This window comes from Pseudomonas sp. Z1-12, from assembly GCF_051132015.1.
GTDB classification, from domain to species: domain Bacteria; phylum Pseudomonadota; class Gammaproteobacteria; order Pseudomonadales; family Pseudomonadaceae; genus Aquipseudomonas; species Aquipseudomonas zanjanensis.
The window spans coordinates 2,410,496-2,468,166 of the sequence record NZ_CP071647.1 but is presented as its reverse complement, the minus strand read 5'-3'; the positions used below and the strand labels follow the sequence as shown (position 1 = coordinate 2,468,166).

Below are 57,671 nucleotides of genomic sequence, written 5' to 3'. Positions count from 1 at the left end.
TACCGCGCCGGGCATGCGCATCTGTACCGGCCCTGACTCGCTCAGCAAGAGCCAACCCAGATTCCCCTATGGAAGCGAGCTTGCTCGCGATAGCGGCGGGTCAGCCAGCAGTGGTGTCGAATGTGCCGACGCCTTCGCGAGCAAGCTCGCTCCCACAGGGATTGCAGCGACAAGAAAAGTGACGGTTACCGCAGCTCCCACAGGGTTCGGCAGGTGCCCACAGGTTTACGCGCCGATCACCGAAGCTTTTGTGGCGAGGGAGCTTGCTCCCGCTGGACCGCGAAGCGGTCCCTTGGCAACCCCTGCATCATCACGAGAATGCATCGATTGCCTGGCGATTGCTTCGCAATCGAGCGGGAGCAAGCTCCCTCGCCACAGCGTTTTGCGCGCAGGGAACACCTATCAGTAGTAGGCGTTTTCTTTCTGCGTATGGTCGGTCACGTCGCGTACGCCCTTGAGCTCCGGGATGCGCTCGAGCAAGGTGCGCTCGATGCCTTCCTTCAAGGTCACGTCGGCCTGGCCGCAGCCCTGGCAGCCGCCGCCGAACTGGAGCACGGCGATGCCGTCTTCCACCACGTCGATCAGCGACACCTGGCCGCCGTGGCTGGCCAGCCCCGGGTTGATTTCGGTTTGCAGGTAATAATTGATGCGCTCGTTGACCGGGCTGTCGGCATTGACCATCGGCACCTTGGCGTTCGGCGCCTTGATGGTCAGCTGGCCGCCCATGCGGTCGGTGGCGTAGTCGACGACCGCGTCGTCCAGGAAAGCTTCGCTGAACGAGTCGATGTACGCGGTGAAGCTCTTGAGCCCCAACGCGGTGTCTTCGGGTTTTTCTTCCCCCGGCTTGCAGTAGGCGATGCACGTCTCTGCGTACTGGGTGCCGGGCTGGGTGATGAAGATGCGGATCCCGATACCCGGGGTGTTCTGCTTGGACAGCAGGTCGGCCAGGTAATCGTGGGCGGCATCGGTAATGGTTATGGCGGTCATGGAAACTCCTCGCAGGCTTGCCGGCAGTTTACGCCAATCATCGCGCCGGACAAAGTCCTAGTATTTTTGTCAGGAAAGCATCCGGCGGCACGGGGTTTGCCGCCGGACCTGTCGATCAGAGGTTCTGGTAGCGATTCATGTCCAGCACACCGCTTTCCACGGGCTCCGTCTCCTGGATGTACTGGCCCAGATCATGGAAGTAGTACCAGAACTGCGGGTGGCTGCGGCGAATCCCCCAGCGCTCGACAATCCGCTCGAACGCCGGCGCGTCCTGGGCGCCTTGCATGGCTTTTACGAACGCCGGCACTTGCCCGGCCGGAATGTTGAACAGGAAGTTCGGATAGCTGCTGAGCACGCCCGGGTAGACCGTCAGCGTGTCCAGCCCCGGTTGGTAGCGCCGTTCCTCCCCCAGCAGGAACGCCACGTTGCTGTGGGCGCGGTTGCGCAGCAGGCTGTAGACCTCACGCCGACCGCCAACGGTTTCGACGCGCAGCATCGTCGCTTCCGGCAGTTGGTCGATCACCTTGAGCCCCGCCGCCGGGCGCGACACCAGCCGACTGAGGGCCTGCTCGGCGTTTTGCAGCGTCGGGTCGATGTTCGGGCGCGAGCAGTAGGCTCCGTCGCAGCGGTTGAGCGGATCGGGGCGCGCGTTCAGCTCGCCATAGCGGGCTAGCAATTGCTGGGCGAAATCGCGCTTGGGGTCGTGCTCGTCAAGCTTGAGGGCCGTCGGCTTGTCATTGTCGATGGCCTCGTAATCGAGCCACATCTTGACTTTGCCACCGTCCTGGTACCAGTCGTCCAGGTACTCTTCGCGGGAGTCAGCGGGCATCAAGCGCAGGAAATTCTGTTCCGCGCCATTGCGGATCAAGTCGAAATACAACCGGGTCTGGGCCTGGTGGGACACGTTGCCGAACACGTCGAAATTCACCGCCAGTTGATAGTAGGTACGCTCCAGCAACGGGAAGTCGAACAGCCACATTGTCTGCGGTACCTCGCCGATCAGCCCCTTGGTGACCGAAGCACTGTCGAAATGCCGGAAAATGCTCAGCAGCGCGTTGTCGTTGCCGGCCCACAGCGTCGACCAGCTCGGTGCCGGCAGCTCGGCATAGTTGTCGCGGCGCAAGGCTTCGTATTCGTTACGTTTGTCCCGATAGTCGAGCCACAGGCTGACGACACTGCCCACGTCATCGTTCTGCCCCGGCATCGCCAATAGCGGCGTGGCCTGGCCGCGGTAGTTCGGGTCGGTGATGTACAGGTCGTGCTCGGGGGCCTGGAACAGCGCCCAGAAATTGTCGCGGATCACATCCGTGGCGATCTGGCCACGGCACACCGGCCCGCGAATGAATGTGCGCACGAAGTACTCGGCGTTATCGAGCATGAACTGGTAGCGGGCCTGGGCCGGGATCGCTTCGAAGGTGGAAAACGGATTGGCCCGGCGCTCCGGCCCATAACCCGGCAGCGCGCTGACCTGCCAGTTGCCGCTGTAGAACAGGCTCTTGATGCGCGCCATTTTCGCCGCGCTCAAGCCGTAGGTGATGTGGGTCTTGTGCACGATCACCCCCTGTACCGGCCAGAGCCGGTAATAAATGCGGGTACCCGGGTCGTCGTTGGGACGGCGGGTGTTGATCAGGTCGATCGGCTGGCCCGTGGGCGTGCGCGAACGCACCCACTGGAAGAAATGCCCCGGCTCGCCGCCCTTGAAATAGATGTGCGCCAGGAACCAATGTTCGAACAACCAGCGGCCCACCAGGCTTTCCCGGGCGCCCGGAGCATTGAGCAGGTTTTCCCATTGCACCACCTGCAAGGCTTCGGCGGCGCTTGGCGCCAGGGCCTGCTGATCGATGGGCGCACCGGCGGCCAGCCAGCGCTGCAAGGTCTGGTATTGCTGGTCAGTCAGGCCGGTGACGGCCAGGGGCATGCCTTCCTTGGGATGGGCACCGGCGTATTCGTCGAATTGACCCGGCATCGCGCAACTGTTGTCGCGGTTGAGGCCCAGGATGATCTCTTCCGGCAGCTTGGCGTTAGGCTGTAACGGCGTGCGATGGCCCAACTCCAGCATGCGCGCCATCAATGCAGCCTGGCTGCCCTGGGCGTCGAGCACTGAATAGAAGCCCTTGCGTTGCCAGGCGCGCGGGCCGGAGGCGTCATAGAACAAGCGGGTCGGGTCGGCCGCCTGGCGTCGCTCGCCGTCATACACCGACAGCTTGCTCGCCCCCCGCGCCACGCCCTCGCCACTGCCCAGGTTCAACTGGCAGGCGGAGTCGTAGCAGGCATGGCAGGCCACGCATTTTTCCGTGAAGATCGGCTGGATATCGCGGGTGTAGGAGATCGCGGAAGCGGGATTCCCGGCGGCTGCGGTAAAAGACAAGAGCAGCAACAGACTGCCGAATAAGACGCGGTACGGCATGTCTCGGGTCCCTAAGAGATAATCCGGCGATTCTACCGGGCCAGCATCGCCTTGCAAACATGAGCGATATTCATGCAAAAGCCATCATGATCAAATCCTGCACAGGTTTGCTATCATCCCGGCCTTCGTAATGGTCTTTTTTCCAGGTAGTCCTATGTCTGATCGCAGCGCTCGCCTTTATCTTCTCCAGCAAGCCCTCAAGGAACGCATCCTGATCCTCGACGGCGGCATGGGCACGATGATCCAGAGCTACAAGCTGGAAGAACAGGACTACCGCGGCAAGCGTTTTGCCGACTGGCCGAGCGACGTCAAGGGCAACAACGATTTGCTCGTGCTCAGCCGCCCCGACGTGATCGGCGCCATTGAAAAAGCCTACCTGGATGCCGGTGCCGACATCCTGGAAACCAACACCTTCAACGCCACCCAGGTGTCCCAGGCCGACTACGGCATGCAGGGCCTGGCCTACGAGCTGAACCTGGAAGGCGCGCGCCTGGCGCGTAAAGTGGCCGACGCCAAGACCCTGGAAACCCCGGACAAGCCGCGCTTCGTCGCCGGCGTGCTCGGCCCGACCAGCCGCACCTGCTCGCTGTCGCCGGACGTGAACAACCCCGGCTACCGCAACGTGACCTTCGATGAACTGGTGGAGAACTACACCGAGGCCACCAAGGGCCTGATCGAAGGCGGCGCCGACCTGATCCTCATCGAGACGATCTTCGACACGCTGAACGCGAAGGCGGCGATCTTTGCCGTGCAAGGCGTCTACGAAGAACTGGACGTCGAACTGCCGATCATGATCTCCGGCACCATCACCGACGCCTCCGGCCGCACCCTCTCCGGCCAGACCACCGAAGCCTTTTGGAATTCGGTGGCCCACGCCAAACCGATCTCCGTGGGCCTGAACTGCGCCCTCGGCGCCAGCGAATTGCGCCCGTACCTGGAAGAGCTGTCGAACAAGGCCAGCACCCACGTATCGGCCCACCCCAACGCAGGCCTGCCCAACGAATTCGGGGAATACGACGAACTGCCAGCCGAGACGGCCAAGGTCATCGAAGAGTTTGCCCAGAGCGGTTTCCTGAACATTGTCGGCGGCTGCTGCGGCACCACCCCGGCGCACATCGAAGCCATCGCCAAGGCCGTGGCCGGCTATGCGCCGCGACAGATTCCGGAGATTCCCCGGGCCTGTCGCCTGTCGGGCCTGGAACCGTTCACCATCGACCGCAGCTCGCTGTTCGTCAACGTCGGCGAGCGGACCAATATCACCGGTTCCGCCAAGTTCGCCCGGCTGATCCGCGAGGACAACTACACCGAAGCCCTGGAAGTGGCCCTGCAGCAGGTCGAGGCCGGCGCCCAGGTAATCGACATCAACATGGACGAGGGCATGCTCGATTCGAAGAAGGCCATGGTGACCTTCCTCAATCTGATCGCCGGCGAACCGGACATTTCCCGGGTGCCGATCATGATCGACTCCTCCAAGTGGGAAGTGATCGAAGCGGGCCTCAAGTGCATCCAGGGCAAGGGCATCGTCAATTCCATCAGCATGAAGGAAGGCGTCGAGCAGTTCATTCATCACGCCAAGCTGTGCAAGCGCTATGGCGCTGCGGTGGTGGTGATGGCCTTCGACGAAGCCGGCCAGGCCGACACCGAGGCGCGCAAGAAGGAAATCTGCAAGCGCTCCTACGACATCCTGGTCAACGAAGTCGGCTTCCCGCCGGAAGACATCATCTTCGACCCGAACATCTTCGCCGTTGCCACCGGTATCGAGGAGCACAACAACTATGCCGTGGACTTCATCAACGCCTGCGCCTACATCCGCGACGAACTGCCCTACGCACTGACCTCCGGCGGCGTGTCCAACGTGTCGTTCTCGTTCCGCGGCAACAACCCGGTGCGCGAGGCGATTCACTCGGTATTCCTGCTGTATGCGATCCGTGCGGGCCTGACCATGGGCATCGTCAACGCCGGCCAACTGGAGATCTACGACCAGATCCCGGTGGAGCTGCGCGACGCCGTGGAAGACGTGATCCTCAACCGTACACCCGAGGGCACCGACGCCCTGCTCGCCATCGCCGACAAGTACAAGGGTGACGGCAGCGTCAAGGAAGCGGAAACCGAAGAATGGCGCGGCTGGGAAGTGAACAAGCGCCTGGAGCACGCGCTGGTCAAAGGCATCACCACCCACATCGTCGAAGACACCGAGGAGTCGCGGCTGTCGTTCGCCCGACCGATCGAGGTGATCGAAGGCCCGCTGATGGCCGGCATGAACATCGTCGGCGACCTGTTTGGCGCCGGCAAAATGTTCCTGCCCCAAGTGGTCAAGTCCGCCCGCGTGATGAAGCAGGCGGTGGCGCACCTGATCCCGTTCATCGAGGCGGAAAAAGGCGACAAGCCGGAGGCGAAGGGCAAGATCCTCATGGCGACGGTCAAGGGCGACGTCCACGACATCGGCAAGAATATCGTCGGCGTCGTGTTGGGGTGCAACGGCTATGACATCGTCGACCTGGGCGTGATGGTGCCGGCGGAAAAGATCCTGCAGGTGGCCAAGGAGCAGAAGTGCGACATCATCGGCCTGTCCGGCCTGATCACCCCGTCCCTGGATGAGATGGTGCACGTGGCGCGGGAGATGCAGCGCCAGGATTTCCATCTGCCGTTGATGATTGGCGGTGCTACGACCTCCAAGGCCCACACGGCGGTGAAGATCGAGCCCAAGTACAGCAACGATGCGGTGATCTATGTCACCGACGCCTCCCGCGCCGTGGGCGTGGCGACCCAGTTGCTGTCCAAGGAGCTCAAGCCGGCGTTCGTCGAGAAAACCCGCCAGGACTACATCGACGTGCGCGAGCGCACCTCCAACCGCAGCGCCCGCACCGAGCGCCTGAGCTACCCGGCGGCCGTGGCGAAGAAGCCGCAGTTCGACTGGAGCAGCTACCAGCCGGTCAAGCCGACCTTCACCGGTGCCAAGGTGCTGGACCACATCGACCTGAACGTCCTGGCCGAATACATCGACTGGACACCGTTCTTCATTTCCTGGGACCTGGCTGGCAAGTACCCACGCATCCTCACCGACGAAGTGGTCGGCGAAGCGGCCACGGCGTTGTACGCCGACGCCCGGGCGATGCTGCGCAAGCTGATCGACGAGAAACTCATCAGCGCCCGTGCCGTGTTCGGCTTCTGGCCGGCCAACCAAGTGCATGACGACGACCTGGAAGTCTATGGCGACGACGGCAAGCCACTGGCGCGCCTGCATCACCTGCGCCAGCAGATCATCAAGACCGACGGCAAGCCGAACTTCTCCCTGGCCGACTTCGTCGCGCCGAAGGACAGCGGCATCACCGATTACGTCGGCGGCTTCATCACCACCGCCGGCATCGGCGCCGAAGAAGTCGCCAAGGCTTATCAGGAAGCCGGCGACGACTATAACTCGATCATGGTCAAGGCCCTGGCCGACCGCTTGGCCGAAGCCTGCGCCGAATGGCTGCACCAGCAGGTGCGCAAGGAACACTGGGGTTACGCCAAGGACGAGAGCCTGGACAACGAGGCGCTGATCAAGGAGCAATACACCGGCATCCGCCCTGCCCCCGGCTACCCGGCCTGCCCGGACCACACCGAGAAGGCCACGCTGTTCCGCCTGCTCGATCCCGAGGCCAGTGAAATGAAAGCCGGACGCAGCGGCGTGTTCCTCACCGAACACTACGCCATGTTCCCGGCGGCGGCGGTCAGCGGCTGGTATTTCGCCCATCCCCAGGCGCAGTACTTTGCGGTGGGCAAGATCGACAAGGATCAGGTGCAGAGCTATACGGCGCGCAAGGGCCAGGATTTGAGCGTGACGGAGCGTTGGTTGGCGCCAAATTTGGGTTATGACAACTGATATCCGGCCTGTTTAGCCCAAACAGATAGCACCTTCGGCAGCTTGCATGAATACACCCATTCAATAGCTGCCGAAGGCCGCGATTTTCTCAAGGCTATTTACAGCAATTTCCTAACACTAAATAGAGCTTCTCCAAAATAGCCGTCTCGACAGGTGGCAATAACCATAATCTATCCTTTCTCCCAAAACGCTCCGAGGCTCGCGTAATGGCACGCGGGTCTATTTCCAAACCGAAATCCCTATATTGATCGGTAGTTTCCAATCGGAATTCGGCCGGCGCGCCTCCAGCTGAAGGAATCCATTGTAGTATCCGGAAGGCAAAGATGCATTATCCCCGCCCGGCAAATAACTGAGTTCCAGTTCAACATTAGCATCCCCCGTACATTCAGTACCTGAGTTCATCTCTGAACGGCAACTGCCTCTTATGCGTCGAGCAAGGAATGTGACATCGAACTCTCTCCACCCTCCGCCATCCAACAATTTGACATTCAGACGAGATTCGGAATTTTGTACATAGGGCACCAATTGGGTAGGTCCTGTAGCCGAATCCAATGCAACGACGCCTGCGTCAATCCCAGCGCCAATGGGGATGGACAGCCGGGCGGTCACACTCGGATCGGTACCCGTCGGACTAACGAGTATCATACGCATGCCTGGCAACTCCGCCCTATACCCTGTCAGACGTGCCGCGTTTTCTCGCCACACCCGGGCCATATCGGCTGTCTGCGCATTTCCCAATGGCAAGCCGTGGTCATCGCTGACGGCAGGTGTCGAATAATAAGGGCTGCTATTGCCACAGAGGATGGTGCTGGTTTTACCGTTGTTATAACCGAAGTTATAGTTGGCTGGATTATCATTACAGTGCGCTCCGCCAGCATTGTGCCCAATTTCATGTCGAAACGCGGTTGGCAAGCGCCAGCTATTTAAAGAGGCATCACCACCCAGTGTGGCTATCCCCCCAATACCGCTTTTCCCCACCGCATAGGCAGCAATCACATCAGCACCGTACTTATCCCTATATGTCTTTAACTTACTCTTCCACATTATCAACTGCATTTCGGTAATATCTTCAACACTCTCATTCAGGTTAAATACATTGACACCCACAAGGCGTAAAGAAAGATTCTCTACACGCGAATTCCTGAGCCCAAGATTCGCTGTTTCAAGTTGTGCAAGCGCATAAGCGACAGGGTCAGCATTCAAACGAGCCAAGGCATTGGCAGAATACCCCACCAACATATCGATATAGCGCGGTTCGCTAGACGGTGGCTTGCTCGCTGCAAGCGATGGGACTTCGGCCGACTCAACCGTATCAGGCGTCATATAGTCATAAGGCAGGTCCTCCTTAAACGTGCTTTTCCCCTGCGCATCAACCATCAACAAACCACGCTTGCCAGGGTTATCGACAATGGCGGTGACCGCACCGTCAGGCGACCGGACGACCACCAATGAGCCTGTCTTACCGTCACGGGTATATAAATTACCGCTTTCTACCGTATAGCCCTGCTCAACCCTGATCCCGGAGCGCTCGAAGCGTGAACTGCCAATCGCATCGGCGTACACACTCGCAGACGTTGCTTGTGGCGCACCTTCAGGGGTATCGGTCGCGGCGTTGACCAGCGCAGGCAGGGCAATTGCCAACGTCAGTGCAGCCAGACGGAAGCGCCTGACTATAGATGATGAAGTTGCAGTGTTCATGGCGCATTTCCTTATGGGGAAGGAACCACGAGACTGATCCCATTACAACGGCACGGCTACTGTCAGATATGACAGTAGCTAAAAGCGCTCGCAAGGCGAAGAATGCGCGATTAACGTCCGCAGACGGCCCCATCGACAGTGCAGGAATAAATACCGGCCCGTCGACGGGTCGGTATTTATATATGCTGCAATGGATCAGTTGCGGCGTGACGGTCCGGGCTGAGGCGAGCCGCTGCGCGGTGGCTCCGACTCATCGGTGACGCCCTCCAAAACGCTCATTTTACCGACAAAGTGGTCGGCGAAGCCGCCACGGCGCTGTACGCCGATGCCCGGGCGATGCTACGCAAGCTGATCGACGAGAAACTCATCAGCGCCCGCGCCGTGTTCGGCTTCTGGCCGGCCAACCAGGTGCATGACGACGATCTGGAAATCTATGGCGACGACGGCAAGCCACTGGCGCGTCTGCATCACCTGCGCCAGCAAATCATCAAGACCGACGGTAAGCCGAACTTCTCCCTGGCCGACCGTTTGGCCGAAGCTTGCGCCGAATGGCTGCACCAGCAGGTGCGCAAGGAACACTGGGGTTACGCCAAGGACGAAAGCCTGGACAACGAGGCGCTGATCAAGGAGCAATACACCGGCATCCGCCCTGCCCCCGGCTACCCGGCCTGCCCGGACCACACCGAGAAGGCCACGCTGTTCCGCCTGCTCGATCCCGAGGCCAGTGAAATGAAAGCCGGACGCAGCGGCGTGTTCCTCACCGAACACTACGCCATGTTCCCGGCGGCGGCGGTCAGCGGCTGGTATTTCGCCCATCCCCAGGCGCAGTACTTTGCGGTGGGCAAGATCGATAAGGATCAAGTGCAGAGCTATACGGTGCGCAAGGGCCAGGATTTGAGCGTGACGGAGCGTTGGTTGGCGCCGAATTTGGGTTATGACAACTGATATTCAGTCTAAGTAGATTGGCCTTTGGCGACTACTCGATAGGTTCATCGATTAATTGCCAAAGGCCTTGATTTTTTCTGCGTTGCTTATTTGGCAACCGATAAAGCCACAATGAACTTCTGCCTCCAACTACCGCCCCTGTCTCGGGCTTCCAGCTCTAGAGCCCCGTTGTAGATGCCAGGTGGTAACGAAACATTTTCTTGACTCCCCGGAAGATACGAAAACTGAAGGCCCACCCGATTATCCTCCGTACAGCCACTGTATGCGTTCATCTGCGAACTGCAAGCTGCTGACCGTAGGCGTTTAGCGGTAAATGCTATGGTAAACTCATTTCCAACGGTGTTACGCATGATTACATTCACCCGCGTTAAAGTATAGGGATCGTAAGGCACCAGCTGGGTGGGACCATTATATGGATTCAGTGCGACGAAACCTACTTCAGCCCCTTGAGGTACAGAGAAGTACTTTGTTTCCGCTTTATATCCTCTGCCCGGGGGAGAAACGAAAACCATATTCGGACTTGGCAGTGCGGTATTGTAGTTCACCATGTCTGACGCATTTTCTCGCCACACCCGCGCCATGTCGGCTGTCTGCGCATTTCCTAGTGGGTTGCCGGAGGCATCGTTAACGGCAGGCGTAGAGTAATAAGGGCTCATATTGCCACAAAGGTAAGTTGTGGACGTATCGCTTTCATAGCCAAACTTATAACTGGCTGAGCCGTCATTACAGTGATTTCCGCCAGCATTGTGTCCTATTTCATGTCGGAAAGCGCCGCCTGAATATCTAATATCGTTAACGCTGGTATAACCAGGCATATAGGCCCGCCCACCCGCATCACCTCCCACCGTAAAGGCAGCATTCACATCAGCACGATACAAACTACGCCACGAGTGCAACATACTTTGCCAATTGGCCAACCCTTGGGAGGAAGTATCATGATTCACATCAAATATATTAACAGCGGCAAGTCGCAACTCAAGGTCCTCGACACGTGAATTCCTGAGACCAAGATTCGCTGTTTCAAGTTGTGCGAGGGCATTCATGACGGGATCAAAAATATGACCCAGGGTAGCGGTTGAATATGCCACCAACATATCGATATACCTCATCGCCCCAGGCTGTGCATCACTCACTGCAGGCGTTGAAACTTCAGCCGAATCAGCCGACTCAACTGTATCAGGCGTCATATAGTCATAAGGCAGGTCCTCTTTAAACGTGCTTTTCCCCTGCGCATCAACCAACAACAAACCCCGCTTACCCCCAGGGTTATCGACAAGAGCGGTGACCGCACCGTCAGGCGACCTGACGACCACCAATGAGCCTGTTTTACCGTCCTTACCGTCACGGGTATATAAATTACCGCTTTCTACCGTATAGCCCTGCTCAACCCTGAGCCCGGAGCGCTCGAAGCGTGAACTGCCGATCGCATCGGCGTACACACTTGCAGACGTTGCTTGTGGCGAACCTTCAGGGGTATCGGTCGCGGCGTTGACGAGCGCAGGCAGCGCAATTGCCAACGTCAGTGCAGCCAAACGGAAGCGCCCGGCTAGAGATGATGAAATTCCAGTGTTCATGGCGTATTTCCTTATGAGGAAGGAACCATGAGACTGATCCCATTACAACGGCACGGCTACTGTCAGATCTGACAGTAGCTAGAAGCGCTCGCAAGGCCTAGATTGCGCTATTAAAATCCGCAGACGAACCCGTCGACAGCGCAGGCTGTCGACGGGTTGGCGTTTGTATACGCGGCAATGGATCAGTTGCGGCGTGACGGTCCGGGCTGAGGCGAGCGGCTGCGCGGTGGCTCCGACTCATCGGCGACGCCCTCCAATACGCCCATCTCTTTTCGCGTCAGCTCGACCAACGCCTGCCTTTCAAGGTCGTCGATTTCCTTGCTCTTGGCATTCAATTGCCGGCTGTACTCGTCCGCATCGATATCACCTTCGTCGCGACGGTCCTCAAGTTCATTTAGAAGAGACTCGCGCCGCTGGTAGGCAGCATCACCTATTTCGCGCATTTGTCCTGGATATCGCTCGCGCAGGTAGGTCGTCCAGTATTCACGCGACAGCATGTCCTTCAGCAGTTCATCGCCCTGCTCCGCCTCAAGTACCGAGGCGCGCACCTGTTCCAGTTGCGCTTCGGTGACCGGCACACCATAGGCCATGTGTTCAGGCTGTCCTGGCAAATCGATTCCGTCGCCCCATCCACTCGTCAGGCCAATGCGATAGCGCAAGCGGACCTCTGCCCGGTCCATGCCCTGCCCATTCGCTTCGGCCAACGTATCGACCCGATCCAGCCGAAACAGCTGACGGGACAAGCGCAGCAGCGCCCGCCCCCTGCGCTCCAGGCTGCCGGGGGGAATGTCGCGCAACGCTTGATAGACAAACACGCGAACCTCCAGCTCGCTGAACGTCAAGATGCGTCCGTCGATGCAGGTGCCGTGGGTTTCGGCGTTCTGAAACAGCAACTGGCGCAGTTCGCCGTTTTCGCTGGCCGCTTCCAGGACGTTCCATACCCGTTGCGTCAATGCCGCGCGGCTACGCTTGAATTCGATGGTGTTACGCAGATGGGTGAGCAACTGGAAGAACCGCTCGTGATCGCTTTCCTCGGCCAGTTGCGTCCAGATTTTCTTCCGAGCCGTCATCTGATCATCGCTGGAGCCGACCAACCATTGCTCCAGCGCCTGCGCCGACGTATCGCCTGTAGGATCGAGAACAGGTTCGGCCTCAGGGAAGACGGCATGAGGATCCTGATGGAAGTTGCCGCCTCCACCACCCTCCGAGTCGTCATCAAAATCAGAACCATTGCCTTGCGGCGCTTCCAACCCGGCGATCCATTCATCGAGTTCTTCTCGAGAAAGGCCCATGACTTCTTCGTGGTTACCCTCTTCCAGGTAATCCCTCAGTGCTTGAAGGGTGGGAAGCGACAGGTCTTCGTTATCACTCAGGTCCATTCCGGCCACGAGTGCCTCATGACTGCCATCGAGCAAGTCCGGCGGAAGGTCCATGAACTCGTTACCGCTGACGTTCAGCACCCTCAGGTCATGCGCATCCAGCAGATGGCGGGGCCAGTCTGATAACTCGTTATAACTGAGATCCAGCGATTCGATCCGACCAAAGTCCGGTGGATCGAATGCTCTCAATCCGTTGGTGCTGAGGTTCAGCGAACGCAGGCGTCCATGGGTCAATAATGGGTAAGCCGCCCCCGACGGCAAATTGTTGTACCCAAACCCCAAGTGCTCCAATTGCGGCATTTGCAGGACGGCATCCGGTACGGCCCTCAGTTCATTGCTGCCCAGGTCCAGGTGTCTCAGTTGAGGAAAAGCCCCGAGGAAACCGTTTGAACCTTGTTCGGTTATCAGGACGCCCGAAAGATCCAGCATCGTCACCCCAGGAATCGAATCGACCAGCTCAGGCAAGTCGCCTAGCTGCAGGCCGTGCAGGCTGAGTGTCTGCCCTGGGCCACCGTAACGCATCAATTCTCTTTGCCACGCCTCGCGAATGCTCCTCGCCGCAAGGGCGCGGCTGTGCGCGGACACGGAGCCCCTGGCTACGCGTATTTCCCGGATAAAAAGCCAGCCATTCAATCGACGCGTCAGCGAAATATGCGCCTGGTGCCACTGGTTGATCTGACTGTCGATTTGCCCGTCGGTCATGCCCTGTTCACGCCATCGCTCCAGCACCAGGGCCGTCTGTTGCCGTGTCAGGAGCGGATCCAGCCGCCTCAGGCGAAGCTGCCGCCCGGCATCGCCCTCGACCACTGCCGACGCCTCAGGGAGCGCTAATAGATGTCGAGCCGTGGACCAACTCGTTTCTGTCGGCGGGAACTCGGACGGTACAGTCTCCCCGGAGAATCGAGCCAAAGCACCATGGGAAAGCCCTCTCGCATCCTCGACCCGTCGTTGTGCCGCGCCCAGCGCCGCCTCGCCTTCGGGATTGAAGGGGTTACCGGTCACATCGACCTTCAGCAGGATGTCGTCACTGGCCAGCGCCGCGGGTGAGAGCGATTGGATCTGGTTGTCCCGCAAGTCGAGCCAGGACAGGTTCGGCAAGCTCTCGGCACCGGTTGGCCAAGCTTGCAGCCGGGTTGACCTGAGGTTCAAGGCCCTGAGTTGGGTCAAGGCACTGACATCAAAGGCATTGAGGGGATTGTTCTCCAGGTTCAGTTGTTCAAGTGTCTGCAAGCCATTGAACTGCGCCTGGACCGCAGGCGTGGCGAGCAGGTTGTTATCGCGCAGGTCGAGTTGTTTCAAGACCGGCAAGTCTTCGGCGGCAAAAGGCAATTCGCTGAAGCCGTTGCCGCTGATATCCAATGTCCGCGTACCGGTGAACGCTCTAAAGAAGCTGCGTGCCTGCGCGGCAGGAACATCCAACGATCCCAGGCGCAACGTTTCCACATGGGAAAAGCTACCGGCCGGCAGCACCGGGAGCGTTGTCAGCTTTTTAGCGGGAAGACTCGATTCGGAGGGCGGCAATTCGAACGTTGCGACTTCAGTCGTCGGTAAATCGAGACGTTGGCGAACCGCACGACGCCAGCTGTCTCGCAAGGCTCGGAACAGGGGTCCACCGCCCCGCCACCACAGTGTCGAAGGCATCGAAGACGTCGATGTTTCCGGCCCCGTCACCTCATACTGCGCAAAAATTTCATCGTGTTCCGCCCTGATGGCCTCTACCGCGTCAAAGCGTGCCTGGTGAGTGTGCAGAGTGCTGTCGAACCGCTCCGGCAGGCGCCCATAGAATTCCGCCTCACCAACGAGCAATCGCAATTGCCCGCGACAGTACCCGTCGACCATCTGGTCCACATCGGCCAGATGGCCGAGCTCACCGGCATAATCGCGGACGTACCGGTAGGCACGCGCGAACGACTCCGGGGCCAGCGCCGACCAATTGAGCGACATGCCAGACCAGAGCGCTTCACGGCCTTCATATAGCCAATCTGGCAACGTATGGATCGATGTGCGCACCAGGTCCAGGCGTTCGAGCAGAGGAAGACGCTGCACATATTCGGGCCATTGCGTCAGGGCCTGGGGCGCCTCGATGGTCAGGCTCCGCAAACGATTCAACGGTGTCAGGTCCAGATCACCGATGACTGCTGCATCGAAACCTGAATAATCGAGATGTAACGTCTCCAGTGAGGTCAGCCTGGTGAGCGTCGCCGGGAAATCCTCTGCCAGTGAGGAAGCAGCCGTAGAGAATCGCAGGCTGGTGAGCCCTGGCATCTGGTTCACCGCCTGCGGCAAGGTGGTCAAGTGCTGCGCTTGGGCGAAAAGAGAACCGATGTATTGGCGCTCTCGACCGCCAATCGACAATCTCGTGACGCCAGGGAAGCGCGCCAGGAACGCATCCGCGTTAGCGTCTGTCAGGCCGTTGCCGACCAACGACAATTCACGCACGTGGGGAAAATCGAGGGGCATTTCAGGCGGCGATACCTCGGTGGAAAGCGATAGTCGCGCCGCTTCGGCCGAATCTTGCGCCAACGGTCCATTGCGCCAACTCTCCCTGAGCGCCTGCGCAAATTGACGCCTGTGGAAATCGGCAGGACTGCCTGTAGAAGGCCCCCGCCAAAGGTCGAGCGTGTCATTGAGCGACAGCCACTCACGCTGGCGAATTTGCAATAGCGAATAGATCTGTCGATCTGTCTTGCCCTGCTGTTGCCTGAAAAAGGCGTCTGCTTGCTCCGCGACTGGATAAAGCTCTTCCACCCGTGCCCTGAGGGACGGATCCAGCCCCTGGCCCCGTCCACTCGCGTAGTAACCCTTGAGCGTCGCGCTCACGCGGACCGGCGGCTTGAAACGTTTGGCATGAGGTTCAAGGAACGATGTCATTTCCTTGTGGTGCACGTCTGCGTATTCGATGATTTTGCGTTGCAGTACGGCGCCTTGCTCGACATCCGACAGCCCCAGGGCGGAGGACGATTCCTCAGGCAGCGCCCGGAGAATCGAACGGTAGAAGTTGCCGCCCGTGTCAGGGAACTGCCCCAATTGGTTGAGCGCCTGATAACGAGGTCCGTTTTTGATCAGGTATTTTTTCTGCGGTGCATCTTCAGCGCCGATGCTGTCAAGCAAAGCTCCTTCGACGCCTCCCTCACGCACTTCCAGGCGCAGCGTATCCGGCCATCCCGGCAGTTTTTCCAGGGCTCGCAATGCCAGTCGCCGACTGTCGGCCGAAGGGATATTTTCGCTGCGCAACCCTGCGTACGCCCGCACCTGGCGCCCTTGTCGCGCATACCAACGCGCCTCTTCCAACAGGTTCAGCGGCGCGCGGCGCGTCGCATCCAGACGGGCGAGATCCGCAGCGCTGCCATGGGCGATCACCTCTTGGGCGGCGGCCTCGCTAAGGCCCGGGCACTCACGTCGCAACGTGCGAATTCGAGCGTCCGCAGGTTCCGTGCCCTTGTACAGCCTGTTGAAAACCTGCGAACGGGTGACCGATCCCGTTGCGTCTTGCGACTGGCCGATCACGCGGCCTGCCTCGGCATCCGTCTTGAACAGGCGCATCGCATCCTTCAGTTCGGGAGGCGGCGGCCCAAGGTCCATATGCATTTTGCGTAGTGTGTTGTCGCTGACACCGCTGATGTCCGCGAGCCTGAGCAGCACGTCATCGGAAAATACCGCAGTCTCATGACCGATGCGCCTGAGCAGCGTCAGGCGATCCCAGGTCATCGGGCGCTCCAGGGAATGGCGCCAGGCGCCAGCGCCGTTATGCAAGAGGATGGGTTGATAGGCCGCATCGTCGGTCGGATGCCTGATACGCCATTTGTGCACCGATGCATCGAAAAACTGCTCGTAGACCTTGTCACCCTGACGGATATAGGCCTTCCCATCGACTTTGTATTGGCCCAACGCGTTCGGAATATTCGTGCTGTCGAGCGTGACCGCACGCTCATAGCGACTCAGGTCGGGTTTCCACAGGCGTGTTTCGCCATTGGGCAATGTCACGGGCTCAAGACGCTCGATCACCGGCTCCGCCTTGATCGCGGCCAGCTTGCCGATTCCTGCGCCCGCGCCGGCCATCACGGCCATCATTGCCAGGTTCTCGGCGATATCGACCAAGTGGGCCTTGGCTGCCCGTTTGTCACCCTCGCCCCACTCCACCGCACCTTCAAGGGTTTCGTACAGCAGCTGTTCGGCCATGAACACCATCATCACCTCGCCCAGCACCGGAACGAAGATGGACGCGATGTTCACGGCAAACAGCCCTAGCTGCAGGAGGTTGGCCAGTTTCGCTGCCCTCGCCTTGGCGTCGACATCATTCGTGGGGACCGCATGGCTGCGCGCATCGGCGAGTAGCTGTTCACGGTGCCGGTCATAGAGGTACTGCCATGGATCGAGGTTGTCGGCCCACAATACGCGGCCTTTCTGGCCCACCGACGAGGGCGCGATGTAGGGGTTGGGTTCGCGCTCCATTTTGGGATGCTTAGGGGGAAATTCATTAATGCCCACCAAATGCCTGACAGGCCCCAGGATAACCGCCCAGTTGTTCATGGGCTCAGCGATCCAGCGCAATGGATCTCGTGGGGAGTCGGCAGCCTCCCGGACAAACTGGCTGAAGAAATAAGGTCGCTTGTCATAGGGAACGAACTGGCTGAAAAAACGCTGGTAAGGCGTGGGTCCGGTGTCTGGCGATTGCGCCGTATCCGGGGTGGTGAGCAATTGCTTGAAACGGGCTTTCAGTTGATCGCCGTTGTATCGCTTTAGCGGATGCTTGGGGTCATGGGGAACGTAGAGAATTACTTCGTCGCTGTAGCGATCTATTTCGCAAGGGGTAAACGCGACGCAGCCCACCATCCTCTGCTTCATCAACGTCATGTCGTCGAACCAGACCGGTGTATTGCCTATCCGAGGACTATTCTCGCCATTGATGACCGAGAGAATCATCGCGTGATCCTTGGGCTCGATATCCTTCGCCAACAACGCTTGCTCGGCGGCGGCCCTCATCGCGGCTTTCTGGTTGGCAAGGAAATGCTCGCGAAGCGTCGTTTCGGTCGGGGCGTCGGCCGGATAGAAAAAAGACTTGAGATAGGCCTGGTACTTCGCACCGATATCCAGCGAACGGCACAGCGTGAGGAACTGACCGACCGACACGTTCAGTACCACGGGAGAGCCTGTGCCGTGTGTGCCTGCTTTCATGACAAATCCCGAACTGTGATGGTAGGCATGAGGATCACACTCCCAGCTTTCGAAGTTGTGCAGCGCGGCCTGTAGCATGGGCAACGTCAACACTTCGAACGTGCACAGTTCCGTCTTGAATATTCCCATTTCCATTGCTCGCCTGAGGCATAACCAGGTCTTGTCGACATCCACCTGGATCCCGAACTGATCTCTTAACGCCTGGACCAACAACGGCTTGGCAAACGTGTCGATGTCCTGGAACGACGACATCGTTTTATCCAGTTGAATCTGTGCGGCAGTACTTTCCTTGAAGCAGGCGTCCACGACCTTACGCTGGCCTGGCGAAGCGTGCATATACCAGGCGGGCTTCTGCGTTCCGGCTTGTTTCAGCGCCTGCCGGCGTTGTGTCGATGCTTCGATAAGCCATGCAGGCATGGCAGTCTCCAGAAAGTCTGCGTGCACACTCTCCGTGGCTCGTGACCCTGGCTGTGGTTTTTTCTTCGGGTAGTGTGGGGAATTGGGTGGCATACATCGCTCCTTTGAATGAAGCGACAGCAGACCCGTTCGGCGAGCCGCATCGGCGGTAGATAGTTATAGGCCGTCGGAAAACATCGTAACGAATCCCCAAGCATGGCCGAACCCTCCACGAAGGCGCAGATTGACTATGCTGGGAGGGGAACGACTTTTAATGAGGGATTTATGGACGATCCAGTCGACAACAAGCCGCCAACGCTGTTGCAGATGATGCACAGCGTGCTGGCCGCCGCTTTCGGCGTGCAGAGCGGCAAGAACCGCGCCCGGGATTTCACCCACGGCAAACCGAGTCACTTCGTGATATTGGGGATCGCTTTCACGGCGATCTTCGCCTTGACGTTGTTTGGCATCGTCAAGCTGGTGGTGCATCTGGCGGGGTTGTAGCGCTTCAACGCCACACATAATCCTGTGGGAGCGAGCTTGCTCGCGATAGCGATTGTTCAGTCAGGCATGATGCGACTGATACACCGCTATCGCGAGCAAGCTCGCTCCCACATTGGCTATTGCGTTGACGACAAATTATTGATGACTGACCCAGAACACTGCGGTACCCACCACCAGGATAATCAGGAACAAAATGGCCCAGGCATCAACAGTACTGTCGCTTTTCCTTGCTTTGGTCGGATTGCTCATTGCATCGCCTCTTGTCGGTTTTGTAGGTGATTGCATAGGGACTCGACCACAGTTAAGACGATGATTGCCCGTACGACAAATGTGGGTTAGGCAATAATCAGTCTCATTAGTCGATTTGGTTCTTTACATATACTCAAACATCACTTTTGCGCATAACTCAAAACAGGTATCTTGCACCGGCTCCTCTAGGAGTGCGCGGCCGTGCGCGCAGAATTGCCGAGGCAGAACCCGATTCCAGCGAGCCAACATGCAGCTGTTTCTGATCGGCCCAAGCCTGAGACCGAGACTTATATGTACGTATATGACGAGTACGATCAGCGAATCATCGAGGACCGCGTCAAGCAGTTCCGTGATCAGACCCGACGCTATCTGGCAGGCGAGCTGAGCGAAGAAGAATTCCGCCCTCTGCGCCTGCAGAATGGCCTGTATATCCAGCGCTTCGCCCCGATGCTGCGCGTGGCCGTGCCTTATGGCCAGTTGACCTCGCGCCAGGTGCGCAAGCTGGCGCAGATTGCCCGCGACTATGACAAGGGCTATGCCCACATCAGTACCCGGCAGAACGTCCAGTACAACTGGCCGGCCCTGGAAGACGTGCCTGAGATCCTGGCCGAACTGGCCACCGTGCAGATGCACGCGATCCAGACCAGCGGCAACTGCCTGCGTAACGTCACCACCGACCAGTTCGCCGGTGTCGCGGCCGACGAGTTGATCGACCCGCGGCCGTGGTGCGAAATCGTTCGCCAGTGGACGACGTTCCACCCGGAATTCGCCTACCTGCCGCGCAAGTTCAAGATCGCCATCAACGGCTCGACCTCGGACCGTGCGGCCATCGAAGTCCATGACATCGGCCTGGAGACGGTCTACAACGCCGCCGGCGAGCTGGGCTTCCGTGTGCTGGTGGGCGGCGGCCTGGGACGTACCCCGGTGGTCGGCGCGTTCATCAACGAGTTCCTGCCGTGGCAGGACCTGCTGAGCTACCTTGACGCCATCCTGCGGGTGTACAACCGCTATGGCCGTCGCGACAACAAGTACAAGGCGCGGATCAAGATCCTGGTCAAGGCCCTGACGCCGGACGTGTTCGCCGAGAAGGTCGAGGCCGAGATGGCTCACCTGCGTGGCGGCCAGACCACCCTGACCGAAGCCGAAGTGCATCGCGTCGCCAAGCACTTCGTCGACCCGCAGTACAAGGCGCTGGCCAATCAGGACGCCGAACTGGCTGCCCTCGACAAGGAACACCCGGGGTTCGCTCGCTGGCGCACCCGCAACACCCTGGCCCACAAGAAGCCGGGTTATGTCGCGGTGACCTTGTCCCTGAAACCAACCGGCGTCGCACCGGGCGACATCACCGACAAGCAACTGGACGCCGTTGCCGACCTGGCCGAGCGCTACAGCTTCGGCCAACTGCGCACGTCCCACGAGCAGAACATCATCCTGGCAGACGTGGAACAGAGCCAGTTGTTCACCTTGTGGGGCGAGCTGCGTGAGCAAGGTTTCGCCACGCCGAACATCGGCCTGCTGACCGACATGATCTGCTGCCCAGGCGGCGACTTCTGCTCCCTGGCCAACGCCAAGTCGATCCCTATCGCCGAATCGATCCAGCGTCGTTTCGACGACCTGGACTACCTGTTCGACATCGGCGAGCTGGACCTGAACATTTCCGGTTGCATGAACGCCTGTGGTCACCACCACGTCGGCCACATCGGCATCCTGGGCGTGGACAAGAAAGGCGAAGAGTTCTACCAGGTCTCCCTGGGCGGCAGCGGTAGCCGCGACGCCAGCCTGGGCAAGATCCTCGGCCCGTCGTTTGCCCAGGACGACATGCCTGACGTGATCGAGAAGCTGATCGACGTGTACATCGAACAACGTACCCCGGACGAGCGCTTCATCGACACTTACCAACGTATTGGCATCGACCTCTTCAAGGAACGCGTCTATGCAGCGAATCATTAAGAACAACGAGGTCATCGACGAAACCTGGCACCTGCTGCCCAAGGACGCGAGTTTCGATGGCATCTCCAACTGTGACGACCTGATCGTGCCCCTGGCCCTGTGGCGCGATCATGCCCATGCCCTCAAGGCCCGCGACGGCGGCCTGGGTGTGTGGCTGGACGCCGACGAGGAAGCCGAGGAAATCGGTGATGATGCCAACCAGTTGCAGGTCATCGCCCTGAACTTCCCGGCCTTCACCGACGGGCGCAGCTACTCCAACGCCCGCCTGCTGCGTGACCGCTATGGTTTCAAGGGTGAATTGCGGGCCATTGGCGACGTACTGCGCGACCAGTTGTTCTACATGCGCCGTTGCGGTTTCGACGCCTTCGCCTTGCGCGCCGACAAAGACCCCTATGAAGCCCTCGAAAGCCTCAAGGACTTCTCGGTGACCTACCAGGCCGCCACTGACGAGCCGCTGCCGCTGTTCCGTCGTCGCTGAAAGCTGATACATGAAAAAGCCCTGTTCCGGGTGTGCCGGTTCAGGGCTTTTTTTTGTTGATGGATGATGGGGAGCAGAACCTGATCTACAGCCCACCAAGGGCCCCCTGTGGGAGCGAGCTTGCTCGCGGTAGCGGTTTGCCTGGGCAGGTGATGTTGAGTGTGCCGCCGTCATCGCGAGCAAGCTCGCTCCCACAAGAGATGGGTGGTGGAATTAGGACCTTCAGTCCACCATGGACCTACTGTGGGAGCGAGCTTGCTCGCGATAGCGGTTTGCCTGGGCAGGTGATGTTGAATGTGCCGCCGTCATCGCGAGCAAGCTCGCTCCCACAGAGTTTAGTGTGAGCATCTTCTCCCGGATTACCAGAACCGCTGCTGGGTCAGGCGGCTCCACCAATTGAGCAGCACACGATCCACCGAACCGCTGGCGGCCATGCCGATGCGTTCCTGCAGGCTTTTGCGTTCGGCGTAGTGCAGGTGGTACAGCTCGGCACCCTTGGCCCGTTCGGCCAGGTACTCGTCGCTGGTTTTCAGCTCGTCCACCAAGCGCTTATCCAGCGCCGCGACACCCAGCCAGACTTCACCTGTCGCCACTTCATCGATAGCCAATTGCGGACGATAGTTGGACACGAAGTTCTTGAACAGCTCGTGGGTGATGTCCAGGTCTTCCTGGAACTTCTCCCGGCCCTTCTCGGTATTTTCGCCGAACACGGTCAACGTGCGTTTGTATTCGCCGGCCGTCAACACTTCGAAATCGATGTCATGTTTCTTCAGCAGACGGTTGACGTTGGGCAATTGCGCGACGACGCCGATGGAACCCAGGATCGCAAAGGGCGCGCTGATAATCTTCTCGCCGATGCACGCCATCATGTAGCCGCCGCTGGCCGCGACCTTGTCGATGCAGACGGTCAGCGGCACGCCGGCCTGACGGATCCGCGCCAGTTGCGACGAAGCCAGGCCGTAGCTGTGGACCATGCCGCCGCCGCTTTCCAGGCGCAGCACCACTTCATCCTTCGGCGTCGCCAGGGTCAGCAGCGCGGTGATTTCGTGACGCAGGCTCTCGGTGGCCGAGGCCTTGATGTCACCGTCGAAGTCCAGCACGAACACTCGGGGCTTGGTCGCCGGCTTGTCCTTGTTTTTCTTCCCGGCCTTTTCAGCCTTGCCTTCGGCCTTGCGCAGCGTCTTGAGTTGATCCTTGTCCAGCAGCGTCTGTTCCAGGCGCTCGCGAAGCCCCTTGTAGAAATCGTTGAGTTTGCTCACCTGCAACTGGCCGGCCGACTTGCGCCGCCCCTTGCTGCGCAGCGCAGCAAAACTGGCCAGCACCACCAGGATGGCGATCACCAGCGTCACGGTCTTGGCCAGGAAACCGGCGTATTCGATGAAAAACTCCACAGCAACTCCTTAAATGCAATGCGCCACTGAACGCAGGCGCGTAACGGTCCCAGCATACCCATGCGCCTGCGTCGCGGCCAGCCAAGAAACCTATGGTTACCTTGACGCGAGCGCGACAGGGCAAGGCTGCAACGGGCATTTCAAACAAGCGTATGTTTTTTCATTGACAGCTCACCGCCATCCCCATAACCTCGCCAAACCTTCAACGTACCGGGATGACGCGGACGTGGGCAGTATCTATCTGATTCGACATGGCCAGGCCTCCTTTGGTGCGGACGACTACGATGTCCTCTCGCCCAATGGCGTACGCCAGGCGCAAGTGCTCGGCGGCCACCTCGCCGAGCTTGGTGTCGTATTCGATCGCTGCCTCTCGGGTGACCTGCGTCGCCAACAGGATACCGCCGTCGGCGCGCTGGGCCAGATGTCTGCCGCCGGCATGCCGGTCCCCGAGCTGGAAATCGACGCCGCGTTCAATGAGTTCGATGCCGACGCGGTCATTCGTGCCCTGCTGCCTGACATGCTCCCCGAGGAGCCCGAGGCGCTGCATATCCTGCGCAACGCTGCGCATAACCGCGCCGAGTTCCAGCGCATCTTCGTGCTGATCGTCGAGCGCTGGCTCAGCGGCCGGTATGACCCGCCCGGCCTGGAAAGCTGGCTGGGTTTCGTCGAACGGGTCCAGGCGGGCCTGCAGCGCATCCTGGAGCAAGCCGACAACACCCACAAGATCGCCGTGTTCACCTCCGGCGGCACCATCACCGCCCTGCTTCACCTGATCACCCGGATACCGGCCCGACAGGCCTTCGAACTGAACTGGCAAATCGTTAACACCTCGCTCAACCACCTGAAATTCAGGGGCCGCGAGGTGGCCCTGGCTTCCTTCAACAGCCATGCCCACCTGCAACTGTTGAAGGCCCCGGACCTCATCACCTTTCGCTGAGTCCGGATTACTGTAGACCCTTGCTGTACCACCCAAATAAGGATCGAACCATGACCTCCGTAGCCGACGCCGTACAAGCCATGAAAGCCAAGTTCAACCCAGCCGCCGCTGCCGGCCTGGACCTGGTATTCGGTTTCCGCATCGACGATACCAAGAATTTCTCGCTGATCGTCAAAGACGGCACCTGCGAACTGCAGGAAGGTGAAAACCCTGACGCCCAGGTGACCCTGGTGATGGACGCCGAAACCCTGGAAGGCATCGTCGACGGCAGCACCGACGGCATGCAAGCGTTCATGGGCGGCAAGCTGCGCACCGAAGGCGACATGATGCTGGCCATGAAACTGTCAGAGCTGTTCCCGGCCTGAGATTGAGTTCGCCCTCTTCGCGGACCTTTCGATTGCAAACGAATCCCGCCCCCGTGGCGGGATTCGTGTTTCTGCCTCCCTGATTACCCACCGCACACAACCTTGATCCCTGTCAGTTCCCGCTTCACCTGCAACCGCTAACGTAACGCTTCCATCAAGGCCAGGGACGGCTCATCGGGAGCCTGCGCCTGCGCATCTCAAGGAAGAGAGATTCATGCCTCCACTGAAGATCGTTCTGCTGTCCAGCGCCTTCAACGGCCTGACCCAACGCGCCTGGCTGGACCTGCGCGAGGCTGGCTATAGCCCCAGCGTTGTGCTGTTTACCGATGCGGCCTCGGTCTGCCGGCAAATCGAAGAAAGTGGCGCCGACCTGGTGATCTGCCCGTTTCTCAAGGATCGTGTACCCAAGCAATTGTGGCGCAACCCACGGCGCCCGGTGGTGATCATCCATCCGGGCATTGTAGGTGATCGCGGTGCCAGTGCCCTGGACTGGGCGATCACCCGGCAGCCCGATCGCTGGGGCGTCACCGCCTTGCAGGCGGTGGAGGAAATGGACGCAGGCCCCATCTGGGCCACCTGCGAATTCGACCTGCCCAAGGGCCTGCGCAAATCCGAGCTGTATAACGGCCCGGTCAGCGACGCGGCCATTCATTGCATCCGCGAGGTGGTGGAAAAACACCGCGACGGTTTCGTCCCGGTGCCGCTGGACTATGGCCGCCCTGACGTGATCGGGCGCTTGCAACCGAACATGACCCAGGACGATCGCAGCTTCAGCTGGCACGACAGCAGCGTTTTCATCCAGCGCTGCATCGACGCCGCAGACGGTCAACCCGGTGTGCTCGCCAGCCTGGCCGGCGAACAATTCTACCTGTACGACGCCCATCTGGATGTTCGCCATGGCCTGCCCGGCGAATTGTTGGCCGTGCGTGACGATGCGGTGCTGGTGGCAACAGGGGATGCAGGCCTGTGGATCGGCGCCCTGCGCCGCAAACCGCAACCCGGCGAACAGACCTTCAAGCGCCCGGCGCGCCATGTCCTGTCGAACCGACTCGAAGGCGTCCCGGTGCTCGACAGTTCCCTGGCCCGGCAGCCGTTCAGCGACGAGCCTTATCAACCCATTCGCTACCGCGAATGCGGCCATGTCGGGGAGCTGACGTTCGAGTTCTATAACGGGGCGATGAGCACGGAGCAATGCCAGCGTCTGGTGGCGGCACTGCGCTGGGCCAAATCCCGGGACACCCAGGTGCTGTTGATCCGCGGTGGACGCGGCAGCTTTTCCAACGGCGTGCACCTGAACGTGATCCAGGCCGCCGCCGAACCCGGCCTGGAAGCGTGGGCCAACATCCAGGCCATCGACGACGTCTGCCTGGAGTTGTTCAACGCCCGGCAACTGGTGGTCAGCGGCCTGACGGGGAACGCCGGGGCCGGTGGCGTGATGCTGGCCCTGGCCGCCGATATCGTGCTGGCGCGCCACGACATCGTGCTCAATCCCCACTACGCGACCATGGGCTTGTACGGCTCCGAATACTGGACCTACAGCCTGCCCCGCGCGGTGGGTCCGGACATGGCCTGGAAACTCACCCAGGACTGCCTGCCCATCAGCGCCCTGGAAGCATTGCGCTACGGCATGATCCAGGAGATCGGCCCGCGTTGCCCCGACGAGTTCGGCCTGTGGCTGCTGCAACGGGCCAACCGCGCACTGCTCGATCCGACCTACGAAAGCATCCGGGTGCGCAAGGCCGAACGAAGCCTGGCGGCGATCCAGGCCTGTCGCAATGACGAACTCGCACAGATGCGCCGCGACATGGTGGACGATCGCCACGGCTTCGCCGACAAGTGCCGTCGTTTCGTCTTCAAGCACAAGGCCTGCCGTACACCCGATCGCCTGGTTGCGCCTTGGGCCCGGGCGGCACAACCCCAAGCCGTCGAATAACAGCCAGCATCGAGACCATACTGTTTACTCAAGAAGAAGATGACCCCGTGGCGAGGGAGCTTGCTCCCGCTGGGCCGCGAAGCGGCCCCATGACGGTATCAGAGAGGCGCAGCAGCTCTTACAATGCCCGCTTCCCCCGCATCGGCCTGACCATGGACATCGACCTCGCCCGCACCTTCCTGGAAATCGTCCGCCACGGCAGTCTCGCCGCAGCGGCCGAGAAGCTGCACGTGACCCAGACGGCGATCACCGCCCGGGTCCAGAAGCTCGAAAGCCAGCTCGGCTGCGCGCTGTTCGTGCGCAACCGTGCCGGCGCGCGCTTGACCACCGACGGCGAGGCCTTCGTGGTCTACGCAAACCAGCTCGTGCAAACCTGGGAAGCGGCCCGCCGGGACCTGCCATTGCCCGAGGGCTATCGCAACGTCTTGCACCTGGGTGGCGAGGTCAGCCTGTGCAACCCGTTGATGCTGGCCTGGGCCGGTGCACTGCGCGAGAAAATTCCCGGCCATGCCTTGCGCATGGACATCCGCGACGGCGAAAAGCTGCTGCAGCAATTGGAGCTGGGGCTGCTGGATGCGGCGGTGGTCTATCAACCCGAATACTGGCCGCGCCTGCAAGTGGAACAATTGCTGGAAGAAAAACTCATCCTGGTGCGCCTGGCCGCCCGTCCCGAACCCTACGTGTACATCGATTGGAGCGCGGATTTCCGGCGCCAACACGACACCGCGCTACCGGACAAGGCCAAGGCCGCCGTGACCTTCAACCTCGGTCCCCTGGCCCTGCAATACATCCTCGAGAATGGTGGCAGCGGCTACTTCCGCACACGGGTCGTGCAGAGCTACCTGGACAGCGGCATCCTGGAGCGGGTGCCCAAGGCGCCGGAGTTCAACTACCCGACCTACCTGGTGTATTCCAGGGACCGGGATTCGGCGGCGTTGCAACAGGCATTCGAAGTGCTGCGGGAGATCGTCAGGACCGGTAGTGACTGGTCCCAGCGCTGGGATCCGTTGACCTGACGGTTTGTGTTGCTGGCCTGCCTGGCATGAGGCCTGTGGTGGCCAGAGAGATTGCTCCCGCTCGATGCGCAGCGCTCACGAGATCCAGAGGCTGCTACGCAGCCCAGCGGGAGCAAGCTCCCTCGCCACAAAAGTCCTCACAAGCAGTCGGCGCTATGGCTCGCTCTTCATGTGAGCCATGATCTCGTCCTTGATCAGCAATCGCTTCTTTTTGAGCGTCTCTAGGACTTCGTCGGGCAGCACGGCGGAGGATGGCTTCTCGGCGTCGACCACTTCGGCATCCAGTTCGGAGTATTTTTGAAGTAACGAGTCGAGCCTTGGATTCTCGGCCCGTCTTTGCTTGATGTGGTCTTTTGTGCAGTTGAGATCCTGGCACAAATCGTGGGACACCGGCATGGAACACCTCCTTTGATGGATCGGTGGCAGGCGTCCTTTCGACGCCCATCGATTATCAGGATGGCCTCGTCGACGGGGTTCTGTCGACCGCCAATCCGACCAGCGGTGACCGTTCGTCGTACCGTCGCGCATTGCGATCAAACCTTTGCCAACGCACCGCTCTCCATTGATCAGTGACCACAAGAATCACTTGTACAACCTGTGTGGAGACTTACCTATGGACAGATTTACCCTGCGTCAACTCGGCCTGGCAGTTGCCCTGAGTACCAGCATGGGCATGGCATGGGCCGCGACTTCAAATGACTTTGTCGACAACGCGGCGGCCGGTGGCATTGCGGAAATCGAAACCAGCAAGCTGGCCTTGCAAAAAAGCCAATCGGCGGACATCAAGGCGTTCGCCAACAAGATGATCACCGACCACACCAAGGCCAATGAAGAGCTGAAGGCGCTGGCTCAGAAACATGACATCCAGGTACCCGACGACACCACGTTGATGAAAAAAGCCAAGGCGAAGATTCTCGACGTGCGCGATGAGTCTTTTGATCCGGCCTTCGCCAACAACCAGGTCAAGGCCCACGAAGAAACCATCGAGCTGTTCAAGAAAGAAGCCAACACCGTTACCGACGACAAGAAAGCTGGCAGTACAGAACTCAAGGCGTTCGCCCAGAAGATGCTGCCGGACCTGCAACACCACCTGGATGAAGCCAAGAAACTTCAGGCTGCTCACCCAAGCAAGTAACGGCAAGCCCGGCCCTTGAGCCGACATAGGGCTCGCTCAAGAAAAAACGGCGCTACTCCCCATAGGGGAAGGCGCCGTTTTTGTATCTCGAATTCTTATCAGGCCTGAAGCCCTTTGCGAGCCACCGCGGCACCGGCCTGCAACGCCCTCCCCACCTGCTCTTCGAAATTCCCCTGGCTCATCACCTGCAAGGCTGCGGCCGTGACGCCCCGATAAGCCACCAAGGCGTCGATCATCTGCTGGGGATCACGATTGGCCAGCAGTTGACTGCTGTTGACCACGACATTTTTTGCTGCCATCTGCGCGATGTCGCCAGGTATGCCGGCCAACATCGCCTGACGGGCCAGGGCCGTCATCAGCAAGGCCGGAAAGGCCGGGCCGGTGCCCGAGAGCGCAGAGAGGTAATCGATGAAGTCCTCTTGCTGGACTTCTGCCGCGGTGCCTACGCATTCGAACACACGCTGCACCAGGTTTTTCGTTGCCGCTCCTACCCCGGCCGAACAATACCAAGGCGTAAAGGACTGCTCGATTTCCACCGCCGCGTTGGGCATCGCCCGCACGATCGCTGAAGCTGACGTCTGCACGGCAATCATCTGCGCCGTAATCCCGGCCATCAAGGAAATCACGGTTTTGCCCGTCGCATCGATGCCCAGGCTGGCGAAATGCTCGGGGCGCACCGCGATGATCACTACGTCGCTACGATCCACCAACCCTTGGTTGTCCGCGACCAGGCGAGCGCCTTGTTCAGCCAACGGATGGTTGCCCGAGCGATTGGAAATGATCAGGTTCCCCGCCGGCACCAGTCCCTTGGCCAGGACCGCCCTGGCAATCGCGCCACCCAACCAGCCGGTGCCGCCAATGATCCCCAAGGTTTTATTGATCATCGGCATTGCCTTCGAAAGTGTCCGTCAGCGGAACGAAGACACCGGGCTCTTTTTCGGCATAGCCGAACTTCCCATAGAAACGATCCAACTCACGCTGCTTGGGGACCTTGCCAGTAAAGATGCTCACGTAATGCGGGATGCGCTGGAAGCGCACGGTGATCAACTCCGTGGTGTTCATGGTGATGTAGCCGATCTGTGTCAGGTAGATCGTTCGGGCCCGTGCATCAGCGCCTTGGGTGTCGTAGCCGAAGCGCTTGAACATGCTCGCCAGGGCATTCATGCGCTGCTCGTCCACGACTGCCACCTCCTGGGCCACTTCAGCGGACTGAAGCGCCCAACTGCGCACGGCGAATTCGAATTGCGAGTCGAACAATTGCGGATTGAGCCAGCACTCGAACACATTCAGGATCGCCTCGGAAATGCTTTCGGCATAGCTTTCACTTTGCCGTATGAGCCCCCCTGTATTGGTCTCCCGCCAACGCGACAGCAACGCCGCCAGCAGTTGCTCGCGATCCTCGAAAAACCAGTAGAAGCTGGTGCGTGACAAGCCCAGGCGCTTGGCCAGCGGCATGACCCGCACCGCATCGATGCCCGACTCCTTCAGGGCCTCATAGGCCGCTTCCAGCCAACCCTCCGGCGAGCCCCGCCAACCTGCGTCCTGGGCCTTGCCACGTGCCTTTCCTACCTGGGGCATCCTGCTTACCTTCTTCAATCATGCGTAGCGCGAATGTACTTGGATGACCGCTGAATGTACACCCAAGTACATTTAATCGACTTTTTTGACCCAGAAGTGGCGAATCATTGATGATAAAAACTCATGAGGCACTGACTTAAAATGGTTTGTCAGCCAAAGGCACCTGGATAACTATCTCCCACAGGCAACGGACTCCAAACCAAAACAACAACGAGCCGCCATTATGAATCTTGCAGTGCACTCCTCTGGAAAACCCTCGACATCCGGCCAAAGAAAGCCGGGGCGACTGGCGTTGTCACACGCTTCTTCTGTTACCCATTCCCTGCCCAAACTTCGATAACTGCTGACGCGACGCCTCGCACAGTCGTTTTGCGTTGCCTGCGAACCTGGCACGCGAAGCGGCGCCCGGGCGGTTGCTGGCATGCGGTTTCTTTCCATCAGCCGGATCAGTGATATGTGGATGACACAAGAGAAGCTTCCCCTGGGCGAACACATCGCTCGGTATGTCGAATGGTTGACTCAACATGGCGCCGGTATTTTCGACGCCATCTCGCTGTCGCTGTCGGGTGTGATCACCGCGTTTACCACCGCACTCCTGTGGTTCAACCCCTTGGCGTTGATCGCTGTTTTCGCCCTGCTCGCCTACTACATCCAACGCAAGGTGAGCCTCACCCTCTTCGTCACCTTCGCCTTCCTGCTGATCTTCAACCTCGGTTACTGGCAAGAGACCATGGAAACCCTTGCCCAAGTGACCTTCGCCACACTCGTTTGCGTGGTCATCGGTGTACCGCTGGGCATTGTTGCCGCGCACAAACCGATGTTCTACACACTGATGCGTCCGGTACTCGATCTGATGCAGACCGTACCGACCTTCGTTTACCTCATTCCTACGCTGACACTCTTCGGTCTGGGTGTGGTCCCGGGCCTGATCTCAACCGTGGTATTCGCCATCGCCGCCCCCATTCGCCTGACCTACCTGGGCATCCGCGATGTCCCGGAAGAACTGATGGATGCCGGCAAGGCCTTCGGCTGTTCGCGCCGCCAATTATTGGCGCGCATCGAACTGCCCCACGCCATGCCCAGCATCGCCGCCGGCATCACCCAATGCATCATGCTGTCGCTGTCCATGGTGGTGATTGCCGCCCTCGTGGGCGCCGACGGGCTTGGCAAGCCGGTGGTCAACGCGCTGAACACCGCCGATATCTCGATGGGTTTCGAAGCGGGCCTTGCCATCGTGCTGCTGGCGATCACGCTCGACCGCATCTGCAAGCAACGTGAAACCCTGAAAAGAGGTGACGTATGAGCATCATCCGTTTTGAAGACGTCGACGTCATCTTCGCCGCCCGCCCGAAGCCTGCCCTGGATCTGCTCGACCAAGGCTTTTCCCGTCCGGAGATTCTTCAGAAAACCGGTTTGATCGTCGGCGTGGAGAAAGCCAACCTGGAGATCAACAAAGGTGAGATCTGCGTGCTGATGGGCCTGTCCGGCTCCGGCAAGTCCAGCCTGCTGCGCTGCATCAACGGGCTGAACACCGTCAGTCGCGGCAAACTGTTCGTCGAACACGAAGGCCGGCAGATCGACATCGCCGCTTGCACCCCCGCCGAGCTGAAAATGATGCGCACCCAACGCATCGCCATGGTGTTCCAGAAGTTCGCCCTGATGCCCTGGCTGACAGTGCGCGAGAACATCAGCTTCGGCCTGGAAATGCAGGGCCGCCCGGAAAAGGAACGGCGCAAGCTGGTGGATGAAAAACTCGAGCTGGTGGGCCTGACCCAATGGCGCAATAAAAAACCCCATGAGCTGTCCGGCGGCATGCAGCAACGGGTCGGCCTGGCCCGCGCCCTGGCGATGGACGCCGACATCCTGCTGATGGACGAACCTTTCTCCGCCCTCGACCCACTGATCCGCCAAGGCTTGCAGGATGAGTTGCTCGACCTGCAGCGCAAGCTGCACAAGACCATCGTGTTCGTCAGCCATGACCTGGACGAAGCCCTGAAGCTGGGCACGCGCATCGCCATCATGAAAGACGGCAAGATCATCCAGTACAGCAAGCCTGAAGAGATCGTACTGAACCCGGCCGACGACTACGTGCGCAACTTCGTCGCCCACACCAACCCGTTGAATGTGCTGTGCGCGAAAAGCTTGATGACCCCGCTGGGCCAGTGCGTTTTCGCCCGCGACGAATATTGCCTGGATACGGCTCAAAACCTGTGGATGGTGGTCACCGCGCAGCGTCATTTGAGCAGCGTGCGAAAAGGCGCCACGACCGCACACGTCCAATCCTGGAATCCGACCCAGGCCATCGGGACCTTGGCTCGGCAACCGACCTGTGTGCCGCCGACCACGACCATGCGCGACGCCCTGCAGATCCGCTACGAAACCGGCCACCCCCTCATCGTGCAGGACGAGGCCGGTACCGTCCTGGGCATCGTGGGCGACGGTGAACTGTATCGGGCACTGCTGGGGCATAACCTGTCACACCCGGTGTTTGCTGAACCCGCAGCAGAATCTTCGGTGGCGTAACTCACGGCACGGCGTTGGAACACTCCTATGCAACCCAGCGATATCGATAAAAAGGTCAAGGGCTATCGGCGGCTGATACCGTCGATGACGGCGCTGCTGGAGTTCGAGGCGGTGGCGCGGCTGGCCAGCTTCACCCTGGCGGCCCAGGAACTGGGCGTGACCCAGGCGGCCGTCAGCAAACAGATCCGTTTGTTGGAAGAGACCCTGGAGACCAAGCTGTTCCATCGCCTTCATCGAGCGATCAAGCTGACTCATGAAGGTTATGTCCTGCACCTGGTCGTCGCGGAGTCCATACACCGCATGGCCAGTGTCTTCGACAAGATTGCCGAGGGTATTGGTGAGCAGGAGATCACCATCGCCTGCACCGAGGCGTTTTCGCACTTGCGAATACTCCCCAGGTTGACCGCGCTACGCACCCTGCAACCCAAGCTGAAATTGCGCCTGCTGACACAGCAGGTCTCGCCCAGTTCATATCGCGATGACGTCGACCTGGCCATCCGTTTCGGCAATGGAAAATGGGAGGACGGAAGCTCGATTTTCCTCTTTGACGAAGAAGTCTTTCCCGTGTGTTCGCCGGCCTGGCTGGCCGCCAATCCGGCCCCTTCCTCCATTGCCGATTTTCTGGACACGGCGCTGATTGACTCCGATTCAACCCTGGAAGGCTGGATGACCTGGAACCGTTGGTGCCGGGAACTCGGGGATATGCGCCCCAAGCTCAATTATTCATTTCGCTGCAGTTCCTACAACGATGCGATCCAGGCGGCCATGCAGGGCCACGGCATTGCATTGGGCTGGAGCCGGCTGATCGCGCACCGACTCAACAGCGGTGAGCTGATCAGAATCACGCCCTATGGGGTCAAGCCAAAAGACGCTTATTACCTGGTCATTCCAAATGGTCGCAAACGTGAGTCCATCACCCAGGCACTGATCGACTGGCTGAGCGATGACAGCCACCTAAGCCACTGATTATCAAGACGTTAAAGACCACTTCCAGGCATAACGCAAAGTTATGCGAACGTGAAAATAAAGCGCGTTGACGGTCTTATCGCACCTTCCCAAACTGTACTTGCCGCCTGATCAACCTTGAGTTTGAGCGAGACCCATAATGACTATCAATGCCGTGAAAACCCATCGTGCACTGCTGACCGACCGCATTCCCGGCCATGGCATGCCGGGTGGTTTGTTTGGTCGCCAGGATGTTTTTGAAACCGACGTCGAGATCTTTTTCACCCAGCATTGGATTCTGGTGGGGGTCACCAGCGACGTCCCCGAACCCGGTGATGTCTCCACCCTCGATATCGGCAAGTCATCCATCCTCCTGGTGCGCGACGATGACGAGCAGGTGCAGGCCTTTCGCAATGTCTGCCGGCACCGCGGGGCTCGCTTGAAGCAGGCCGGCAAGTCGACGGTGGGCATGCTGGTCTGCCCCTACCACCAGTGGACGTACGACCTCGACGGTAGCCTGAAACATGCAGCGCACATGGGGCAGGCCTTCGACCCTAAATGCAAAAGCCTGATTCCCGTGCACTCTCGGGTTGTCGGCACCCATGTCTTCGTCTGCCTGGGCGACGAACCGCCAGAAGACATCCAGTACCTTGATCAGGTCATGACACCGCGTTTCGCTCAATATGACATCGCCCGTTCAAAAATCGCCTTCGAATCGGAAATCATCGAGAACGGCAATTGGAAACTGGTGATCGAGAATAACCGCGAGTGTTATCACTGCGCAGCCACCCACCCGGAACTGACCGCCTCGTTCCTGCCCGAAGATTTCGGTTTCTGCACCGATGGCCTGGGGGAGGATTCACTCCAGGCGCTGGCGGAGTATCACCGCCGCAATGCCGAGACCAAGGCCAACTGGGAGCGCGAAGGTTATATCTGCGAGGCCGTCGAACACCTGGGTGAAGACGCCGTGACCCAGTTCCGCTCGCAGCGGCTGGCCATTGCCGGCAACGGCGAATCCCAGACCCTGGACACCCGTGTAGCGTGCACCCGGCTGTTCGGCGACCTCACCCGCCGCGACTTGGGCGACATGCATTTCTGGACCCACAACTCGTGGACCCATGTCATGAGCGATCACGCCGTGGTCTCCTACATCATCCCGCTGGCGCCCGACAAGACCCTGGTGCGCAGCAAATGGCTGGTCCATGCCGATGCCGTCGAAGGCGTCGACTACCACTTGGATAAGCTGACCGAAGTCTGGGTCGCGACCAACCTGCAGGACGCCAGCCTCGTCGGCATCACCCACAGCGGCACCCAGGATCCGGCCTACACGCCCGGGCCGTTCTCGGCCTTTACCGAAACCTATGTCGACCAGTTCTCGCGCTGGTACGCGGCGCGCCTCGCCGCCCACGGCGTGTGAGGAATGAACATGACGACTTACGAACACCTGACGCGCCCTGGAAACGCCAACGCGGTCCAGCGTTTCACCGACCCGACCACCTGGGGCACGTTCGGTGCGCAGTGGCACAGCGGCGAGCAGAAAACCCTGCAATGCTGCGCCGTGCGCCAGGAAACCCACGATGTCAGGACGTTCATTTTTCGCTGTGCGGATTTCAGCGCCCTGAGTTTCGAGCCCGGTCAATTCATCACGATCTCGCCGGTCATTGGCGGGCAAACCATTGCCCGCTGCTACACCCTGTCGTCCTCCCCGACCCGGCCCTTTGCATTTTCCATTACCGTCAAGCGCGTACCGGGGGGCGTGGTGTCGAACTGGCTGCATGACAACCTCAAGGCCGGCGATAGCCTGAAGGCGTCCGGCCCAGCGGGCAGCTTTACGCCGGTCGGCCATCCGGCCAACAAATTGTTGTACCTGTCCGCCGGCTCCGGCGTGACGCCGTTGATGTCGATGACCCGGGCCGCCTGCGACATGGCTGGCAACCTCGACATCGTATTCGTGCACAGCGCCCGCACGCCCACCGACATCATCTTTCATGGGGAATTGACGCGCATGCAGGCGGCCATGCCGGGGCTGCGGGTCATCAGTATTTGCGAAGGGCTTGGCGACACCCCTCAATGGCAGCAACCGATAGGCCGGCTCGACTTGTCGTTGCTGAGCCAGCAAGTGCCGGACTACAAGGAGCGGGAGATCTTCACCTGCGGTCCCCAGGGATACATGGAAGCGGTCAAGTCGTTGCTCAGGGACGCGGCGTTCGATTTCGCCCACTACCATCAGGAAAGCTTCGACATTGCCGCACTGAATGAGCAACCGTTGATCGAGCAGGTCGCTTCGCTCGATCAGCCAGCCGAGTTCACCGTGACCCTGTCGCGCTCCGGCAGGACATTCAGCATGCCGGCCAATCAGACCGTGTTGTCCGCCGCCAAGAAAGCCGGCGCCATCGTGCCCTCCTCCTGCAGCCAGGGCGTGTGTGGTACCTGCAAGACCGCCCTGCTCCAAGGCACGGTGGACATGAACCACAACGGCGGCATCCGGCAGCGGGAAATCGACAAGGGCCTGCGTTTGCTGTGCTGCAGCAAGCCCACTTCCGACCTGGTGCTTGATCTTTAGCCGTTCCTCGCTAATTAGGTAGTCACTGCACGCCGGCTTCTGCACAATCTCCGTGCGCTTAATACTGATAAGACTGAAGCCTGATGAAACTGCAACCCTTGCCGCCACTCAACAGCCTGGTGGCGTTCGAGGCCGCCGCCCGCCACTTGAGCTTCACCATGGCGGCACGGGAACTGAACGTCACCCAAGGCGCCATCAGCCGCCAGGTACGCTTGCTCGAAGATTATCTGGGCACGGCACTGTTCACCCGCACGACCCGGGAGATCAACCTCACCGCCACCGGCAGCCAGTATTACGAAAGCGTGCGTGACACGCTGCAGCACATCGCCCAGGCCACCGCGGGCATACGCCATTGGCAAGGCGCGCAGCAAGTCACGGTGGTCACCAGCACGGCGATGGCGTCGCTATGGCTGCTGCCGCTGGTGTCGCAGTTCCAGCGCCAGATCGAGGAGATTGACCTGCGCATCATCGCGACGGATCAAGTCAGTGATTTTTCCCGGCTCGACTGTGACCTGGCGTTGTATTACTGCAGCACGCCGCCAAAAAACATGAAAGTCACGCCGCTGTTCAACGAGGAGATTTTCCCGGTGTGCAGCCCCGCTTATCTGGCGCAACACCCGGAAATCGAGACACTGGAGCAATTGGGTGGATGCACCTGGTTGTGGCTGGAAGACCAGCACAGCGATTGGATTGGCTGGAAAGAATGGTTCCAGCGTCTTGGCTACCCAGCGCCAGAACCTCGACGGCGCATCAATATCAACAGCTACGCCATGCTGATCCAATCGGCCCTGGCTGGCCAAGGGATCGCCCTGGCGTGGTCGGGCCTGCTCAGCAATCACCTGCAAACCGGCAACCTGGTACGGCCAACGCAGGCCATCCTGCGCACCGACGCGCAGTTCTGCCTGCTGGAACCCCAAGGCCGGGCCCCGAACAGACAAAGCGTGAACCGCTTCCGCCAGTGGCTGATGGCCCATCTGGCAGAAACGGTCGACGCTTGATGGGCCGGGCGATCTAGCCGATTTTCACGTTCATGGTGATGCGCGCCGTGAACACCTTTACTCCCGCCTCGTCGAAGATCTCGACCGGGACAATCTTGTCGCCCGAAGTCTGCCAGTCGATGTCGCTACCGTCGGCAATCGCGTGGATGGACGTCTTGGCCTTGGCCAGGTATTCGACAGTCATGCCTTTGGGAATCCAGCGAGCGCCACTGGGGATGGACACCTCGGTCATCATGCCGCCGGCCAGCTCTGCCGCGTTACACAGTGCGATGGCGTGAACGGACGCCAGGTGATTGGTGATTTCCTTGCGAAACGGCACCTTCACTTCGCCGCGACCGGGGGCCAACACCGAAATTTCCGGGTTGATGGTGCCGAAGTACGGGGCCATCTGGCAGGCCATATTGCTGAACGCGGACGGACCGACGCTTTGGTACATGCTAAGAGTCTGGCTCATGGGGTATCTCTGGTCAGGTGGGCTGGAGTCATGAACAGAACATTACTCGATTACGGAATAGCGCTCTGTTACAGAACAGTATTCTGTAATCTGCCACCCTGTCAATCGCTCGTGCCAAGCCTTCGTTTCAATTAACATGGCCCCTTTTTGCCTGGGCCGAAAAATGGAACCTGTCGATCTCCTCGAACGCTGTTACCCAGGGCGTCGTGCCGAGTCCAAGCGGCATATCCTTCGATGTGCCTTGGCGCTGTTCAACCAACAGGGCATCGAAGCGACCACCATCGATATCATCCGTACCGAAAGCGAGATGAGCGTGGGGGCCATTTATCACCATTTCGAGAACAAGGAAGGCTTGGTCGCGGCGTTGTACATGACCGCCCTGGACGATCAGGCGCGGCTCAGGGACAACTACCTCGGCGCTGTCACGTCGACCCGGGAGTGGGTGCATGCCCTGGTGTTCAGCTATGTGGATTGGGTGGTCAGCCAACCCGATTGGGCACGGTTCCAGTACCAGGCGCGCTTTGCGGTGGCGCGCAGCAGCTTCAACGAGCGGCTCGCCGAGGCGAATCTGGCCAGGAACGCCGAACTGAAGAAATGGTTCAGTGACCCGGCCCACCAGCAGGATCTGCAGGACCTGCCTTTCGAGCTGATCCCCTCACTGATCATCGGTTCGGCGGAAAGCTACTGCCGCGCCTGGCTCTCCGGCCGCGTCAAACGCAGCCCTGAAGGCTACCGGCAGCAGCTGGCCGACGCCGCTTGGCGTGCCGTTGGCATGCACGCCGGCACCTCGTCCTGAAGGTTCTGAGCCACCCGAACAGATTCATTGCATAGCGGCCCAGCCCTAGTGGCCTGTGTGGCTAATTCGTGCACTCAAATTAACCGTACAGGCCACTAGTTGCGCGCCGTCGGCATGGCGCGATGGCCGAAACTGGTCGATGGCCGCGAACCTGCTATCTTTGAAACAAACCTGAGTAGTTGCGATCCCATACGTATCCAGGTTTGTACAGGGAGTAATGCAGTTTGGAAGCAGTGGAACTGCTCGCTATTGATGAATGGGCACCATCACTTCTACCTGGCGATTGTGATGTGATCATCGTCAACTACAACGCCGGTGAGCTTTTGCTGGCGAGTGTAGGGTCGGCGTTTGCCGCCGGGGCTTCCCGCGTGATCGTGGTGGATAACAACTCCCACGATGACAGCCTGGTGCAGTTGGAGCGAATCCACCCTGCCGGCGACTCGCTTCAGATCGTCCGCAATACCGCCAACCTCGGCTTCGCCGTGGCGTGCAATCAAGGTGCTCGCCTGTCTGCGGCCCCCAACGTTTTTTTCTTGAACCCGGACACCGAACTGGCCACCAATGCCATGGACCGCATGCTGCAGGCACTGCGCAGCTCGCCCGAAATCGGCATGGTCGGAGGTTTCCTGTGCAATCCGGACGGCAGCGAGCAAGCCGGTGGACGCCGGGTGTTTCCAACGCCCAGACGCGCCTTCATGCGAGCTTTCGGGCTTTCGCGACTCTCGACGCTTTTCCCATCGCTGTTATCCGACTTTTTATTGCATAAGGAACCGCTACCCAGCGCCCCCACTGTCGTTGAAGCCATCTCCGGAGCTTGCATGCTGGTCAAGCGTGAAGCGATCGAGAGCGTCGGGCTGTGGGACGAAGACTATTTCCTTCATTGCGAGGACCTGGACTGGTGCATGCGCTTCCATCAGGCCGGCTGGCGCGTACTGTTCGTGCCGGATGCCCAAGTGATGCATGTGTTCGGCGGTTGCAGTCGTGATCGACCTTATTTCGTCGAATGGCACAAACATTTGGGGTTCCTGCGTTTCTATCGCAAGTTTTTCCGCCGTAAATACCCTGCCATCCTGTGGATCAGCGTGGTGATCGGAGTCTGGTTTCGATTCAGCCTGGTGGTCCTTCGCCACGCCACGACCCGGCTTAAGCATGCATGGGACCTTCGATAATTGCGGCTAGGCATATTGGGCGGCACCAGCCTCCTGGGCGAGCGCGTCCTGCCATTGCTGGCCCAAGCCGGTCACTCGACGAGCGCCTTTGCCCGCAGCCTGCCCAGCGTGTCCTGCCCCGGAATCACCTGGCGAAAGGCTGACGACTGGCATGGACTGGCGCTGGACACCTTCCTGTCATTCGCGCCCCTCTGGGTGCTGCCCGACTACCTGGAGCGCCTTGCCGGCACCCAGGTCAAACGTGTTGTTGTCCTCTCCTCCACCAGCCGCTTTGCCAAGCACGCATCGCCCGACGCTCGGGAACGGGACGTGGCGCAACGCTTGATACGTGCAGAAGAACAACTTGAGCAGTGGGCGGTCGAACGGCAAATCGAATGGGTAATCCTGCGACCGACCCTGATCTATGGTTTTGGCCGCGACAAGAACATTTCGGAAATCGCGCGGTTCATTCAACGCTTCGGATTTTTCCCACTGATCGGAGGCGGAACCGGGTTGCGCCAGCCGGTGCATGGGGATGACGTCATCCGGGCGTGCCTGTCCGCCGTGAGCACGCCTGACCTGCCCAGTGGCGCCTATAACCTCTCCGGGGGAGAGGTCCTGCCTTATCACACCATGGTCAGGCGCATATTCCAGGCCATGGGACGCCCGGAGCGAACACTGCCCCTCCCTGCCCCGGTATTGAGCCGGGCCGTTTCGATCATTCGCTGCCTGCCGCGCTACCGACATCTTTCCAGCGCACTGGTGGCGCGGATGAATGAAGATCTGGTGTTCGACCATTCCCACGCCAGTGATCGACTTGGCTTTGCGCCCAGGGCGTTTCAACTGATGGATGAGGACTTGCCTGGGCGCTGAGGCTGCTGACGGCGGTGGGTCAGCTGCAGGGATGTTGAGTTGACGGGCCCCATCGCGAGCAAGCTCGCTCCCACAAGGGTATCTGTGGTGCATGCAATACCTGGAACACCTCAAAGAACTGTGGGAGCGAGCCTGCTCGCGATGGCGGCGTGACCGTCGATGAGGATGTTGAAGGTGATGGCCCTGTGGCGGCCTAACCCTTGTCCCCCGCCTCGTTGCGATGAACATGGGCTTGCCAAGCCCCCCATTTGCTTTCGAAGTACGCCTGGTTCTTGTCCCAGAGAGCCTGGTACTCGCCACTGGCGATCAGCTTCCTGAACGAGGCCTGCCCGTAGTGATGGATAAACGCATCTTCGGCGCAGACCGTCCGATAGCCGGCGGCCTGCACGCGACGGCTGTAGTCGTCGTCCTCGAACATCCCGATCCCGAATGCCTCGTCCAGATACCCCACTTCCTCGAGGATGCTGCGGCGAAAGGCGACACAAAACATCGCCAGCATCGAGATATCGAACGAGCGTCCCTTGCGAGCTTCGGTGTAGCGGTCAGCAAACGCTTGCATCTGTTGAATGTCGGTGTAGGAAATCTCGATTTTCGCTTCGTTGCCAACCGCATTCGTGACCGGCCCGACCAAGCCGATACTCGGATCCCGCACATGCCTGACCAGCGGGTCCAGCCAGCCACCAGGCACGACCGTGTCGTTGTTGAGCAGCAGCAGCACGTCACCATCGGCTTCGCGCAAACCCTGGTTGTTCGCCGCAGCAAAGCCCCGGTTGTCCGGGTTCAGGATGATCTTCGCGCTCGGCACCGCTTGGCGCAGGCGTTCAAGATAATCACCTGTCCCATCGTCCGAGCCATTGTCGACAACAATGAGCTCGTAATGGGGCCAGGTGGTGTTACGCAGAATGCTGTTGACGCATTGAATGGTCAGGTTGAGGTTGTTGTACGTCACGAGCACGATGGAGACTTTTTCGTACAGGCCGACGATAGCCCGGTGCATGCTATCGAATCGATCCTTCCAATCATTGGCCCGGGCCAGTTCCACGCGCCGTTTGTACAGGGCCAGGTCGCGTTCGGCCAAGGCACGCTCGATCTGCTCGAGGAACTCATCGACCCCGGTGGCGAAGTACAGCAGGTCTTTATAGATGCTCATCTCCGTCAGTGGCGTGGAGATCACCGGCTTGCCTGCGCTGATGTACTCGTAGAACTTCACCGGATCAACCGCATGCGTCACGTTGTAGAGCCGGAAGGGAATCAGGCAGGCATCGAAATGGTCCAGGTAAAGCGGCATTTGCGAGTACGGCTTGTGGCCCAGCAGCTGCACATTGGGTTTGTGCTCGAGGCCCGTCAGATCCTCGACGAAAATATCCCCCACCAGGACGAAGTTCCACGCTGGCCGCCGGTCCGCCAGCGCCGCCAACAAGGGATAATCAAGCCACTGGGCCAGGGCGCCGTAGTAACCAATGACAGGCCCGACAAGCCCGCTCAACACATCATTGGTAAAACAGTGCTGCCGGAAAAAAGCGAAATCCACCGCGTTTCGTACCAACACACAGCGTGGGTTGTAGGCACACCATTTTTCGTAAAGCAACGCGGCGGAAACGGTCACCAGGTCGGCCTGGGTTATCAGGGTCTTTTCCTCGCTCAGCAACTGTTCGCCGATGTTCGGAAAGCCATCCCAGTCATCCATGCAATCGTAGTGAATGCGCCAGCCGTGCATGGCGCGCAGGCTGAGTGCCACCGGGCTCCAGTAGGCGATATGCACCACCGAGAGGGCGGTCCTGATCTGCATGTCGGCAACCAACGCAGCCAGGGCTCGCAGCAAGGCTTGATGATTTTCAGGCGTCACGGTCTTTTCGTAATACGCCTCTTGCACGTCGCGCTGCAAGGCCACTTCAAAGACATTGGGCGCCACGGACGCCAATCGATAGAGCTGCCCCTGCTCCGGCACAACGGAGGGGACGATGTAAAAAACCCGATAACCATTGTTCGCAAACTGGCTCATCAACTGCTGCGGTCGCTGGAAGCGCGCGGCCCACTCGATGTTGGCGAAGCAGAGAATATCCAGGCGTCCTTTCGTCGCAAAATCAGGCTCCACCGCGACGTTCGGCAACGGCTCCGGTGCTGCCGGGTAGACGATTGCCGCGGCCGTTTCGGGAAATTCCCGGGTAGCGGCAAAACCATAACGCATCACCCGGAACAGTGAACGCAGGGGACGGGTGAAACGCCACGAACGGGTGTTTTGCAGGAAGTCGACTTTCGCCAGGGCGATATCGCGCTCGTTGATGGCCGCATCCCGTTGAGCCAAGGCGGCATCGCGGTCGATCAAGGCGCTGTCGAGTTTAAGCACGTGGGTACCCATGCAGCGGCGCGCTGTCACCCGGCGGCCACATGGAACTGACGGAGCCCGGCCGGTAGAACGTTGCCGTCAGGCTGCGGCGGGAAGATTGGCAGCCACTCACCACGGGGGTGACGGCATGCCAGGAATGGTCCGAGCGCACCAGGATCGCCGAATTGCCCACCAACGGCTCGATCTCGGCCGCCACGGCGGTGGGATCGTTGCGGTGCAGGATGGTCAGGCAGCCGCCGTCGTTGCGGTCCCAGGACTCATTGAAATACAGGATATGGGTGACCAGTTTGTCGGGCAGGTCCGGATGAGCGCCCAGGCTCGCACCGGGGCCGTAATGAAAGACGTTGACCTCCATCGGCACACTGCGCAGATCGATCCCGCTCAGCTCTGACATGGCCTCTCGATAGGCGGCCGAGCCGAGGTCCTGTGCCAGTCGCAACCACGCCTCGCTCAGTTCTTCGGGAAACGCGATGGTCGGGGTGCCCATGCTTACCAGGGCCCGCGCCTCATAGTCATAGTTTTTCTCGCCACCGTAACCACTCACCGTCTTGAAGTGATCGCGAGGAAAGGTTGCCGCCAACGCGGCGGCATCCTCGGTCGAATACAGATTGCCGATTTCAGCCCATGAGAACGGATGGGCCTTTAGCGCCGCTAGCGTGAGACGAGAGAGATCTAGCATTGTCGGTTCTTGTTCGCTGTCAGGTTTCGGATACCACGGGCGATGGAACGCAGTGGTGCGGTCATTCGGAATGAATTGGAGTTCTGCAACTCAAGCATCCTGGCGTCACTGAAGGCCAGTTGATGGCTGAGCTGGGCAATCCGTTGCTGCTGGGCGAGCTCCTGCGCCGTAAGGTTTTGTGCCGGTTCGATGATGGCCGGCTCTGGCACGACGGGGCTTGCCGGCCGTTCAGCCGACACGGGGTCACGGCCCTCGGCCGCGGCTTCGAGCAAATTGGGCAGATGCTGTAGAAACGCTCCCAACACCGGCTGGGACGCTGTTTTGCCCTGGCGAATGATCGCCGCGACCCGGTCCCAATGCTCGACCAACTGATCCGTCGCCGCACGCGCCGCGGGCGATGGACAGCTCTTGCCCACGCGGGCGAGCAACCATTGCGGATCGACCGTCGCCACGTCCGGCAAGGCGTGGAGCGAGTCGAACCCCGCCAGCGCCGTGTACTTGCCCGTGGTCAGGTCCGCCGAGCAAAACACCGGGACGCCAAACGCCAAAGCGGTGATCGCCAGGTGGTAGCTATGGCCGATGACCGCTTGGGCCTGGCTGAGAATTTCCGCCATCAGTAATGGCTCTGGCCAGAACGACAAGGTAACGGCCCCCGGCAGGCGCCCGGCAATGACCGACGGATCGTCCCCCAGGACGGGGCCAATCGGCACCACCAGGAACTGATAGCCCTGGAATGCCTCGGCGTGGTCTTCGAACAGTTTTATAAAGGATTCCACCACGTGAATGGCGTGGATCACGATGTAGGGCCCGGTCAGCCCGGCCTGTTCGCGCAGGCCAATGAACTCGGCCGAGGGTTGCTGCTCATCGATCAGGCGGGGCAAGCCAAACGCGGTATCGGGCAGCACTTCGATCTCGGCCTGTTGAGTCAGCGCGGCGAGGGTATCGCGCGACAGTGCATCGCGCACGCGCACGTACTGGCTCTGCTCAAGGGTCATTTTCAATAGCGGCCTGGCCCAGTCGGGAATATCGTTGCAATGCATCCCGGGGGCATTCCATATGACCGGGACCGCGTGTTGCAGCGCGATGAGCGCAGGGGTCAGCCAATAACCGGTCGGGTGGTGGATATCGGCAGTTGTCGGACCATAGCCGTGGGCAACGACTTTATCGAAGCGGATCAGGAAACCACCGCCAATCAAGACCCCATCCAGGCTCGCCGCGACATGGGGCAACTCCGTCAGCGATGTCACCGCATAAGGCCATTGCGGTGGGGTTTTCCCGTGGTAGGAAAACCGATGCAGGTTGACAGAACCCAAGCGCCGGGTCAGCTCCGCCTCGGCGATGATCGGAAACAGCAGATCGCCGTAGTTCTCCACGTCAAAGGTGCCGAATATGGCGACCTGCCACGTGCGCGTGTCCGGGTACTCCGTCAAAACCTGTTCTCCTTGAGCGGCGCAGACCTTGGGAGGCGGTTCAACCGGTCGAGGGTCGATCCGCCGCAACCCCAAGTCAACCATGCCCAAAAAGCTCTTGTGGTTCGGCAACATGTCGAACGCCAAGGGCGCGACCTGCTTTTCGATCAGTTGCGAGGTGTCTTCCGTCGCGCCGTGCAACAGCTTGAGGGTGACATGATAGCGCCCCTCGGCGAGGTTGGCCGGGAAGCGCACCGTGATCGCCGCACGCCGCCAGCCGTTTTCGGGCGGGCTGGGTTGCAGTGCGAAGTTGCCCCCGCCGATCACCAGCAGCCTGGCCTCCTGGATAGTGAAGCTGATGTTCGGTTGCGTAATCGATTCATGCAGCAACGCCTCGACGCGAATCTCGATATCGTCGCCATACAGGTAGCTGGACGAAAGTTGCTGGGTGTTGGTGAAGCAGGCAGCGCTGATGTGCCCCTCTTCGGTCCCGAAGGCCATCCCCTCCTGCCCGCCCATGAATGACTTGCGCGTCACCGGTATGACGCCGCCACTGGCCCAGCGACGTTGCTCGTCGCGCATGTCGAGCAAGTGCAGCTCGGCCATTTCATCGGGCGAGCCGCTGGCCACGACCCGGCCTGCGCGCAGGTAGATGACCCGGTGGCAGAAGCGCTTGACCATGCTCATGTCATGGGAGACGAACAGCAGCGTCGTGCCTTTGGCAGCCAGTTCTTCCAGCCGGTTCAGGCATTTGAATTGAAAAGAGGCATCGCCAACGGAAAGGGCCTCGTCGACGATCAGGATCTCCGGTTCGACACAGACCGAAACGGCGAAGGCCAACCGTACCAGCATCCCGCTGGAATAGATCTTGGTGGGCTGGTCTATGAAGTCGCCGATATTGGCGAAGGCGATGATGTCATCGAAACGAGCGTCGATTTCCGAACGATCCAAGCCCAGCACCGCCGCATTCACATAGACGTTTTCGCGACCGGTGAACTCCGGGTTGAAACCAGACCCCAGCTCAAGCAACGCCGCAATCCGACCATTGCCCTGGACACTGCCCCGGGTCGGCATCAACGTCCCGCAGATCAGTTGCAACAAGGTGGATTTGCCGCTGCCGTTACGGCCGATGATACCGACGGTCTCCCCCCTTGCGATGGTCAGGGAAACATCGTCCAAGGCCCAGAACTCGCGATAGAAACGCTTCCTGCCGCGCACCAGCATCTGCAATAGACGGTCCTTGGGCGCATCATAAATCTGATAACACTTGCTCAGGTTTTCGGCACGAATGGCCACTTCAAACGACATCGGCAAAACCCTTCCATGAATCACGGCCATTATTGCGGCGCTACTCAAACAGTCCTTCGCTGGGCACTGCGGATGAGTTAAGCACAGATGGGGAAAAAAACTTCGAATGAACCTGCACGTGGTCTACCCTCCAATGAGGACGCGTCACAGGGAGCATCCGAATTTTGCCTTAAGGATCAAGCACCAATGCAGTCGTTCAGCACGTCCCCCATCGCCATGATCAAGAGTGTCCTGGTCAATCGAATCCTGATCTACGTATTGATCCGCAGAGAAGTCATCGGGCGCTACAAGGGGTCGATGCTCGGCGTCTTGTGGTCGTTCTTTACTCCGGTTTTCATGCTGGTGGTCTACACATTCGTGTTCAGCGTCGTCTTCAAGGCCCGCTGGTCGGGCGGCGGTGAATCCAAGAGCGAATTCGCCCTGGTGCTGTTCGCGGGCCTGTTGGTCTTCAACCTGTTTTCCGAATGCGTGAGCCGTGCGCCGGGCCTGGTGCTGGCCAATACCAACTACGTCAAGAAGATCGTGTTCCCACTGGAAACCCTGCCCCTGGTGTCGCTCGGCGCAGCGCTGTTCCATATGGCGGTCAGCGTCCTGGCCTGGCTGATCTTTTATATCGTCCTGTTCGGAACGCCACCGGTAACGGCCCTTCTATTGCCATTGGTGCTTTTCCCCTTGGTGCTGATGACGCTGGGGCTCTCCTGGTTTCTCGCCTCGATCAGCGTCTACCTGCGTGATATCGGCCAGTTCATCGGCATCATCATCACGGCGATGCTGTTTCTCTCGCCGATTTTCTATCCGCTCTCGACGCTTCCGCAGAGCTATCAGGCCGCGTTGCAGGCAAACCCGCTGACGCTGCCGGTGGAAATGGTTCGCGATGTGCTGTTCTGGGGCCGGCCGCCGCAATGGGCCTACCTGGCGGCGTATTCGGCCATTTCCGTGCTGATTGCCTGCGCCGGGTTTGCCTGGTTCCAGAGGACCCGCAAAGGCTTTGCCGACGTTATATGACATTGTTGCGTGGCGCCCCGCTCAGCAGCCGCTATGCTGATTCATGCCACGGCTGGAGCCTGGCTGGTGACTGACGCACACATCAATCCTGAAGACCGAGTGTGCGTCGCCGTATTGACCAAAGGACCAGAAAACCGCATGGACCAGATCAACCGTCTTGTTGATTGCATTGACCAACTGACTCGCTCAACACAATCCAGAACCATTGAAACCTTGCAGTTGGTCAAGGAAATCGAGAATCGAGACCGGCTTATCGAACAACTGAACCTTGGTTCGAAAGCGCTTCGCACCCGTCTGTCGCTCCAAGAAGGCAAGACCGGGCGACTGCGCGAGCAACTGCGGGTGGCCGAACAGCGCCTCAAGGACGCCGAGGCATTAATCCAGACCAAGGAAAAAGAGGCTGTCGTACTTTCCGATTGGGCGGTGGATCTGCGTGCCCAACTGGCGGCCAAGCAAGCCGAGCTGTTCAAGCTTTCTGACTGGGGCAACGCCATCGAACGTGCACCGCTGCGTTATTCGATACGCAAGCAGTTGTATAAATTATCGCGCCAGGTCTACGCCTGGTTGCCACTCACCGCACAGCAGAAAAGCAGGCTGGCGCGTCGACTTCGAAATTGGTTGAAACCCGGCAAGGCAAAACCGGGCGAATCATCGGCAGACAACAATTCTGCGCTGCAATCTCTACCATCGCCGGTAAACCTTGCAGTACCGTCCAGCCTCGGGCAGCCCACGATCCTGATGTTCGGCGTGATCGATTGGCACTTTCGCATCCAACGCCCACAAAACCTGGCAAAGGAACTGGCCCGGGCCGGACAAACGACTTTTTATATCTCGAACAATTTCATCGACGACGAGGCCCCCGGCTTCGAAGCAGAGCCCTTGGAAGGCTCCAACCGGCTGTTCCAGATCCGTTTCAAGGTGCTCGGTGCACCGGCCATTTATCATGCCCCGCCGTCAGCGGCCGCGATCCGCCAGTTGTGCGAAGGCCTGGCCATGCTCCTGCAATCGGCGAACGTCGATGCCGTGGATTGCATTGTCCAGCACGCCTACTGGTTCCCGCTGGCCAGGCGAGTGCCAAACGCCACGCTGGTCTATGACTGCATGGATCACCACGAAGGCTTCGGCAACGTGGCCCAGGAACTGCTCGACCTGGAAATCGCCCTGATGCGCCGGGCCGATCTGCTGGTGGCGACATCCGACTGGATCGAACAACACGGCAAGCGGGAGAACCGTAACGTTGAGGTGATCCGCAACGCCTGCGAGTTCAGTTTCTTCAGCCGACGTCCCGACAAGGTCTACCGGGCCCCCGGCAACAGAAAAATCATCGGTTACTACGGCGTCATTGCCGAATGGTTCGACCTGGACTTGGTCAAGCGGGTCGCCCAGTCCTTCCCGCAGCACCTGATCCTGTTGATCGGCAGTGATATCGTCCAGGCAAAAAGACACTTCAAGGCCTTCCCGAATGTGGTCCTGGAGGGGGAAGTCCCGTATGCCTCCCTGCCTTACTACCTCCACGCCATGGACGTTTGCCTGCTTCCGTTCAAGGTCATGCCGTTGACCCTCGCCACCAACCCGGTCAAGGTCTATGAATACCTGAGCGCGGGGAAACCGGTGGTGTCGGTGAAACTGCCGGAGTTGAGCCAGTTTGGCAAACTGGTCTGGGCGGTTGAAGAGCCGACTGAGTTCATCTCGACCCTGCGCAGTGTCCTGGGCGCACTGCCGGAGGACAGCGCCACGCTGGCGGCCCGTCAATCGTTCGCCCGGGGCCAGACCTGGCAGCATCGGGCCGCCAGCCTACGCGAGGCCATTGCGACCTTGCCCGTGCCCAAAGTCAGCGTCGTGGTGTTGACCTATAACAACCTCGAACTGACCAAGGCCTGTCTCGACAGCCTGTTGACCCAGAGCCAGTACCCGAACCTTGAAATCATCGTCGTCGATAACCACTCCAGCGACCAGACCCCGGCGTTCCTCACTGCCTGGGCCGACGGCCATCCAGACCGGATCGTGATCCTCAACCCGGACAACAAAGGATTCGCCGCCGGCAACAACCTGGGCCTCGCCGCGGCCAGCGGCGACTACCTGGTTATCCTGAACAACGACACGGTCGTCACCGCCGGCTGGATCAAAGGCTTGATCCGCCACCTGCAAGACCACAAGGAGATCGGCATCATTGGCCCGATCACCAACAACATCGGCAATGAAGCCAAAGTCAGCACCCGCTATGAGCGGATAGAAGACATGCCCGCCGAAGCCGCGCAAATGACCCGCGCCCGCATGGGCGAATGGTTCGAGATCAATACCCTGGCGTTTTTCTGCGTGATGTTCCCGCGCTCGACCTACGAGCAGGTCGGTGGCCTGTGTGAAGAGTACGGCCTGGGTTTTTTCGAGGATGACGACTACTGCCGCCGCATACAGCGTCGTGGCATGCGCGCGGCCTGTGCCGAAGATGTTTTCGTTCATCACCATTTGTCTGCGTCGTTCAACAAGTTAGGCGCAGGAAAAAAACAAGCACTTTTTGAAAAAAACAAAGCGATTTACGAGAGCAAGTGGGGGGCATGGATCCCGCATACCTATCGAGGCACTTGAGCCAAGCTTTTCTGAAAACACATAGACGCCTACGGCCGCATACGAGAGACTCTATTTTGTGCAGAGCAACTATAAAGCACGCGGTGATTTGGGCCGTTATATTGGCCACCGTAGCCTTGAGCATTTATGGGCTTTCAAATCTCGACTACCCCGGCCTGAACAGCAGCAGCCAACTCATTTTTATCATCGCTTTAAGCTTAGCGGCGCTCACGGCGCTGACTCGAAAGTCACCGGCTTTTCTTGGCCTCGGCTTCATCGTAGTGATCGCAATAGCCTGCGGCCAGGCTTGGCCAATGATCGTCATTGCCGTGTTTTGTCTATCTTCAACCGTGTTGGGTCGAAGCATTTTAGGTAACAGCGCCACCGAAAGCTGGTCGACTTATTTTTTAATCGGTGCAGGAGTACTTGGCACATTCACGGGATTAGCAGCTCATCTACCAATAAATTACGCCTGGTTATACTCCATACTATTGTTATTGCCACTCTTTATTGGCAGCCCCTACACAATAGATATCTGCCAAGCACTTTACAACCGCCTGCGCACCCAGCATTCTTCAAGAGCGCTCACTTCAAACATACTTGACATTCTGATTGCCAGTTTCGCATGCGTTTACGTACTCATCGCTTTTATGCCGGAAATTGGTCACGACGCTCTTGCGGTGCACCTCTTCGTGCCTTCCCATATGGCACAACGACATGAATGGGGGTTCGATGCACAAACCTATGTATGGGCGCTATGGCCCATGCTGCCTGACTGGATCTATAGCATTGTCTACATGCTGGCTGGTGAAACGGCCGCACGCCTGATTAACTCCACATTCATTCTGCTTATCGCTTGGCAAGTTCGGGAAATGCTAATGTGGGCAGGCGGAAATACAAACCACTCCCGATGGGCGATGCTTATCTTCCTGTCGACTCCCCTCACCTATGCCGAAAGCAGCAGCTTACACATTGAGTCCATATGGACGGCTTTCATCATGGCGGGAACACTTGCCATATTGAAGGTATCCAGTTTCACTCCTGACGCAAAGGGACGGTTTGCACAGCTTTCCCTGGCAGGTGCAATGCTGGGTTTCTCACTGGCAGCCAAAGCCGTTACGCTGAGCATTCTGCCGATTCTTTTATTCTTTCTCTTACTGCAGTATAAGGCTTGGGCGAAAAAGGGCCTCTTGCGCGCCATCGTTATAGGGAGTCTTTGCCTGATCCTGACGGGTGCCTTCCCTTACCTATTTTCATGGCACCTGACTGGCAATCCCGTTTTTCCATTTTTTAATGCCTTGTTTCACTCTCCGTTGTGGCCGAATACAAACTTCGAGCCACCAGCAGCATTTGGCAAAGGCGTATCATGGGATACGCTCTATCTCATGACCTTTGACTCGGGCCGATACATTGAAGGAAAGGTTGGTGCGGCCGGTTTCCAGTGGCTACTGCTTCCAGCCGCTGCTGTCGCTCTGGTTCTTAACGGAGACAAAAGAGCTTTAAGCATTTTACTTATTTGTGTAGGCGCCTTGGTCACGACCTTTCTGTCGATGGCATATCTGCGTTATGTCATGCCGTCTTTTGCTATGTTGTCCGTGATACTCGTGCTTCCCTTTGCCGTTAGCAAAGTCTTCCCGAAAGCGGCATGTATCACTGCAGGCACCTTGCTTATTACATTGAACACATGGTTTTTCCAATCGGCCACTTATTATGGCCAACTCGTTTCGTCCGCCCTACTGAGTACTGCTGGCAGGGATAATTATTTGGTAAATCGCTTACCCATCCGAAAAGCCATCGACATCGTAAACACCCTCAATACAGGACGGCATCCGGTTGCAGTTTTTGCGCCTCCGCTAATGGCAGGATTAAGCAGTGATGCACTTTATGCGTCGTGGTACAACGTCAAATGGAAGAACGAGTTTGAGTCGGCCACCTCTGAAACTCAACTCGTGCGCCTATTGCTCGACCGCCGAGTGGACTGGCTGATTATCGATCAGCCGAAACTCTCCGAAGAACAATTCGGCTTGCTGCTTAAAGTCTCCACTTCAATAGCACAATTAAAGGGTGTCGAAGTGCGAAAATTTAATGACGCCTATCGCCACAGTCAGGAACGACTACTAAACAGCGACCTTTCCAGCCTCGAGGGCTGGAATTTGACGTCGCCAGCGAGCTACGACGCCTCTCACAAAATATTGTCAGTGAGTGTTAAAACGCCCGCGACTCAGACGATCAAAGTAACGTCAGGACAAAGTTTTAAAAACAGCGTATCTGCACGTTGCTCAACCGCCCCGACACCTGGACGAATCCAAGTCAATTGGCTGGATGAAAACGGCGCCTTTATCAGTGCCAGCATTGAGACATTTGACTGCAAAATGGAATGGACAACACATGAGATGACCGTAGTTGCGCCACCTAACGCCCATTCCGCTGTCGTTTATGCTTCAGGCCATACTGAAACTCCTTTGGAATTCAAGACACTCTCATTCAGACAATAGCCCGCGAAAGCCATGAACTCAAAAATAGAGATTCTCACCGAAGAACAGCGTATCGCGGTAGTGATCCCAAGCTATCGAGTGACCGCACACATCGCAGGTGTGATTGCAGCGATAGGCCCGGAAGTATGGCGGATCTATGTCGTGGATGACGCTTGCCCGGATGGTTCCGGCGAACATGTCGTAAATGTTTGCTCCGATCCGAGGATCAAAGTGCTGCCTCATGACTTGAACAAAGGTGTAGGCGGTGCCGTGATGACCGGTTACCAAGCAGCCATCGCCGACGGCGCAAGTATCATTGTCAAAGTGGATGGCGACGGCCAGATGGATCCGGCCCTGATCCCGCTCTTCATTGAACCCATTCTGGCAGGAGAAGCTGATTACGCCAAAGGCAACCGCTTTTTTGATCTGGAGGAGGTTCGGTCAATGCCGCGTGCTCGCCTCTTCGGTAACGCCGTATTGTCGCTGATGGCCAAGCTATCAACAGGCTATTGGGACCTGTTCGATCCCACCAATGGCTATACAGCGATTCATCGTGATATGGCCAGGTTATTGCCTCTCGACAAGATCAGTCAACGCTATTTCTTCGAGACTGACATCCTCTTCCGCCTGAATACTTTACGCGCGGTTGTTGTCGATGTACCGATGGAAGCTAAATATGGCGAGGAAGTCAGCAATCTTAAAATATCAAAAATCGTCGGCGAATTTTTGTTGAAACATGCGAGGAATTTTGCCAAGCGCATTTTCTACAACTACTACCTGCGAGGTATGTCGCTAGCCTCCATCGAATTACCCCTCGGGTTGCTGATGCTTTCTTTTGGTACTGTCTTCGGCAGTTATCACTGGCTGGAATCAGCGTCCAACGGGGTTGCTACTCCGGCAGGCACAGTCATGCTAAGCGCGCTTCCAATACTAATGGGTGTGCAGTTGATCATGGCATTCCTGGGGTATGATATCGCCACCGTCCCGAAGCGACCGAGACACGCGAAACATAGGAAAAGACCGAAGCCCTAATCCCTATTTGGCGACTCTAGCCTCTCACAGCGACGATGATGCCTATTACGATAATACCCACACCCAAATAATATTGGGATTGAAAACGCTCACCAAAAAACAGATGGCTGCCCAATGGTACAAACACAAAGGCCAGTGCCATCAGTGGGTATATGCGACCTAGTTCAACTTTCTGCAAGGCCCAGACCCAGGCTATAGAGGTCACCCCATAAAGACACATTGCGGCGAAGAGTGGCAATGCGGCCTTTAGCGAAAACAACGACCCCGTAGAAACCAGCGCAACTGAACTAGCTTTGAACAACAGCTGCCCGATCGCCAAGCCTAAAACACACAGTAGAGCAATTACATAACCCGCCATTTACTCTTCTCGCTTGTTAACTATTGCATGGAAAGCAAAAAACAGATTGAGATCGATTGAGGGGACAGGAAGCGGCCACCAGGATTCTTTAGCACCCGGAAAATAATGTCTCAGAATTGCGATGAGATTGTTACAGGAGTTCACATGTTCTCGTGCCATCACATAGTCGTAAGCGATTCCTTGCGCTATCGCATTTTTTCGCGGCCCCAAGTGCCTACCTAACCGCCAGGCAAGACCTGGATCCGTCGGAATTAAAATTGATAACACTCCACCATTTTTTAATACTCTGCGCCACTCTTTCAATGCCAGGTGCGGTTGATAGATATGTTCTAGAACATGACTGGCTATCAGTCTGTCAAACGTATTGTCTCCATAACTCAGGTCATTACCTGCTTGGGTTTCAAACTTCAACCTTCCTTCATGACGCTTGCCAATTTTTATCTTAGCGACTTCCAGCGTTTTTTGATCCATATCAGTTAACGTGTATTGATCAAATGCATGACGAACAAAATTGACATGTTCGCCAGTGCCCGCACCCACTTCCAGCACGGACTCAAAGTGCGACGCCTTCCCATACGCACTTTCTACAAGTTTATGACTGGCACGCATGACAAAGGATTGGAGTGGACTCGTATAGTTTGACTCATCATAAATTTCAGAAAATTTTTCCCTGTATTCAATCCACGCCTTGTCTTCACTGTGCATTTCCCTCTCCGTTCATAATGTCGCCCATCGTGACAGTGCTTCCAGGCTCTGAAATGGATGGTCCCAGACTGAATTTTTAATAATAGTATAAAAAGCCAGCATGCGTGAGAAGGCGATACCACTGGCTAGATCGGAATCATTCCAAACTCCGTTTCCACTCGAATACAGAAAATAGACGACTCCAAAGCCTTCCCCATTAAATCAGTCTTACTGGGCTATGATGATTGCTTTGCTATAAATCACTGGTGACCCTTCAAAGGCTCAACGCCGAAGCGCTACACGGGATAGGAAAAACAAAGGAATGAACCACAAGGTACTGTGCATCGTAGGCACCCGTCCGGAAGCCATCAAGATGGCTCCCGTGATCAAGGCGCTCCAGGCCGAAAGGAATATCGCTTGCCGGGTGCTCGCCACCGCCCAGCACCGAGGCCTGCTGGACCAGATCCTCGACGGCTTCGCAATCACGGCCGACCTGGACCTGGACATCATGCGTCCCAACCAGTCATTGGCGGCCCTGACCTCTCGCCTGCTGCTCGAACTCGACAACGTCTTGCAAGCCGAGCAGCCCGATGTCGTCCTGGCTCAAGGCGACACGACCACGGTCATGAGTGCCGCCCTGGCGTGTTTCTACCGGCAGATTCCCTTCGGCCATGTCGAAGCGGGCCTGCGTACCGGGGACCTCCGCAATCCGTTCCCCGAGGAAGCCAACCGGGTCATCGCCGGCAAGCTCACTCGCTGGCATTTCGCGCCCACCCAGGGCGCCGTGGACAACCTGCTGCGCGAAGGCGTCAGCGCCAGCGATATCACCCTGACTGGCAATACCGTGATCGATGCCCTGCTGATGACCGCGGCACAGGACTGCGCCTTGACTGTCCCATTGGACGCGAGCAAACGCCTGGTGCTGGTCACCTCCCATCGGCGGGAGAATTTCGGCGAACCGTTCCAGAATATCTGCCAGGCCCTCAAGCACCTGGCCGAACGGAACCCGGGCATCCAGATCCTCTATCCCGTCCATCCCAACCCGAACGTCAAGGAGGTCGCGCACCAACTACTCGGCCAGACCCCGAACATCCTCCTCTGCGCACCACTGGATTACGCGCCGTTTATCGCGGCAATGAAGCGCTCGTACCTGATCATCAGTGACTCCGGGGGGGTGCAGGAAGAAGCCCCGGCCCTGGGCAAGCCCGTGCTGGTGCTGCGGGAGGAAACCGAACGCCCGGAGGCGGTCGACCTCGGCGTGGTCAAGCTGGTGGGCGCCAACCGGGACCTCATCGTCAAACAGGCACAGCGCCTGCTCGACGACCCCGAGGCTTACCAGGGCATGGCACGCGGGGTTTCCCCCTATGGCGACGGCAAGGCCGCGGCACGCATCGTCAATGTGTTAAGGCAGTACTTCCAGCCATGCGCATGATTTACCTGTCGCCGCTGCCATGGGCCAGCTTCAGCCAGCGCCCCCATCACTTCGTCGATTGGTATCACCACCAGACTGGGGCGCCGGTGCTCTGGATCGATCCGTACCCGACACGCCTACCCACGCTGAACGACTTCAGGGGCAAGCCGCCCGGGGCCGATCAGCAAAGCGCCAGCGTTCCACCCTGGTTGCAGGTCCGCAAACCCCGTAGCTTACCCATCGAGCCCTTGCCAGGCTCAGCTATGCTGCTCAAGCGACTGTGGCGTAACCTGTTCAAAGAGACCGTGGCATTTGCTGCCCAAGGGCCCTGCATGATCTGTGTGGGGAAACCTTCCGAACTGGCCTTGCAGTTGCTGGCGCTGATCCCGCAAAGCCCCGCCGTCTACGATGCCATGGACGATTTCCCGGCCTTTTACCGGGGCCTGTCACGCAGGTCCATGGAACGTCGCCAGGCGCAGCTCATTCGACGGGTGGGCACGGTACTGGCGTCGTCCAACCCGCTTCGCGACAAGCTCCTGGGCATCACCGCCCCGGTAGCACTGGCCCTCAACGCCTGTGACCTGCATGGGCTGGTGCCGGTCGAGCGCCTGGACCTGGGTGCCAAGCAGCAGGTGCTGGGTTATGTCGGCACGCTGGGTCGTTGGTTCGACTGGGACCTGGTTATCGCGCTGGCACGGGTCAATCCTGGCAATCTCATCCGGCTGATCGGCCCCGTCTTCACGCCCCCGCCTTGCGCATTGCCGGCCAACATCGAACTGCTTCCGGAATGCTCCCATGCCAGTGCAATCGCGGCCATGGCAAGGTTTTCGGTGGGTTTGATCCCGTTCAAGCACAACCGCCTGACCGCCTCGGTCGACCCGATCAAATACTACGAATACCGCGCCCTCGGCCTGCCGGTCATTTCCACTCGCTTCGGTGAAATGGCCCTGCGCGACCGGGAGCCGGGCGTCTGGATCGTGGAGGAAGGCACCGATTTGCGCAAAACCGTCGTCGAAGCGCTCGCCAGTCAAAGCGATTGTTCGGCTGTTCAGCAGTTTCGTGAGGCACATCGTTGGGCCCAGCGTTTTTCTGCGATCAACCTCAAACACGCGCCATAACGGCCGATACCCCGGATAAGACCCCACCACTGGGGCGCAGGACGGAACGGTAGGTCAGTCATGACAGAGATTTATTTGTTGATAGCGCACGGCACGGATCAGGGCGAAGCTTACGTGCTGGGCTGGTTCGACGACCGAAGCAAAGCCCGGGAAGTGGCCGAACAGAAGGAATGGGAAGCGTACCGCGCCAGCCTGAAGGAGAAACATCCGTGGTCCAGCCACGCACCGCTGGCGCCGGACCAGACGGACTATCGTCGCTACTGGATCAAGACCATCTCGAAATTCGAGCATGTGCCAGTGCCGAGGTCTTTTGCGGTCCATTGATCATCACGACTGAATATTCGACGAAACGCGCGTGATCGGTGGCGGTCTAGACGATTAAGCCCATCCGATGAGAGCGTTCTTATGTTGAAATTCCTTGGCGGCACCGTAGGCATCATTTTCCTGATTGGCCTGATCGTGGTGATTGCGCTGTTCAAGTTCATTTTTTGAGCGTGGCGGCGGCGGTCTTTGGTTTGGTTCTGTAGGAGCTGGCGAAGCCTGCGATCTTTTGATCTTTCGCGTTAGATTCGACCATCTGACGGAAGATCGCAGCCTCGTTGCACTCGACAGCTCCTACACAACTCCTACGCGGCTGCTACAGGCCAGCGGGGGCTTGGCTCTGTAAATCATCACCCCTTACCTTGGCCCGTAGGCATTCAAAGTAGTCGCTACTCACTGGAACAGTGGGCGCCGACTCCAGCCCAGCCAATACCAGACCGCGCAGGTGCTGTCGATTCTGATCCTTGCGAATCAGCTCCTGCGCATATTCGCTACGAGTGCTGTAGCCTCCCAGGCTAACCTGATCATCCACGAAGGATTTGAGGGCGTCCGGCAGAGAGATGTTCTGGGTACTCATGACTTCGTCTGCTTTGGGAAAAATTTGCGGAAGTTTACACGCTTGGTCCGACCTCTCCAGTGTCGAGCTCGCGGAAAAAACTATAGCCCTTGGCCAGCAATCAGACAGACGTTCAGGTCTC

Annotated in this window: 41 protein-coding genes and 3 pseudogenes (1 of these 44 cut by a window edge); 27 read left to right on the top strand and 17 right to left on the bottom strand. The window is 58.9% G+C overall.

All coding sequences use genetic code 11. From position 1 onward, the window contains the following. A protein-coding gene (gene cobM, locus J3P85_RS10970; RefSeq protein WP_434705797.1) for a precorrin-4 C(11)-methyltransferase crosses the window boundary here: on the top strand, positions 1-36 show its 3' end. It extends 711 nt beyond the left edge of the window; the window shows 36 of its 747 coding nt (coding positions 712-747); the start codon falls outside the window, past its left edge; its stop codon occupies positions 34-36. 366 nt (positions 37-402) lie between these two features. Here cobM and nfuA read toward each other — a convergent pair whose 3' ends face one another. After that, on the bottom strand, positions 403-987 hold the full coding sequence (gene nfuA, locus J3P85_RS10965; protein WP_003182850.1) for a Fe-S biogenesis protein NfuA: 585 nt from the start codon (positions 985-987) through the stop codon (positions 403-405). A gap of 115 nt (positions 988-1,102) precedes the next feature. Next, positions 1,103-3,394 (bottom strand): fatty acid cis/trans isomerase, encoded by a 2,292-nt coding sequence (locus J3P85_RS10960; RefSeq protein ID WP_434705796.1) that lies wholly within the window; start codon positions 3,392-3,394, stop codon positions 1,103-1,105. 154 nt (positions 3,395-3,548) lie between these two features. Here J3P85_RS10960 and metH point away from each other — a divergent pair, with 154 nt between their 5' ends. Continuing rightward, positions 3,549-7,259, top strand: a complete 3,711-nt coding sequence (metH, locus tag J3P85_RS10955; RefSeq protein WP_434705795.1) for a methionine synthase — start codon at positions 3,549-3,551, stop codon at positions 7,257-7,259. A 219-nt stretch (positions 7,260-7,478) separates the two neighbouring features. Here metH and J3P85_RS10950 read toward each other — a convergent pair whose 3' ends face one another. Next, entirely contained in the window at positions 7,479-8,957 is a 1,479-nt protein-coding gene (locus tag J3P85_RS10950) for a hypothetical protein (protein ID WP_434705794.1), read from the bottom strand. A gap of 282 nt (positions 8,958-9,239) precedes the next feature. On the opposite strand from J3P85_RS10950, the pseudogene J3P85_RS10945 reads away from it, so the two are divergent. Then, a pseudogene (locus tag J3P85_RS10945) lies at positions 9,240-9,902 on the top strand (vitamin B12 dependent-methionine synthase activation domain-containing protein); the annotation flags it as partial. An 86-nt stretch (positions 9,903-9,988) separates the two neighbouring features. On the opposite strand, the gene J3P85_RS10940 reads toward J3P85_RS10945, so the two are convergent. Continuing rightward, entirely contained in the window at positions 9,989-11,476 is a 1,488-nt protein-coding gene (locus J3P85_RS10940; protein WP_434705793.1) for a hypothetical protein, read from the bottom strand. Positions 11,477-11,658: 182 nt separating this feature from the next. Further along, positions 11,659-18,447 carry an NEL-type E3 ubiquitin ligase domain-containing protein gene (locus tag J3P85_RS10935; RefSeq protein WP_434705792.1) on the bottom strand — a complete coding sequence of 2,263 codons (6,789 nt, stop codon included), beginning with the start codon at positions 18,445-18,447 and terminating at the stop codon, positions 11,659-11,661. A gap of 264 nt (positions 18,448-18,711) precedes the next feature. Here J3P85_RS10935 and J3P85_RS10930 point away from each other — a divergent pair, with 264 nt between their 5' ends. The 3 genes from J3P85_RS10930 to J3P85_RS10920 all read left to right on the top strand — a co-directional run bounded on the left by J3P85_RS10930 (position 18,712) and on the right by J3P85_RS10920 (position 21,607). Continuing rightward, positions 18,712-18,930 carry a DUF2970 domain-containing protein gene (locus J3P85_RS10930; protein ID WP_250965358.1) on the top strand — a complete coding sequence of 73 codons (219 nt, stop codon included), beginning with the start codon at positions 18,712-18,714 and terminating at the stop codon, positions 18,928-18,930. Between the two features lie 540 nt (positions 18,931-19,470). Further along, complete coding sequence (locus tag J3P85_RS10925) at positions 19,471-21,129, top strand: nitrite/sulfite reductase (protein ID WP_434705791.1); 1,659 nt, start codon at positions 19,471-19,473, stop codon at positions 21,127-21,129. Further along, complete coding sequence (locus J3P85_RS10920; RefSeq protein ID WP_123413203.1) at positions 21,113-21,607, top strand: DUF934 domain-containing protein; 495 nt, start codon at positions 21,113-21,115, stop codon at positions 21,605-21,607. The genes J3P85_RS10925 and J3P85_RS10920 overlap by 17 nt, the downstream gene beginning before the upstream one ends. A 359-nt stretch (positions 21,608-21,966) precedes the next feature. Here J3P85_RS10920 and sohB read toward each other — a convergent pair whose 3' ends face one another. Beyond that, on the bottom strand, positions 21,967-22,998 hold the full coding sequence (sohB, locus tag J3P85_RS10915; protein WP_434705790.1) for a protease SohB: 1,032 nt from the start codon (positions 22,996-22,998) through the stop codon (positions 21,967-21,969). Positions 22,999-23,224: 226 nt separating this feature from the next. On the opposite strand from sohB, the gene J3P85_RS10910 reads away from it, so the two are divergent. The 4 genes from J3P85_RS10910 (at position 23,225) to J3P85_RS10895 (ending at position 27,249) form a co-directional block, all read left to right on the top strand. Beyond that, positions 23,225-23,935 carry a histidine phosphatase family protein gene (locus tag J3P85_RS10910; protein ID WP_434705789.1) on the top strand — a complete coding sequence of 237 codons (711 nt, stop codon included), beginning with the start codon at positions 23,225-23,227 and terminating at the stop codon, positions 23,933-23,935. A gap of 50 nt (positions 23,936-23,985) precedes the next feature. Beyond that, on the top strand, positions 23,986-24,300 hold the full coding sequence (locus J3P85_RS10905; RefSeq protein WP_434705788.1) for an SCP2 sterol-binding domain-containing protein: 315 nt from the start codon (positions 23,986-23,988) through the stop codon (positions 24,298-24,300). A 214-nt stretch (positions 24,301-24,514) separates the two neighbouring features. Further along, positions 24,515-26,233, top strand: a complete 1,719-nt coding sequence (locus J3P85_RS10900; protein ID WP_434705787.1) for a hydrogenase maturation protein — start codon at positions 24,515-24,517, stop codon at positions 26,231-26,233. Between the two features lie 152 nt (positions 26,234-26,385). After that, positions 26,386-27,249, top strand: a complete 864-nt coding sequence (locus tag J3P85_RS10895; RefSeq protein ID WP_250965925.1) for a LysR family transcriptional regulator — start codon at positions 26,386-26,388, stop codon at positions 27,247-27,249. Positions 27,250-27,402: 153 nt separating this feature from the next. On the opposite strand, the gene J3P85_RS10890 is transcribed toward J3P85_RS10895, so the two are convergent. Beyond that, on the bottom strand, positions 27,403-27,645 hold the full coding sequence (locus J3P85_RS10890) for a YdcH family protein (RefSeq protein ID WP_186731019.1): 243 nt from the start codon (positions 27,643-27,645) through the stop codon (positions 27,403-27,405). Positions 27,646-27,862: 217 nt separating this feature from the next. On the opposite strand from J3P85_RS10890, the gene J3P85_RS10885 reads away from it, so the two are divergent. Further along, positions 27,863-28,384 carry a DUF4142 domain-containing protein gene (locus tag J3P85_RS10885; protein ID WP_434570997.1) on the top strand — a complete coding sequence of 174 codons (522 nt, stop codon included), beginning with the start codon at positions 27,863-27,865 and terminating at the stop codon, positions 28,382-28,384. A gap of 98 nt (positions 28,385-28,482) precedes the next feature. Here J3P85_RS10885 and J3P85_RS10880 read toward each other — a convergent pair whose 3' ends face one another. Together J3P85_RS10880 and J3P85_RS10875 are read right to left on the bottom strand one after the other, a co-directional pair. After that, the gene (locus tag J3P85_RS10880) at positions 28,483-29,268 is read right to left on the bottom strand and encodes a pyrroline-5-carboxylate reductase family protein (protein WP_434705786.1); all 786 of its coding nucleotides are present in this window, start codon (positions 29,266-29,268) and stop codon (positions 28,483-28,485) included. Further along, on the bottom strand, positions 29,258-29,962 hold the full coding sequence (locus J3P85_RS10875; protein WP_186706666.1) for a TetR/AcrR family transcriptional regulator: 705 nt from the start codon (positions 29,960-29,962) through the stop codon (positions 29,258-29,260). Before J3P85_RS10875 ends, J3P85_RS10880 begins: the two co-directional genes overlap by 11 nt. A gap of 454 nt (positions 29,963-30,416) precedes the next feature. Here J3P85_RS10875 and choW point away from each other — a divergent pair, with 454 nt between their 5' ends. From choW to J3P85_RS10845, 6 genes are all read left to right on the top strand, one after another. Then, the gene (gene choW, locus J3P85_RS10870) at positions 30,417-31,265 is read left to right on the top strand and encodes a choline ABC transporter permease subunit (protein WP_186706665.1); all 849 of its coding nucleotides are present in this window, start codon (positions 30,417-30,419) and stop codon (positions 31,263-31,265) included. Further along, positions 31,262-32,485, top strand: a complete 1,224-nt coding sequence (gene choV / locus J3P85_RS10865) for a choline ABC transporter ATP-binding protein (RefSeq protein ID WP_434705785.1) — start codon at positions 31,262-31,264, stop codon at positions 32,483-32,485. Before choW ends, choV begins: the two co-directional genes overlap by 4 nt. 27 nt (positions 32,486-32,512) lie before the next feature. Further along, positions 32,513-33,451, top strand: coding sequence for a LysR substrate-binding domain-containing protein (locus J3P85_RS10860; RefSeq protein ID WP_434705784.1), 939 nt, complete (start codon positions 32,513-32,515; stop codon positions 33,449-33,451). 139 nt (positions 33,452-33,590) lie between these two features. Further along, on the top strand, positions 33,591-34,847 hold the full coding sequence (locus J3P85_RS10855; protein ID WP_434705783.1) for an aromatic ring-hydroxylating oxygenase subunit alpha: 1,257 nt from the start codon (positions 33,591-33,593) through the stop codon (positions 34,845-34,847). Positions 34,848-34,856: 9 nt separating this feature from the next. Beyond that, positions 34,857-35,993: an FAD-binding oxidoreductase gene (locus J3P85_RS10850; protein ID WP_434705782.1), complete on the top strand. Its 1,137-nt coding sequence runs from the start codon at positions 34,857-34,859 to the stop codon at positions 35,991-35,993. Between the two features lie 83 nt (positions 35,994-36,076). Continuing rightward, positions 36,077-36,991: a LysR substrate-binding domain-containing protein gene (locus J3P85_RS10845; RefSeq protein WP_434705781.1), complete on the top strand. Its 915-nt coding sequence runs from the start codon at positions 36,077-36,079 to the stop codon at positions 36,989-36,991. Between the two features lie 13 nt (positions 36,992-37,004). On the opposite strand, the gene J3P85_RS10840 is transcribed toward J3P85_RS10845, so the two are convergent. Then, a complete protein-coding gene (locus J3P85_RS10840) occupies positions 37,005-37,445 on the bottom strand; it encodes a hotdog fold domain-containing protein (RefSeq protein ID WP_053121459.1) in 441 nt (146 codons plus the stop codon). Between the two features lie 163 nt (positions 37,446-37,608). Between J3P85_RS10840 and J3P85_RS10835 the strand changes: the two genes are divergently transcribed. The 3 genes from J3P85_RS10835 to J3P85_RS10825 all read left to right on the top strand — a co-directional run bounded on the left by J3P85_RS10835 (position 37,609) and on the right by J3P85_RS10825 (position 40,262). After that, positions 37,609-38,241, top strand: coding sequence for a TetR/AcrR family transcriptional regulator (locus J3P85_RS10835; RefSeq protein WP_434705780.1), 633 nt, complete (start codon positions 37,609-37,611; stop codon positions 38,239-38,241). Between the two features lie 290 nt (positions 38,242-38,531). Further along, complete coding sequence (locus J3P85_RS10830; protein ID WP_434705779.1) at positions 38,532-39,410, top strand: glycosyltransferase family 2 protein; 879 nt, start codon at positions 38,532-38,534, stop codon at positions 39,408-39,410. After that, complete coding sequence (locus tag J3P85_RS10825; RefSeq protein ID WP_434705778.1) at positions 39,411-40,262, top strand: NAD-dependent epimerase/dehydratase family protein; 852 nt, start codon at positions 39,411-39,413, stop codon at positions 40,260-40,262. 193 nt (positions 40,263-40,455) lie between these two features. On the opposite strand, the gene J3P85_RS10820 is transcribed toward J3P85_RS10825, so the two are convergent. From J3P85_RS10820 to J3P85_RS10805, 4 genes and pseudogenes are all read right to left on the bottom strand, one after another. Beyond that, on the bottom strand, positions 40,456-42,609 hold the full coding sequence (locus tag J3P85_RS10820; RefSeq protein ID WP_434705777.1) for a glycosyltransferase: 2,154 nt from the start codon (positions 42,607-42,609) through the stop codon (positions 40,456-40,458). Then, positions 42,602-43,288, bottom strand: coding sequence for a 2OG-Fe(II) oxygenase (locus tag J3P85_RS10815; RefSeq protein ID WP_434705775.1), 687 nt, complete (start codon positions 43,286-43,288; stop codon positions 42,602-42,604). Before J3P85_RS10815 ends, J3P85_RS10820 begins: the two co-directional genes overlap by 8 nt. After that, positions 43,282-44,595: pseudogene (locus J3P85_RS10810) on the bottom strand (polysaccharide pyruvyl transferase family protein); the annotation flags it as partial. The gene J3P85_RS10815 and the pseudogene J3P85_RS10810, both read right to left, overlap by 7 nt. A gap of 189 nt (positions 44,596-44,784) precedes the next feature. Next, positions 44,785-46,005, bottom strand: a pseudogene (locus tag J3P85_RS10805) (ABC transporter ATP-binding protein); the annotation flags it as partial. 186 nt (positions 46,006-46,191) lie between these two features. Here J3P85_RS10805 and J3P85_RS10800 point away from each other — a divergent pair. From J3P85_RS10800 to J3P85_RS10785, 4 genes are all read left to right on the top strand, one after another. Next, the gene (locus J3P85_RS10800; protein WP_186706654.1) at positions 46,192-47,010 is read left to right on the top strand and encodes an ABC transporter permease; all 819 of its coding nucleotides are present in this window, start codon (positions 46,192-46,194) and stop codon (positions 47,008-47,010) included. Between the two features lie 66 nt (positions 47,011-47,076). After that, on the top strand, positions 47,077-49,596 hold the full coding sequence (locus tag J3P85_RS10795) for a glycosyltransferase (RefSeq protein ID WP_434705774.1): 2,520 nt from the start codon (positions 47,077-47,079) through the stop codon (positions 49,594-49,596). Positions 49,597-49,697: 101 nt separating this feature from the next. Further along, on the top strand, positions 49,698-52,070 hold the full coding sequence (locus tag J3P85_RS10790) for a phospholipid carrier-dependent glycosyltransferase (RefSeq protein ID WP_434705773.1): 2,373 nt from the start codon (positions 49,698-49,700) through the stop codon (positions 52,068-52,070). A gap of 12 nt (positions 52,071-52,082) precedes the next feature. Continuing rightward, positions 52,083-53,081 carry a glycosyltransferase family 2 protein gene (locus J3P85_RS10785; RefSeq protein WP_434705772.1) on the top strand — a complete coding sequence of 333 codons (999 nt, stop codon included), beginning with the start codon at positions 52,083-52,085 and terminating at the stop codon, positions 53,079-53,081. Positions 53,082-53,097: 16 nt separating this feature from the next. On the opposite strand, the gene J3P85_RS10780 is transcribed toward J3P85_RS10785, so the two are convergent. Next, positions 53,098-53,439, bottom strand: coding sequence for an EamA family transporter (locus J3P85_RS10780; protein WP_434705770.1), 342 nt, complete (start codon positions 53,437-53,439; stop codon positions 53,098-53,100). After that, positions 53,440-54,144 carry a class I SAM-dependent methyltransferase gene (locus J3P85_RS10775; protein ID WP_434705769.1) on the bottom strand — a complete coding sequence of 235 codons (705 nt, stop codon included), beginning with the start codon at positions 54,142-54,144 and terminating at the stop codon, positions 53,440-53,442. Between the two features lie 301 nt (positions 54,145-54,445). Here J3P85_RS10775 and wecB point away from each other — a divergent pair, with 301 nt between their 5' ends. From wecB to J3P85_RS10760, 3 genes are read left to right on the top strand one after another with little or no spacing between them, the layout of a single operon-like run. Next, positions 54,446-55,555 carry a non-hydrolyzing UDP-N-acetylglucosamine 2-epimerase gene (wecB, locus tag J3P85_RS10770; protein WP_434705768.1) on the top strand — a complete coding sequence of 370 codons (1,110 nt, stop codon included), beginning with the start codon at positions 54,446-54,448 and terminating at the stop codon, positions 55,553-55,555. Beyond that, complete coding sequence (locus J3P85_RS10765) at positions 55,546-56,652, top strand: glycosyl transferase (RefSeq protein ID WP_434705767.1); 1,107 nt, start codon at positions 55,546-55,548, stop codon at positions 56,650-56,652. The genes wecB and J3P85_RS10765 overlap by 10 nt, the downstream gene beginning before the upstream one ends. Positions 56,653-56,712: 60 nt before the next feature. Continuing rightward, positions 56,713-56,976, top strand: a complete 264-nt coding sequence (locus J3P85_RS10760) for a hypothetical protein (protein ID WP_186706645.1) — start codon at positions 56,713-56,715, stop codon at positions 56,974-56,976. Between the two features lie 313 nt (positions 56,977-57,289). Here the strand turns inward: J3P85_RS10760 and J3P85_RS10755 are convergent, their stop codons facing one another. Then, on the bottom strand, positions 57,290-57,550 hold the full coding sequence (locus J3P85_RS10755) for a ribbon-helix-helix domain-containing protein (RefSeq protein ID WP_434705766.1): 261 nt from the start codon (positions 57,548-57,550) through the stop codon (positions 57,290-57,292). Between the last annotated feature and the right edge of the window lie 121 nt (positions 57,551-57,671).

Bases quoted from the DNA above. Each gene is read 5' to 3' on its own strand.
- J3P85_RS10780 (WP_434705770.1), bottom strand. From the start codon at position 53,439: ATGGCGGGTTATGTAATTGCTCTACTGTGTGTTTTAGGCTTGGCGATC.
- choW (WP_186706665.1), top strand. From the start codon at position 30,417: ATGTGGATGACACAAGAGAAGCTTCCCCTGGGCGAACACATCGCTCGG.
- J3P85_RS10920 (WP_123413203.1), top strand. From the start codon at position 21,113: ATGCAGCGAATCATTAAGAACAACGAGGTCATCGACGAAACCTGGCAC.
- nfuA (WP_003182850.1), bottom strand. From the start codon at position 987: ATGACCGCCATAACCATTACCGATGCCGCCCACGATTACCTGGCCGAC.
- J3P85_RS10845 (WP_434705781.1), top strand. From the start codon at position 36,077: ATGAAACTGCAACCCTTGCCGCCACTCAACAGCCTGGTGGCGTTCGAG.
- J3P85_RS10860 (WP_434705784.1), top strand. From the start codon at position 32,513: ATGCAACCCAGCGATATCGATAAAAAGGTCAAGGGCTATCGGCGGCTG.
- J3P85_RS10875 (WP_186706666.1), bottom strand. From the start codon at position 29,962: ATGCCCCAGGTAGGAAAGGCACGTGGCAAGGCCCAGGACGCAGGTTGG.
- J3P85_RS10855 (WP_434705783.1), top strand. From the start codon at position 33,591: ATGACTATCAATGCCGTGAAAACCCATCGTGCACTGCTGACCGACCGC.
- J3P85_RS10930 (WP_250965358.1), top strand. From the start codon at position 18,712: ATGGACGATCCAGTCGACAACAAGCCGCCAACGCTGTTGCAGATGATG.
- J3P85_RS10765 (WP_434705767.1), top strand. From the start codon at position 55,546: ATGCGCATGATTTACCTGTCGCCGCTGCCATGGGCCAGCTTCAGCCAG.
- J3P85_RS10935 (WP_434705792.1), bottom strand. From the start codon at position 18,447: ATGCCTGCATGGCTTATCGAAGCATCGACACAACGCCGGCAGGCGCTG.
- J3P85_RS10895 (WP_250965925.1), top strand. From the start codon at position 26,386: ATGGACATCGACCTCGCCCGCACCTTCCTGGAAATCGTCCGCCACGGC.
- J3P85_RS10785 (WP_434705772.1), top strand. From the start codon at position 52,083: ATGAACTCAAAAATAGAGATTCTCACCGAAGAACAGCGTATCGCGGTA.
- J3P85_RS10840 (WP_053121459.1), bottom strand. From the start codon at position 37,445: ATGAGCCAGACTCTTAGCATGTACCAAAGCGTCGGTCCGTCCGCGTTC.
- J3P85_RS10950 (WP_434705794.1), bottom strand. From the start codon at position 8,957: ATGAACACTGCAACTTCATCATCTATAGTCAGGCGCTTCCGTCTGGCT.
- J3P85_RS10755 (WP_434705766.1), bottom strand. From the start codon at position 57,550: ATGAGTACCCAGAACATCTCTCTGCCGGACGCCCTCAAATCCTTCGTG.
- J3P85_RS10815 (WP_434705775.1), bottom strand. From the start codon at position 43,288: ATGCTAGATCTCTCTCGTCTCACGCTAGCGGCGCTAAAGGCCCATCCG.
- J3P85_RS10905 (WP_434705788.1), top strand. From the start codon at position 23,986: ATGACCTCCGTAGCCGACGCCGTACAAGCCATGAAAGCCAAGTTCAAC.
- metH (WP_434705795.1), top strand. From the start codon at position 3,549: ATGTCTGATCGCAGCGCTCGCCTTTATCTTCTCCAGCAAGCCCTCAAG.
- J3P85_RS10800 (WP_186706654.1), top strand. From the start codon at position 46,192: ATGCAGTCGTTCAGCACGTCCCCCATCGCCATGATCAAGAGTGTCCTG.
- J3P85_RS10880 (WP_434705786.1), bottom strand. From the start codon at position 29,268: ATGATCAATAAAACCTTGGGGATCATTGGCGGCACCGGCTGGTTGGGT.
- J3P85_RS10835 (WP_434705780.1), top strand. From the start codon at position 37,609: ATGGAACCTGTCGATCTCCTCGAACGCTGTTACCCAGGGCGTCGTGCC.
- J3P85_RS10890 (WP_186731019.1), bottom strand. From the start codon at position 27,645: ATGCCGGTGTCCCACGATTTGTGCCAGGATCTCAACTGCACAAAAGAC.
- J3P85_RS10885 (WP_434570997.1), top strand. From the start codon at position 27,863: ATGGACAGATTTACCCTGCGTCAACTCGGCCTGGCAGTTGCCCTGAGT.
- wecB (WP_434705768.1), top strand. From the start codon at position 54,446: ATGAACCACAAGGTACTGTGCATCGTAGGCACCCGTCCGGAAGCCATC.
- choV (WP_434705785.1), top strand. From the start codon at position 31,262: ATGAGCATCATCCGTTTTGAAGACGTCGACGTCATCTTCGCCGCCCGC.
- J3P85_RS10760 (WP_186706645.1), top strand. From the start codon at position 56,713: ATGACAGAGATTTATTTGTTGATAGCGCACGGCACGGATCAGGGCGAA.
- J3P85_RS10900 (WP_434705787.1), top strand. From the start codon at position 24,515: ATGCCTCCACTGAAGATCGTTCTGCTGTCCAGCGCCTTCAACGGCCTG.
- J3P85_RS10850 (WP_434705782.1), top strand. From the start codon at position 34,857: ATGACGACTTACGAACACCTGACGCGCCCTGGAAACGCCAACGCGGTC.
- J3P85_RS10775 (WP_434705769.1), bottom strand. From the start codon at position 54,144: ATGCACAGTGAAGACAAGGCGTGGATTGAATACAGGGAAAAATTTTCT.
- J3P85_RS10925 (WP_434705791.1), top strand. From the start codon at position 19,471: ATGTACGTATATGACGAGTACGATCAGCGAATCATCGAGGACCGCGTC.
- J3P85_RS10940 (WP_434705793.1), bottom strand. From the start codon at position 11,476: ATGAACACTGGAATTTCATCATCTCTAGCCGGGCGCTTCCGTTTGGCT.
- J3P85_RS10960 (WP_434705796.1), bottom strand. From the start codon at position 3,394: ATGCCGTACCGCGTCTTATTCGGCAGTCTGTTGCTGCTCTTGTCTTTT.